Origin of the sequence: Methylobacterium sp. Leaf104 (assembly GCF_001422885.1) — a bacterium.
Lineage (GTDB): Bacteria > Pseudomonadota > Alphaproteobacteria > Rhizobiales > Beijerinckiaceae > Methylobacterium.
In genome coordinates this window covers 277,440-333,408 of sequence record NZ_LMMZ01000034.1, presented here as the reverse complement: position 1 = coordinate 333,408, position 55,969 = coordinate 277,440, and the positions used below count along the sequence as shown (strand labels likewise).

The 55,969-nt window shown below is 68.1% G+C and carries 54 protein-coding genes (2 of these 54 only partly in view); 27 read left to right on the top strand and 27 right to left on the bottom strand.

The window, feature by feature from the left end:
• Positions 1–410, top strand: partial view of an NAD-dependent epimerase/dehydratase family protein gene (locus ASF49_RS16825; RefSeq protein WP_056475358.1) — the final stretch only. It extends 514 nt beyond the left edge of the window; the window shows 410 of its 924 coding nt (coding positions 515–924); its start codon lies off the left edge, out of view; it ends in the stop codon at positions 408–410.
• Positions 411–472: 62 nt separating this feature from the next.
• On the opposite strand, the gene ASF49_RS16820 is transcribed toward ASF49_RS16825, so the two are convergent.
• The 3 genes from ASF49_RS16820 to ASF49_RS16810 form a co-directional block, all read right to left on the bottom strand.
• The gene (locus tag ASF49_RS16820; protein ID WP_243214586.1) at positions 473–820 is read right to left on the bottom strand and encodes a PepSY domain-containing protein; all 348 of its coding nucleotides are present in this window, start codon (positions 818–820) and stop codon (positions 473–475) included.
• Positions 821–931: 111 nt separating this feature from the next.
• Complete coding sequence (locus ASF49_RS16815; protein ID WP_056475352.1) at positions 932–1,774, bottom strand: DUF1206 domain-containing protein; 843 nt, start codon at positions 1,772–1,774, stop codon at positions 932–934.
• A 24-nt stretch (positions 1,775–1,798) separates the two neighbouring features.
• Complete coding sequence (locus tag ASF49_RS16810) at positions 1,799–2,143, bottom strand: hypothetical protein (protein WP_056475350.1); 345 nt, start codon at positions 2,141–2,143, stop codon at positions 1,799–1,801.
• A 657-nt stretch (positions 2,144–2,800) separates the two neighbouring features.
• Here ASF49_RS16810 and ASF49_RS16805 point away from each other — a divergent pair.
• Positions 2,801–3,853: a glycosyltransferase family 2 protein gene (locus ASF49_RS16805; protein ID WP_335338470.1), complete on the top strand. Its 1,053-nt coding sequence runs from the start codon at positions 2,801–2,803 to the stop codon at positions 3,851–3,853.
• A 97-nt stretch (positions 3,854–3,950) separates the two neighbouring features.
• Here ASF49_RS16805 and ASF49_RS16800 read toward each other — a convergent pair whose 3' ends face one another.
• Positions 3,951–5,396 carry a homospermidine synthase gene (locus ASF49_RS16800; RefSeq protein WP_056475342.1) on the bottom strand — a complete coding sequence of 482 codons (1,446 nt, stop codon included), beginning with the start codon at positions 5,394–5,396 and terminating at the stop codon, positions 3,951–3,953.
• A 332-nt stretch (positions 5,397–5,728) separates the two neighbouring features.
• Here ASF49_RS16800 and ASF49_RS24265 point away from each other — a divergent pair, with 332 nt between their 5' ends.
• Positions 5,729–5,905 carry a hypothetical protein gene (locus ASF49_RS24265; RefSeq protein WP_200930074.1) on the top strand — a complete coding sequence of 59 codons (177 nt, stop codon included), beginning with the start codon at positions 5,729–5,731 and terminating at the stop codon, positions 5,903–5,905.
• Positions 5,906–5,929: 24 nt separating this feature from the next.
• On the opposite strand, the gene ASF49_RS16795 is transcribed toward ASF49_RS24265, so the two are convergent.
• The gene (locus tag ASF49_RS16795) at positions 5,930–6,502 is read right to left on the bottom strand and encodes a GNAT family N-acetyltransferase (RefSeq protein ID WP_056475340.1); all 573 of its coding nucleotides are present in this window, start codon (positions 6,500–6,502) and stop codon (positions 5,930–5,932) included.
• A 148-nt stretch (positions 6,503–6,650) separates the two neighbouring features.
• Positions 6,651–7,817 carry a type III PLP-dependent enzyme gene (locus ASF49_RS16790; RefSeq protein ID WP_056475337.1) on the bottom strand — a complete coding sequence of 389 codons (1,167 nt, stop codon included), beginning with the start codon at positions 7,815–7,817 and terminating at the stop codon, positions 6,651–6,653.
• 674 nt (positions 7,818–8,491) lie between these two features.
• On the opposite strand from ASF49_RS16790, the gene ASF49_RS16785 reads away from it, so the two are divergent.
• Entirely contained in the window at positions 8,492–10,066 is a 1,575-nt protein-coding gene (locus ASF49_RS16785; protein ID WP_056475334.1) for a glucan biosynthesis protein G, read from the top strand.
• Entirely contained in the window at positions 10,063–10,557 is a 495-nt protein-coding gene (locus ASF49_RS16780) for a GNAT family N-acetyltransferase (protein WP_056475331.1), read from the top strand. Before ASF49_RS16785 ends, ASF49_RS16780 begins: the two co-directional genes overlap by 4 nt.
• A 67-nt stretch (positions 10,558–10,624) precedes the next feature.
• Here ASF49_RS16780 and ASF49_RS16775 read toward each other — a convergent pair whose 3' ends face one another.
• Positions 10,625–10,864 carry a hypothetical protein gene (locus ASF49_RS16775; protein ID WP_056475593.1) on the bottom strand — a complete coding sequence of 80 codons (240 nt, stop codon included), beginning with the start codon at positions 10,862–10,864 and terminating at the stop codon, positions 10,625–10,627.
• A 141-nt stretch (positions 10,865–11,005) separates the two neighbouring features.
• On the bottom strand, positions 11,006–11,884 hold the full coding sequence (locus ASF49_RS16770) for an SDR family oxidoreductase (protein WP_056475328.1): 879 nt from the start codon (positions 11,882–11,884) through the stop codon (positions 11,006–11,008).
• 107 nt (positions 11,885–11,991) lie between these two features.
• Here ASF49_RS16770 and ASF49_RS16765 point away from each other — a divergent pair, with 107 nt between their 5' ends.
• Positions 11,992–12,423: a winged helix-turn-helix transcriptional regulator gene (locus ASF49_RS16765; protein ID WP_056475326.1), complete on the top strand. Its 432-nt coding sequence runs from the start codon at positions 11,992–11,994 to the stop codon at positions 12,421–12,423.
• A gap of 19 nt (positions 12,424–12,442) precedes the next feature.
• On the opposite strand, the gene glyS is transcribed toward ASF49_RS16765, so the two are convergent.
• Both glyS and ASF49_RS16755 read right to left on the bottom strand, forming a co-directional pair.
• Positions 12,443–14,575, bottom strand: a complete 2,133-nt coding sequence (glyS, locus tag ASF49_RS16760; RefSeq protein ID WP_056475324.1) for a glycine--tRNA ligase subunit beta — start codon at positions 14,573–14,575, stop codon at positions 12,443–12,445.
• 61 nt (positions 14,576–14,636) lie between these two features.
• A complete protein-coding gene (locus ASF49_RS16755; RefSeq protein WP_056475321.1) occupies positions 14,637–15,566 on the bottom strand; it encodes a glycine--tRNA ligase subunit alpha in 930 nt (309 codons plus the stop codon).
• 212 nt (positions 15,567–15,778) lie between these two features.
• On the opposite strand from ASF49_RS16755, the gene ASF49_RS16750 reads away from it, so the two are divergent.
• A complete protein-coding gene (locus tag ASF49_RS16750; RefSeq protein ID WP_056475316.1) occupies positions 15,779–16,018 on the top strand; it encodes a hypothetical protein in 240 nt (79 codons plus the stop codon).
• A 4-nt stretch (positions 16,019–16,022) separates the two neighbouring features.
• On the opposite strand, the gene ASF49_RS16745 is transcribed toward ASF49_RS16750, so the two are convergent.
• Positions 16,023–16,877, bottom strand: coding sequence for a S49 family peptidase (locus ASF49_RS16745; protein ID WP_056475313.1), 855 nt, complete (start codon positions 16,875–16,877; stop codon positions 16,023–16,025).
• Between the two features lie 192 nt (positions 16,878–17,069).
• Here ASF49_RS16745 and ASF49_RS23260 point away from each other — a divergent pair, with 192 nt between their 5' ends.
• Positions 17,070–17,384 (top strand): hypothetical protein, encoded by a 315-nt coding sequence (locus ASF49_RS23260; protein WP_200930073.1) that lies wholly within the window; start codon positions 17,070–17,072, stop codon positions 17,382–17,384.
• Between the two features lie 10 nt (positions 17,385–17,394).
• On the opposite strand, the gene ASF49_RS16740 is transcribed toward ASF49_RS23260, so the two are convergent.
• Positions 17,395–18,165, bottom strand: coding sequence for a tRNA1(Val) (adenine(37)-N6)-methyltransferase (locus ASF49_RS16740; RefSeq protein ID WP_056475310.1), 771 nt, complete (start codon positions 18,163–18,165; stop codon positions 17,395–17,397).
• Positions 18,158–18,382 (bottom strand): putative signal transducing protein, encoded by a 225-nt coding sequence (locus ASF49_RS16735; protein WP_056475306.1) that lies wholly within the window; start codon positions 18,380–18,382, stop codon positions 18,158–18,160. The genes ASF49_RS16740 and ASF49_RS16735 overlap by 8 nt, the downstream gene beginning before the upstream one ends.
• Positions 18,383–18,538: 156 nt before the next feature.
• On the opposite strand from ASF49_RS16735, the gene ASF49_RS16730 reads away from it, so the two are divergent.
• The gene (locus ASF49_RS16730) at positions 18,539–19,558 is read left to right on the top strand and encodes a polyprenyl synthetase family protein (RefSeq protein WP_056475305.1); all 1,020 of its coding nucleotides are present in this window, start codon (positions 18,539–18,541) and stop codon (positions 19,556–19,558) included.
• 24 nt (positions 19,559–19,582) lie between these two features.
• Here the strand turns inward: ASF49_RS16730 and ASF49_RS16725 are convergent, their stop codons facing one another.
• The 4 genes from ASF49_RS16725 to ASF49_RS16710 form a co-directional block, all read right to left on the bottom strand.
• On the bottom strand, positions 19,583–21,235 hold the full coding sequence (locus tag ASF49_RS16725) for a putative bifunctional diguanylate cyclase/phosphodiesterase (protein WP_056475301.1): 1,653 nt from the start codon (positions 21,233–21,235) through the stop codon (positions 19,583–19,585).
• 117 nt (positions 21,236–21,352) lie between these two features.
• On the bottom strand, positions 21,353–22,228 hold the full coding sequence (locus ASF49_RS16720; protein ID WP_056475590.1) for a 4-(cytidine 5'-diphospho)-2-C-methyl-D-erythritol kinase: 876 nt from the start codon (positions 22,226–22,228) through the stop codon (positions 21,353–21,355).
• 81 nt (positions 22,229–22,309) lie between these two features.
• The gene (locus tag ASF49_RS16715; RefSeq protein WP_056475297.1) at positions 22,310–24,163 is read right to left on the bottom strand and encodes a tetratricopeptide repeat protein; all 1,854 of its coding nucleotides are present in this window, start codon (positions 24,161–24,163) and stop codon (positions 22,310–22,312) included.
• 166 nt (positions 24,164–24,329) lie between these two features.
• Entirely contained in the window at positions 24,330–25,991 is a 1,662-nt protein-coding gene (locus ASF49_RS16710) for an electron transfer flavoprotein-ubiquinone oxidoreductase (protein ID WP_056475294.1), read from the bottom strand.
• Positions 25,992–26,205: 214 nt separating this feature from the next.
• Between ASF49_RS16710 and ASF49_RS16705 the strand changes: the two genes are divergently transcribed.
• The 4 genes from ASF49_RS16705 (at position 26,206) to ASF49_RS16690 (ending at position 29,641) form a co-directional block, all read left to right on the top strand.
• Positions 26,206–27,102 (top strand): uracil-DNA glycosylase, encoded by an 897-nt coding sequence (locus ASF49_RS16705; RefSeq protein WP_056475290.1) that lies wholly within the window; start codon positions 26,206–26,208, stop codon positions 27,100–27,102.
• A gap of 94 nt (positions 27,103–27,196) precedes the next feature.
• Positions 27,197–28,105: a KPN_02809 family neutral zinc metallopeptidase gene (gene ypfJ, locus ASF49_RS16700; protein ID WP_056475288.1), complete on the top strand. Its 909-nt coding sequence runs from the start codon at positions 27,197–27,199 to the stop codon at positions 28,103–28,105.
• 86 nt (positions 28,106–28,191) lie between these two features.
• Positions 28,192–28,749, top strand: a complete 558-nt coding sequence (moaB, locus tag ASF49_RS16695; protein ID WP_056475587.1) for a molybdenum cofactor biosynthesis protein B — start codon at positions 28,192–28,194, stop codon at positions 28,747–28,749.
• A 367-nt stretch (positions 28,750–29,116) separates the two neighbouring features.
• Positions 29,117–29,641 carry a phosphatase PAP2 family protein gene (locus ASF49_RS16690; RefSeq protein WP_082511361.1) on the top strand — a complete coding sequence of 175 codons (525 nt, stop codon included), beginning with the start codon at positions 29,117–29,119 and terminating at the stop codon, positions 29,639–29,641.
• 57 nt (positions 29,642–29,698) lie between these two features.
• Here the strand turns inward: ASF49_RS16690 and ASF49_RS16685 are convergent, their stop codons facing one another.
• A complete protein-coding gene (locus ASF49_RS16685) occupies positions 29,699–30,220 on the bottom strand; it encodes a hypothetical protein (protein WP_056475283.1) in 522 nt (173 codons plus the stop codon).
• 168 nt (positions 30,221–30,388) lie between these two features.
• On the opposite strand from ASF49_RS16685, the gene ASF49_RS16680 reads away from it, so the two are divergent.
• Positions 30,389–31,513: a PA0069 family radical SAM protein gene (locus ASF49_RS16680; RefSeq protein WP_056475282.1), complete on the top strand. Its 1,125-nt coding sequence runs from the start codon at positions 30,389–30,391 to the stop codon at positions 31,511–31,513.
• Here ASF49_RS16680 and ASF49_RS16675 read toward each other — a convergent pair.
• The 3 genes from ASF49_RS16675 to ASF49_RS16665 form a co-directional block, all read right to left on the bottom strand.
• Positions 31,479–32,108 carry a ribonuclease HII gene (locus ASF49_RS16675; RefSeq protein ID WP_200930072.1) on the bottom strand — a complete coding sequence of 210 codons (630 nt, stop codon included), beginning with the start codon at positions 32,106–32,108 and terminating at the stop codon, positions 31,479–31,481. The two genes, ASF49_RS16680 and ASF49_RS16675, sit on opposite strands and share 35 nt — an antisense overlap.
• A gap of 65 nt (positions 32,109–32,173) precedes the next feature.
• Complete coding sequence (locus tag ASF49_RS16670) at positions 32,174–33,253, bottom strand: glycosyltransferase family 4 protein (RefSeq protein ID WP_056475275.1); 1,080 nt, start codon at positions 33,251–33,253, stop codon at positions 32,174–32,176.
• Positions 33,250–34,071 (bottom strand): UDP-2,3-diacylglucosamine diphosphatase, encoded by an 822-nt coding sequence (locus ASF49_RS16665; protein WP_056475272.1) that lies wholly within the window; start codon positions 34,069–34,071, stop codon positions 33,250–33,252. Before ASF49_RS16665 ends, ASF49_RS16670 begins: the two co-directional genes overlap by 4 nt.
• A gap of 587 nt (positions 34,072–34,658) precedes the next feature.
• On the opposite strand from ASF49_RS16665, the gene ASF49_RS16660 reads away from it, so the two are divergent.
• From ASF49_RS16660 to ASF49_RS16620, 9 genes are all read left to right on the top strand, one after another.
• On the top strand, positions 34,659–35,867 hold the full coding sequence (locus tag ASF49_RS16660; RefSeq protein ID WP_056475270.1) for an aminotransferase class V-fold PLP-dependent enzyme: 1,209 nt from the start codon (positions 34,659–34,661) through the stop codon (positions 35,865–35,867).
• Positions 35,868–35,966: 99 nt separating this feature from the next.
• The gene (locus tag ASF49_RS16655) at positions 35,967–36,905 is read left to right on the top strand and encodes a D-2-hydroxyacid dehydrogenase (RefSeq protein ID WP_056475267.1); all 939 of its coding nucleotides are present in this window, start codon (positions 35,967–35,969) and stop codon (positions 36,903–36,905) included.
• A gap of 115 nt (positions 36,906–37,020) precedes the next feature.
• Complete coding sequence (locus ASF49_RS16650) at positions 37,021–37,881, top strand: NADP-dependent methylenetetrahydromethanopterin/methylenetetrahydrofolate dehydrogenase (RefSeq protein WP_056475264.1); 861 nt, start codon at positions 37,021–37,023, stop codon at positions 37,879–37,881.
• 5 nt (positions 37,882–37,886) lie between these two features.
• Positions 37,887–38,528 carry a methenyltetrahydrofolate cyclohydrolase gene (fchA, locus tag ASF49_RS16645; RefSeq protein ID WP_056475261.1) on the top strand — a complete coding sequence of 214 codons (642 nt, stop codon included), beginning with the start codon at positions 37,887–37,889 and terminating at the stop codon, positions 38,526–38,528.
• 230 nt (positions 38,529–38,758) lie between these two features.
• Positions 38,759–39,937 (top strand): malate--CoA ligase subunit beta, encoded by a 1,179-nt coding sequence (locus ASF49_RS16640; protein WP_056475259.1) that lies wholly within the window; start codon positions 38,759–38,761, stop codon positions 39,935–39,937.
• Positions 39,938–39,957: 20 nt separating this feature from the next.
• The gene (gene sucD, locus ASF49_RS16635) at positions 39,958–40,851 is read left to right on the top strand and encodes a succinate--CoA ligase subunit alpha (protein ID WP_056475256.1); all 894 of its coding nucleotides are present in this window, start codon (positions 39,958–39,960) and stop codon (positions 40,849–40,851) included.
• 235 nt (positions 40,852–41,086) lie between these two features.
• Positions 41,087–43,846: a phosphoenolpyruvate carboxylase gene (locus tag ASF49_RS16630; RefSeq protein ID WP_056475252.1), complete on the top strand. Its 2,760-nt coding sequence runs from the start codon at positions 41,087–41,089 to the stop codon at positions 43,844–43,846.
• A gap of 130 nt (positions 43,847–43,976) precedes the next feature.
• On the top strand, positions 43,977–44,951 hold the full coding sequence (locus tag ASF49_RS16625; protein ID WP_056475251.1) for an HpcH/HpaI aldolase/citrate lyase family protein: 975 nt from the start codon (positions 43,977–43,979) through the stop codon (positions 44,949–44,951).
• A 213-nt stretch (positions 44,952–45,164) separates the two neighbouring features.
• Positions 45,165–45,599, top strand: coding sequence for a GlcG/HbpS family heme-binding protein (locus ASF49_RS16620; protein ID WP_056475247.1), 435 nt, complete (start codon positions 45,165–45,167; stop codon positions 45,597–45,599).
• A 105-nt stretch (positions 45,600–45,704) separates the two neighbouring features.
• On the opposite strand, the gene ASF49_RS16615 is transcribed toward ASF49_RS16620, so the two are convergent.
• On the bottom strand, positions 45,705–46,574 hold the full coding sequence (locus ASF49_RS16615) for an outer membrane protein (RefSeq protein ID WP_056475244.1): 870 nt from the start codon (positions 46,572–46,574) through the stop codon (positions 45,705–45,707).
• Between the two features lie 231 nt (positions 46,575–46,805).
• On the opposite strand from ASF49_RS16615, the gene ASF49_RS16610 reads away from it, so the two are divergent.
• Positions 46,806–46,985: a hypothetical protein gene (locus ASF49_RS16610; protein ID WP_056475241.1), complete on the top strand. Its 180-nt coding sequence runs from the start codon at positions 46,806–46,808 to the stop codon at positions 46,983–46,985.
• A gap of 131 nt (positions 46,986–47,116) precedes the next feature.
• Entirely contained in the window at positions 47,117–47,335 is a 219-nt protein-coding gene (locus tag ASF49_RS16605) for a hypothetical protein (RefSeq protein ID WP_056475238.1), read from the top strand.
• 7 nt (positions 47,336–47,342) lie between these two features.
• On the opposite strand, the gene ASF49_RS16600 is transcribed toward ASF49_RS16605, so the two are convergent.
• The 3 genes from ASF49_RS16600 to ASF49_RS16590 form a co-directional block, all read right to left on the bottom strand.
• Positions 47,343–48,188 carry a formate/nitrite transporter family protein gene (locus ASF49_RS16600; protein WP_056475234.1) on the bottom strand — a complete coding sequence of 282 codons (846 nt, stop codon included), beginning with the start codon at positions 48,186–48,188 and terminating at the stop codon, positions 47,343–47,345.
• Positions 48,189–48,258: 70 nt separating this feature from the next.
• The gene (locus ASF49_RS16595; protein ID WP_056475231.1) at positions 48,259–49,017 is read right to left on the bottom strand and encodes a competence/damage-inducible protein A; all 759 of its coding nucleotides are present in this window, start codon (positions 49,015–49,017) and stop codon (positions 48,259–48,261) included.
• A 69-nt stretch (positions 49,018–49,086) separates the two neighbouring features.
• Positions 49,087–51,357: a lytic transglycosylase domain-containing protein gene (locus tag ASF49_RS16590; protein ID WP_056475228.1), complete on the bottom strand. Its 2,271-nt coding sequence runs from the start codon at positions 51,355–51,357 to the stop codon at positions 49,087–49,089.
• A gap of 187 nt (positions 51,358–51,544) precedes the next feature.
• Between ASF49_RS16590 and dapA the strand changes: the two genes are divergently transcribed.
• Complete coding sequence (gene dapA / locus ASF49_RS16585; protein ID WP_056475224.1) at positions 51,545–52,444, top strand: 4-hydroxy-tetrahydrodipicolinate synthase; 900 nt, start codon at positions 51,545–51,547, stop codon at positions 52,442–52,444.
• An 82-nt stretch (positions 52,445–52,526) separates the two neighbouring features.
• Positions 52,527–53,000: an SsrA-binding protein SmpB gene (gene smpB / locus ASF49_RS16580; protein ID WP_055957959.1), complete on the top strand. Its 474-nt coding sequence runs from the start codon at positions 52,527–52,529 to the stop codon at positions 52,998–53,000.
• 18 nt (positions 53,001–53,018) lie between these two features.
• Here the strand turns inward: smpB and ASF49_RS16575 are convergent, their stop codons facing one another.
• Positions 53,019–53,693 (bottom strand): LabA-like NYN domain-containing protein, encoded by a 675-nt coding sequence (locus ASF49_RS16575; RefSeq protein WP_056475221.1) that lies wholly within the window; start codon positions 53,691–53,693, stop codon positions 53,019–53,021.
• A 406-nt stretch (positions 53,694–54,099) separates the two neighbouring features.
• A protein-coding gene (locus ASF49_RS16570) for a RelA/SpoT family protein (RefSeq protein WP_056475218.1) crosses the window boundary here: on the bottom strand, positions 54,100–55,969 show its 3' portion. It continues 374 nt past the right edge of the window; 1,870 of the gene's 2,244 nt are visible here — the last part of the coding sequence; the start codon falls outside the window, past its right edge; the stop codon is at positions 54,100–54,102.

Below are 55,969 nucleotides of genomic sequence, written 5' to 3'. Positions count from 1 at the left end.
GCAACGTCGCGACGCTCCTGCAACTCGCCCGATCGGCCGCCCCGCTGCCCTTCGCGAGTCTCGACGCCCGACGCTCCCTCGTCTCGGTGGAGTCGCTGGCGGAGGCGGTCGCCGTGGCGCTGGAGGCGCCCGGGCCGCTTCGTCGCCCGATGATCGTGGCCGAACCCGATGCGCTGACTTTGGGTGAGATGGTCGCCGCGCTGCGGTCCGGCCTCGGGCGCAGGGCCGGCCTGCTGCCCGCACCCGTCGCCCTCCTCGGCCTCGCCTGCCGGCTCGCGGGGCAGGAGGCGGCCTATGCCCGTCTCTCCACGAGCCTCGTCGCCCGTGCCGACGCGCTGCCGGCCCTCGGATGGGTGCCGGGCGGCACGGCCCGGGACGGGCTGGAACGCTTCGCCCGGGCCCAGGCATGACGAAGGCCCGGCGCTGAACGCCGGGCCTCGGTCACCTCGGAGCCCTGACGGGCACCCGGATGTCAGCGCCGCACGTCGATCACGTCGCCGGAGCGGCTGTCGAGGACGACCGTGATGTCGTCGCCGCGCCGGTCCGAGCCGCGAACGATCATGCGCGGACCACGCCGATCGACACCGTCGACATCGACGAGACCTTCGCGGCGGGCGATGCGGGTTGCCTCGCCCCGGCTCAACTCGCTGCGCGGCGGGCCGCGGTCGTCGTAGCCGCGCCGGTAGCCGGGATCGACCTGGACGCCGCCGGGTCCGATCGAGATCCCCTGCGCGAAGGCCGGCGCAGTGGCGAGGCCGAGGGCTATGATGCCGCCGGCCAGGATTTTCGTGTGCATGATGGCGCGGGTACGAATTGGCATGGTGTCTTCCCCCCTCCTGTCGGGTTCGCAGTCGGCGGCCGACCACCGCCGCTTCGAATCCCTGGATTCGGGCCTCAATCGACAGGGGTCCGCTTTTGTTCCTCTACGGCGTCAATGCACCGCGCGGATCGCTGCCGCGACCGCGTCGTCGGTCTGGTCGATGTCGGGCGCGTCGATGTGGCGGAAGCGCGCCTGGATCAGGCCGAAGGCGCCGAAGGCGAAGTGGCCCGCCGCCACGATGGCGAGAAGTACCCAGCCATAGGGCTGCGTGCGCAGGGCCGCGAAGGCACCGGCGAGGCCCTTCACCTCGGACGAGGCCTGATACCAAGCCGCGGCGATGAAGAAGCCGCCGATGATGAGGAAGGCGATGCCTCGGGCGGCGTAGCCGAACTGGCCGACGGGCTTGGCCCAGCGGCAATGCGCGGCATCGAGTTTCAGGCGGTCGGTGACGTCACCCTTGAACGCCTTGACCAGGAAAGCGACGCCGCCGCCCATCACACCGAGGCCGATCAGGCCGACCAGCCAAAGGCCGAAGGGTTTGCCCAGGAGCCAGGCCGTCCAATCCTGGGCCGCATCGCCGCCCTTGCGCCCGAGCCCGAGCGCGAGGCTGGCGGCGGTGATGGCGAGGCCGGTATAGATCACGGCGCTGAGAAGATGGGCGAGACGGACGACCGTGCCCTTCAGCGACGTGCCGCGCCGGTCGGCGTCCGTGACGCTCTCAATGAAGCGCCAGACGGCGAATCCCAGGAGGCCGAGCGCGATCAGGCCGACGAGGACAACGCCGAACGGCCCGTTCAGGACCCAGCGGAGCGCGCTCTCGCTGTCGCCGGCACGACCACCTCGCCCGATGGCCGCCAGCACCGCGAGTCCGCCGACGATGCAGTAGACGATTCCGCGGGCGCCGTAGCCGAAGCGGGCCACGCGCTCGATCGTGTTGTGTCCGAGGTTGAGCAAGGCGTTTCCCGAGGTCCGGCGTCGTTATCCGTCGGTGGAACGCGCAGCCTTGCCGGATAGTGCCACGTAGAATCCGAGACCATCGCCGGCCGGCAATGTCTGGAGACGGTCGACCAGGCCCTTCCGCTTGGCATCGAGGAGCAGGCGCCCGATCGGCTGGAACAGCGTCTCGCCGCCGCCCTCCGGCGGTGGGGCCAGGCGGATCGCCACCGTCTTGCCCTTCCCGAAGCGGCTGCGTTCCAGCATGTCCGCCAGGGACGCTTCCGCCGTCGGGCGATTGGTCTCGCGCAGGTCGAGGACCGATTCCGCATCGGTGACCCCGAGCGAACCGCGCAGCTTGTTGGCGTAGAAGTCTTCGAAGTGAGGCACCGGGCGGCTCAGTCCTGGCTGGAGACGAAGGTGGGAACGCGAGGCGACAGCACGACGCCATCGTAGACGCCAGCGATCCTCGCAGACAACGCCGGTTCCGCGTGATCGCGTGGATCTCACCCTTTTGCGGCCGGACACCTCGCTTCGTCCGCGTCGCGCGGTCGGATCGCAATGCGCGCCGCATCCTGGCAGATCAGCATGATCGTCCGCGGGCGGCAATGCCCATGGGGTACCTTCGCTCGGGTGGCGCCGCGCGGACGGCCGATCGCGCGCCCCGACTCGGGACGGTTTCCCACCGGAAGCGATGCGCATCGGCTCACCGGCACCAGCCGGCTGCCCGTCGGCGAGACGAGGGGGGGGCGAGCCGGCCCGGTCTCGCTGAGCGAACGACTCCGCCGCAGACGCCGCCTGCAGGGGGCCAGCTTCGCGTCCGAACCGATCGGTGCTCGCTGATGCGGTCGGCGGCGAAGGCAAGTCCGGCGCGCCATCGGAACCGCATCGTACACCGCAAAAACCGACCGGATCGCCTCCTTTGGTCCCTGTGCGATCCGCCGCACCACCATTCGATACCTATCCTTTGGCCATCTCGACTCTGCGTTGCAGGACGCCAGATGATTGTTTTCCTGGATCGACCACGGAGTGGATCGCGATGAGTGGATGCCGCTTCGGTGCCATGCCGCATGGAAGCCAACAGACATGCCAGTGATTTCAATCTGCATCCCCACCTACAATCGGGCGGGCATGCTGGCAGAACTTCTCGACAGCATCATCGCGCAGGGGATGGAGGATCAGATCGAAGTCGTCGTGAGCGACGACGCCTCACCTGACGACACCGTCGCGATGGCCGAACGTTATCGCGGCCGGATCAAGAATTTTGTCCTGATCGCTCAGCCGACCAATCTGGGCCTGGACGCCAACTTCCTGGCCGTCGTCGCGGCCGCGACGGGCGACTACGTCTGGCTGATGGGCGACGACGACAGGCTCGAACCGGGCGGCCTTGCGCGTGTGGTCGGCGCGATCCGGCGCTGGCCCGGCGTATCGGGCCTGACCTTGGGGGTGATCGATTACGACGTGACACTGCGGCACCCGACCGGCGTCCGCCATACACCGCCCACCCAGTTGATCTCGGATGCTGCGACGTTGTTCGCGACGATCGGCGATCTGCTCGGATTCATGTCCGCGCTCGTGATCGATCGCGCGAAATGGAACGCGGTCGCTTCCGATCCCCGTATCGCGGATTTCAAGAACTACTACGTTCAGGTCTACATCATCGGCCGCGTCTTCGAACGCTTCGGGCGATGGGGGGTGGTGCAGGAACCCTGTGTCGGCTTCCGTTCGGACAACGATCAGTTCAAGACCAAGTTCGGCTGGCTGGATCGGCTGAAGATCGATGTCGCGGGCTACGACCAGATCGCCTTCGCGCTGTTCGCCCACGAGCCCGAGGCACGCACGGCCTTCCGCCGTCGGATCTTCGACTCGCACGTGATGGCACGGTTGAACAACGCCAAGATGAGTTCCGTCCGGGCAGCGGCGTCGATCAGCGCGATCCGGTACCTGTACCGGCCTTATCGCACCATGCCGCGCTACTGGACTCGCGCCGTGCCGACGCTCCTGGCACCGCGATGGTCGATCCGCATCGCGCGGGTTGCCTACCAGCGCCTGTCACGAAATTCGGGGGCCGCGCGCGCCCGAAGACTCGCGAAGGCGTAGCCGTGGCGCGTACGGGACCCGCCGTGAAGGACCACCGGCGCCCGCCCCGGGGCGCCGATGATTTCCCGCGCGCTGGACCTGACCGGGCCGGCCGGGCTCAGCCGTGCACGAGCACGTTGCGGAACTGCCAGGGATCGCTGGTGTCGATGTCCTCGGGGAACAGGCCCGGGCGGCCGGACAGCGGCGTCCAGTCGGTGTAGACGCCGATGACGGGGCCGAGATACGGGGTCTGCACCTCGAGACAGCGGCGGAAATCCATCTCGTCGGCCTCGACGATGCCGGCTTCCGGGTTCTCCAGCGCCCAGACCATGCCGGCGAGCACGGCCGAGGTCACCTGCAGGCCGGTGGCGTTCTGGTAGGGGGCGATGCGGCGGGTCTCCTCGATGGAGAGCTGCGAGCCGTACCAGTAGGCGTTCTTGGCGTGGCCGTAGAGGAGGACGCCGAGCTCGTCGATGCCGTCCACGATCTCGGTCTCGTCGAGGATGTGGATCGTCTCCTGGACCTTGCCGCCATTGCCGAACATCTCGTGCAGCGAGAGCACCGCGTCGTTGGCGGGGTGGTAGGCGTAGTGGCAGGTCGGCCGATAGGCGGCGCGCTCGCCCTCCAGCACCGTGTAGTAGTCGGAGATCGAGACGGCCTCGTTGTGGGTGACGAGGAACGCGTATTGCGACTGGGCCGTGGGGGTCCAGGAGCGCACGCGGGTGTCGGCGCCGGGCTGGAGCAGGTAGATCGCGCAGCGCGAGCCCTTCTCCTGCTCGCGGCCGTTCTCCGGCATCCAGGTCTCGTGGGTGCCCCAGCCGAGCTCGGCCGGCTGATTGCCCTCGGAGACGAAGCCTTCCACCGACCAGGTGTTGACGAACACGCCCATCGGCTTGGCCGACTTGGCGCGCTGTGTGTCGCGCTCGGCGATGTGCACGCCCTTGACGCCGACCTCGCGCATGAGCGCGGCCCAGCCGGCACGATCCTTCGGCTCGGGGGTCTTCAGGCCGAGATCACCGGCAACGTTCAGGAGCGCCTGCTTCACGAACCACGAGACCATGCCGGGATTGGCGCCGCAGCACGACACGGCGGTGGTGCCGCCGGGGCTGGCGGTGCGGGCGTCCAGGATGTCCTGGCGCAGGGCGTAGTTGGTGCGGTCGCCCTGGCTCTTGTTCTTGTCGAAGTAGAAGCCCGGCCACGGCTCCGCGACGGTGTCGATGTAGAAGGCGCCGAGCTCCCGGCAGAGCTCCATGATCGCCCGCGATGAGGTGTCGACCGAGAGGTTGACGCAGAAGCCCTGGCCGCCGCCTTCCGTGAGCAGTGGCGTCAGCACGTCGCGATAGTTCTCCTTGGTCAGCGCCACCTGCTCGAAGCGCAGGCCATGCTTGTCGGCCAGGGACTTGTGCGCGTCGGAGGGCTCGACGACCGTGAAGCGGGCCTTGTCATACTCGAAGTGCCGCTCGATCAGCGGGAGCGTGCCGCGCCCGATGGAGCCGAAGCCGATCATCACGATGGGGCCGGTGATGCGGCCGTGGACGGGCCAGGAGGGAGCGGCTTCGGTCATGGGCGTAACATCCTTCTCAAACGCGTATCGTGGTCATCGCACGGCGACCGCATGCCTTAGGCGCCGGAAATGACGAACAAGCGACGGGGTCAGTGACCTTTGCGGCCCCGTCGGTCAACCGCAGCTTCGCCTGCCGGGCATGCGCCAGGCGTTCTGCGCGTGGAACGAAGGTTTACGGAAGATTGAAGCTTTGCATGCCCTGCACGCAGGGCAACGTCCCGCTCCAGAGCGTTGCGAGGTGGACTCGCGATGGCGATATTGCGCTGCAACAGAACACGACAAGAGCGACCCCGAGAGGAAGCGTCCGTCACCTCACGCCACGGACTTCTGCCATGCTCGCATTCATCACCTCACGCATCGCCGCCCCGGTCGACGAGCCGATCGACCGCGATCCCGGCATCATCACCCTGGCCGCCTCGCTGTTCCGCGCCGTCAGCCGCCGCCACGATGCCGCCTTCCAGCGCCGCTGCGATCTCGCCGCCAAGGCGGACCATCACACCAACGTCTGAGCGGCGGCCGCGCCAGGCCGCCCGTCAGGCGACCCGTCGTCGGGACGCCGCGCCGGCCTCGCACAGCGCGTCCGAAACCATCGGAACGGGTGTCGGCTGATCCCAGGCACCGGCGGCCCGCAGGATACCGCGCGCTCCGGCGAGAGCACCCCGCCGCAGTTCCAGGCCGAGGAAGCGCTCGCGCTCGAACGGGCCGGGCATGAACAGCCCCTCGGTGAGCCCGGCCGAGAAGCCGAAGCGCGCATAATAGGGCGCGTCCCCCATCAGCAGCACCGCGCCGTGCCCGAGGTTCTCCGCCCGGCGCAGGGCCGCCCGCATCAGGATCGAGCCGAGGCCGAGGCCCTGGATCGACGGATCGACGGCCAGCGGCCCGAGCAGGAGGGCCGGGCGGCGCGGACCCGCCTCCACGTGCCAGAGACGGCAGGTGCCGACCACCTGGCCGTCCTGCTCGGCGGTGAGCGCCAGCCCCTCGGCCGGGAGCCGGCCCTCGCGCAGGCGCTCAGACGTCTTCAGGCGACGCGCCTCGCCGAGGCACGCGTCGAGGAGATGCTCGCGGGCGACGACGTCGCCGGTGACTTCATCACGAATCTGGACCAAGGCCGCACCCTTCCCGAACGTTGGGCAGGCGACGAGACGATCCGGCGGCCGGCATGAGCCGGACCGCACGGGGCGGGCATGTGGAGCATTCAGCGCTGGGCGCCCTCCTCGAGAGCGCCAGGCCTCCGTGTCATGACCTCGAAGAGGTTTAGATGACGTATTGCTGAAGGGGCGGGAAGCCGTTGAACGCCACCGCTGCATAGGTGGTGGTGTAGGCGCCGGCGCCCTCGATCAGCACCTTGTCGCCGATCGAAAGCGACACGGGCAGCGGGTATGGCACCCGCTCGTAGAGCACGTCGGCCGAATCGCAGGTCGGGCCGGCGAGCACGCAGGGGGCCATCCGGTCCTCGTCGCGCTCGGTGCGGATCGCGTAGCGGATCGACTCGTCCATGGTCTCGGCCAGACCACCGAACTTGCCGATGTCGAGGTAGACCCAGCGCACCTCGTCCTCGGCGTCGGACTTCCGCGACACCAGCACCACCTCGGCCTCGATCATGCCGGCATTGCCGACCATGCCGCGACCCGGCTCGATGATGGTTTCCGGCATGCGATTGCCGAAATGCTTGGTGAGCGCGCGGAAGATCGCGTCGCCGTAGGATTCCACGCCCGGCACCGCCTTGAGGTACCGGGTGGGGAATCCACCGCCGAGATTGACCATCTGAAGGCTGATGCCGCGCTGGGCGCACTCCTCGAAGATCATGGCGGCGGAGGCGAGGGCGCCGTCCCAGGCGTCGGTGTTGCCCTGCTGCGAGCCGACGTGGAACGAGACGCCGTAGGCGGTCAGGCCCTGGCGATAGGCATGCTCCAGCACGTCGACGGCCATTTCCGGCACGCAGCCGAACTTCCGCGAGAGCGGCCACTCGGCGCCGGCCCCGTCGCAGAGGATGCGGCAGAACACCTGGACGTCGGTCGCCTCGACCCCGGCCGCCTCGGCGGCGCGGGCGATCTTCTCGACCTCGGCCTCGCAGTCGACGGCGAACAGGCGCACGCCGAGCTTGAGCGCCCGGATGATGCAGCGCTCCTTCTTGATGGTGTTGCCGAAGGAGACGCGGTCGGCGGTGGCGCCGGCGGCGAGCGCCATCTCGACCTCGACCACGGAGGCCGTGTCGAAGCAGGAGCCCATCTCGGCGAGCAGGCGCAGCACTTCCGGCGCCGGGTTCGCCTTCACGGCGTAGAACACGCGGGTGTCGGGGAGCGCGCGCGCGAAGGCCGTATAGTTGTCGCGCACGACTTCGAGGTCGAGCACCATCACCGGGCCCTCGTCCTGGCCCATGTCGCGGCGTGCGCGCAGGAAATCGCGGATACGATCGGTCATGGTCGTTCCAACCCACAGGTTCGCGAGCGCCCTCGCGGGACGCGCTGTCGAATGTCAGGACGACAGGATGCCGTCCGGCGTCTGGGGACGCTGCGACGCGTCGCGCGGCGTGCTTTGGAGACACGACGTCGAACGCGGGCGCAGAGCACCCGGAAGCTGCCTTGGATTGGAAGGGAGACCCCACCGCACGCCGGGCAAAGAGAAACAAGCCTCTTCGGTGCCGGCCTTTGGAGGGCCGACGAGACCAAAAAAGCCCGTTCGTCGTTGCTTTAAGCTGCGTCCCCCGTGGAGAGCGGGGTTCGCCGGTTTCGCCTCCGGCTGCCGGTTGTTGTCGGGGTCCGGTGTCGCCACCTGGATGCCGGCCGGAGGGAATCCACCCTGTCGACCATCGATCCTTTAAGACCCCTGGCGGCTGTCCGGCAGTTGGCCGGATGCCCACCAACCGACACGCGGCCACAGGCACGTGCGAAATTGGGCAAGGCGCATATACGGTCAGGCTGTTCCAACGACAAGGGAAAACAGCGATTTTCCGTTCGATTTCCAGCGTGCTGCGCGGCCTGTTGCAGAAAGGCCGCGGACTCGGCGGCCGCGCCCGCGATGGGGCCTTCCCAAGCCGGTTCGGACGGGTCATCAAGCGCACGGTTTTCTCCGCAGACGCACCGGAACGCAGGACGATGTCAGAACCCAACCGGCGCCGTATCGTCCAGGGACTCGCCGCCACGACGCTGCTGGCGGCCACGGTCGACGCCCGCGCCCAGCGCCGCGACGGCCGGCCGGACACGCCCTTCGGCTTCGCGGACGTGGAGCGCCGGGCACAGGATCTCGCGAAGGTCGCCTACGACCCGCGCGTTCCGGCACTGCCGGCCCCGATCGCCAAGCTCGATTACGACGCCTGGCGCGACATCCGCTTCAAGCCGGACAAGGCCTTCCTCGGGGAGGGGAGCCTGTTCCGGCTCCAGCTCTTCCATCTCGGCTTCCTCTATACGCGCCCGGTGACGGTGAACCTCGTGCGCGGCGGGGTGGCGACGCCGATCGCTTACCAGTCGAGCCTCTACGACATGGGGCGGACGAAGCTCGACAAGGCCCTGCCGGTCGATCTCGGCTTCGCCGGCCTGCGCATTCACGCGCCGCTGAACAAGCCGAACCTGCTCGATGAACTGATCGTGTTCCTGGGGGCCAGCTACTACCGCTTCCTCGGGCGCGATCAGCTCTACGGACTCTCGGCCCGCGGCATCGCCGTCAACGTCGAGGGCCAGGGCGGACCGGAAGAGTTTCCGGTCTTCCGCGAGTTCTGGGTCGGCGTTCCGGAGAAGGCCGACGGCGCCCTGGTGATCCACGCGCTCCTCGACGGCCCCTCGCTCACCGGCGCCTATCAGTTCACGGTGACGCCGGGGGAGGAGACCAGCGTGGCGGTGCGGGCGACCCTGATCCCGCGGGTCGACCTCGCGACGGTAGGCCTTGCACCCCTGACCTCGATGTTCTTCATCGGCGAGAACGACCGCCGGCACGCCGACGACTACAGGCCGGAGCTGCACGATTCCGACGGGCTCCAGATGGCCGCGGGCAGCGGCGAGTGGCTGTGGCGGCCCCTGCACAACCCGCGCGACCGCCGCATCTCGTCCTTCGCCGACCACGACCCGAAGGGCTTCGGCCTGATGCAACGCGACCGGCATTTCGAGACCTACCAGGATCTCGAGGCGTCCTACGACCGCCGCCCGGGCTACTTCGTCGAGCCGGACGGCGCCTGGGGCGAGGGTGCCGTGATGCTGATGGAGCTGCCCACCGACACGGAGACCAACGACAACATCGTCGCCTGCTGGCGGCCGGCGAGCGCCTATCCGGCCGGTAGCCCCGTGACTCTGTCCTATCGGGTCCGCGCCGTGGGCGGCTCTGCGCTTCATCCCGGCGGACGGGTGGTCAATACCTTCAGCGTCGCCCCGGTGGCGAGCGGCACCGCCAAGTCCGAGGAGGCCAAGGGCGGCCTGACCCGGCGCTTTCTCGTGGATTTCGCCGGCGGCGACCTCGACTACTACCTCGTAGACCCGGGCCGTGTGGAGGTCGTGGCCAGCAGCTCGGCCGGCCACATCACCGCGACGTCGGTGGCGCCGAACCCGCACATCAAGGGCATCCGCGCCGCCCTCGACGTGACGCTGGAGGCACCGGGCCAGGCGACCGACCTGCGGCTCTTCCTGCGTGCGTCCGGGCGCGCACTTTCGGAGACCTGGATCTATCCCTGGACCGCACGGTGAGTGCGCCCTCGGTCAAGCCGGCCTCGGCGCCGCCGGTGGAGATCCGGCCCGCGACGCCGGCCGATCTCGATGCGCTGGTGGCGCTCGAACACGCCGCCTTCGTGGGCGACCGGGCCGAGCGGCGGGCGATCCGCCACGCGATCCGCTCTCCGAGCATGTCGCTCCTCGTGGCGATCACCCCCGATGAGGTGGGGCAGGCGACCCTCGTCGGCTCGGCGACCCTGGAGCGCCGGCGGGGCAGCCGCAACGCGCGCCTATCCTCCATCGCCGTCTCGCCGGCCCGGTCCGGGCTCGGCCTCGGCAGCCTCGTCCTCGATGCGGCCGAAGCGGATGCGCGGGCCCATGGCTGCATCCGCCTGCGTCTCGAGGTCCGCGCCGATAACGGCGCCGGCATCCGCCTCTACGAACGGCGGGGCTACACGCGCTTCGCCGTCATCCCCGACTACTATGAGGACGGGATGGAAGCCTGGCGCTACGTGAAGACGCTCTGACCAACGAAAAGCCCGCCCCGGCAGGACCGGAGCGGGCGTCGCAGGCATCCGAAAGCGGATGGCTGGTTCAGTCGCAGCTCTCCTTGGTGACCGTCTTGCGGTCGCCGAGCTCGTTCTCCTTGGTCACCGTCTTCGAGGAGCAACCGTCGCTGGATTCGCGGCGCTCGACCGTGCGGCTCTCGGTGGAGGGGCGATCGACGACGACGGTGTCCGGCGCATCGCGGCGGATCACCGTGGTCTCGGCCTGTACGGCCGAAGCGCCGAACAGCGTTGCCAGGGTTAAGGCGGCGATGATGGGGTTGCGCATGAACATCTCCCTTCAGGAAAATCTGCTGCCCCAACGGCGACCCGAGCGAAACCGTTCCGCTTCATCCTGTTCGAAACTTCCGAATCCTCCCGCACCCCAGGTTTCCGCGACTGGAAATGCTGCACCGGCTCCGCGAAGACCTCACTTGAGGACTCCGGCGATGACGGTCGCCAGGGGAGTCGTCGGCCGGCCGATCAGAATGCGCAGGTCGTGGCCGTCATCGAACAGGGCGCCGTCGGCGGCGCCCCTATCGGAATCCGCCAGGAGGCTCGCGACTCCGGCCGGGAGTCCCGTGCCGACGAGCGCCGCCCGGTATTCCGCGGGTGGCAGATCCTGGTAGCGGACGGGGCGGCCGGAGACGCGGGCGGCTTCGCTCGCGACGTCGGCGAGGGTGTAGGCCTCGTCCCCCGCCAGTTCGTAGATGCGCCCGACCGGCATGTCGGCGGTCAGCACGGCCGCCGCAGCCTCCGCGTAATCGGCGCGCGCCGCACCGGCGATCCGACCCGCGCCGGCGCTGCCGAGCATGATTCCGTGGGCGAGGGCCTGCGGCAGGGAGGCCGTGTGGTTCTCGGTGTACCAGCCGTTGCGCAGGATCACGGTCGGCATGCCGGATTGCGCCAGGATCGCCTCCGTGGCGCGATGCTCCTCGGCGAGGCCGAGGGGCGAGGTGTCCGCATGCAACAGGCTCGTATAGGCGATGAGCTCGACGCCGGCTTGGCCAGCGGCCTCGATGACGTTGCGATGCTGGGACACGCGCTGGCCGACCTCGCTGGAGGAAATCAGCAGCAGTCGGTCGATGCCGGCGAAGGCCTCCGCCAGGATTTCGGGGCGTGCGTAGTCGGCGGAGCGCACCTCGACACCCTGGGCGCGCAGATCCTGCGCCGCCGGTGCCTCGGTGTCGCGAACCCCGGCAACGATCCGCGCCGCCGGCATACGGCGAAGGAGCGCCGCGACGACGAGCCGCCCGAGTTGCCCGCTCGCGCCGGTGACGAAGAGTTTCGGGAACGTGGTCTCGGACATGTCTCGACCTCTCGTGGTTCTGAATCGACACAAGGTCTGTAAAAGAGACCGGATGGCCCCGTAAGGCGGCAGTTTTTCGATCCCAGGTTACCCGGAGGGAACCCACCATGGCCGAATCCATCGTGTCCGCCCCTGCGTCCCTGCCGGCCGAAACAAGCCTCGCCGAGCGGTTCGCGGTTTGGCAGGACCTCGGACTCGATCCGCATCATTGCCCGGTCCGGGACGTGCTGGATCACCTCGGGGACAAGTGGACCACGCTGATCATCGCCGTTCTGGCTGGCGGCACCCGCCGGTTCGGGGCGATCCAGCGGGCGATTCCCGACATCTCGAAGCGGATGCTGACGCAATCCCTGCGAGACCTGGAGCGCGATGGGCTGGTGGCGCGCCGCGTCTACCCGACGAGCCCACCCAGCGTGGAATACAGCCTCACGCCGCTGGGCGAGACCTTGCTCGCTCCCTTGGCGGCGCTGGTCGCCTGGGCCGAACGCAACCATCCCGCGATCCGCGCCGCTCGGACGCGGTTCCTCGCAGAGGCATGAGCCCCGCCGCGGCGGGCGCTCAGCCCTCGATCCGCGAGAAGTCGGCGACCTCCCGGGTCGCTGCCCGAAGGGCGTTGAGCAGGGCGAGGCGGTTCTGGCGCAGGGCAGGGTCCTCGGCATTCACCGTGACCCGCTCGAAAAATGCGTCCACCGGCGCGCGCAGCGTCGAGAGCGCCTGCATGGCACCGGCGAAATCCTCCGCCGCCACCGCCGCCGATGCGGTCTGGCGCGCCGCCGCCAGGGCCTCGGCGAGGGCGCGCTCCTCGGGTTCGCCGCGGGCGGCCAGGGCCGCGTCCGGCGCCGCATCGTAGGCGCGGTCGTCCTTCTTCTCCTCGATGCGCAGGATGTTGGCGGCACGCTTGTAGCCGGCCAGCAGATTCTTGCCGTCGTCCGTCTCGAGGAAGGTGCCCAGGGCCTCCACGCGCCGGACCACCATCAGCAGATCGTCCTGACCGGGGAGGGCGAAGACGGCGTCGATGAGGTCGTGGCGGGCGCCCTTGTCGCGCAGGTAGACCTTCAAGCGGTCGGCGAAGAACGCGAGGAGGCTCGCAGCGTCCGCGTCCCCGGCGCTCCCCTCGGCGTTTGCCGTGCCGCCGTAGTTCGCATGGCCGTCGGCGGCGGCCTGATACCCGTCGCGAAGCAGCGACAGCTTGACGGTGTTCTCGATCAGCAGCCGGATCACCCCGAGGGCCGCCCGCCGGAGGGCGTAGGGGTCCTTGCTGCCCGTCGGCTTCTCGTCGATGGACCAGAACCCCACGAGGGTGTCGAACTTGTCGGCGAGCGCCACGGCCACCGCGACGGGATCGGTGGGCACTCGGTCGGAGGGGCCGACCGGCTTGTAATGGTCCTCGACCGCCGCGGCGACGCTCTGCGGCTCGCCCTGCAGCGCCGCGTATTTGCGCCCCATCAGGCCTTGGAGTTCGGGAAACTCCCCGACCATCTCGGTCACGAGGTCGGCCTTGGCGAGCGTCGCCGCACGTTCGGCCTGATCCGGGTCGGCGCCGACCAGGGGCGCGAGCTCACGGGCCAGGGCCGCGATGCGCTGCACCCGCGCGCCCTGCGTGCCGAGCTTCTCGTGAAACACGATGGTGTCGAGCTTCGGCAGACGGTCCTCCAGGCGGATCGCCTTGTCGGTCTCCCAGAAGAACTTGGCGTCCGACAGGCGTGCCCGCACCACGCGCTCGTTGCCGGCGGTGATGGCGAGGCCGCCGTCGCTGGCGATGAGGTTCGAGGTCAGGACGAAGGCCGGCGCCAGGGTGTCGGTCCCCGCCTGGCGCAGGACGAAGCACTTCTGGTTGGCCCGGATGGTGGCGCGGATCGCCTCGGCCGGGATGTCGAGGAAGGCTTCGTCGAAGGAGCCCAGCAGCACCACGGGCCATTCGACGAGGCCGGCGACCTCCTCCAGCAGGCCCTCGTCCTCCACGAGTTCGAGGCCGCGCGCGAAGGCGAGGTCTCGGGCGTCGTGCAGGATGATGTCCTTTCGCCGCTCCACGTCGAGCACGACCTTCGCCCGCTCCAGGGCCTGGACGTAATCGTCGAAGCGGCGGACCTCGATGGCCTCCGGCGCCAGGAAGCGGTGGCCGTAGGTGGTCGTGCCGGCCGCGATGCCGTCGACCGCGAACGGCACCACGTCGGGCGTCTCGGTCTCGGGGCCGAAGGTGGCGACGATGGATTGCAGCGGGCGCACCCAGCGCAAGGCGCCCGGCTGCGCCGAGGCCTTGCCCCAGCGCATCGATTTCGGCCACGGGAAGCTGCGGATGATCTGCGGCAGGATCTCGGCGAGCACGTCGAGGGTGTCGCGGCCGGGGCGCTCGATCACCGCCACGTAGAACTCGCCCTTCTTGGGGTCCGTCACGATGGTCGCCTCGTCGAGGCTCGCGAGCCCCGCACTCTTCAGGAAGCCCTGGACCGCACCCTCCGGCGCCCCCACGCGGGGACCTTTGCGCTCCTCGCGCACATCCTGCCCGCGCGGCGGAAGACCGGCCACGTGCAGGGCCAGGCGGCGCGGCGTCGCGAAGGCCTTGGCGCCCTCGTAGAGGAACCCACGCTCCACCAGCGCGTCGGTGACGAGCTTCTTCAGGTCGTCGGCCGCGCGCCGCTGCATGCGGGCGGGAATCTCTTCGGAGCGAAGTTCGAGGAGGAGGTCGGGCATGGGATCAGGCGGCGTCCAGAAAAGGGTGTTCGGGGTGGCGAGGCGCAGTCGGCGATGCGGATCAGGCCGCGCCGCCCCCCGCCGTCCGCAGGTACGCCGCCCCGCAGGCCTTCGCGAGTTCGCGCACCCGCAGGATGTAGCTCTGGCGCTCGGTCACCGAGATGACGCCGCGGGCATCGAGCAGGTTGAAGACGTGGCTCGCCTTGATGCACTGGTCGTAGGCCGGCTGGGCCATCCGGTGCCGGCCGGTCTCGTCCTCCGGCGTGCCGGCGTCGAGGTAGGTCCGGCAGGCCTTTTCCGCGTCGGTGAACTGGCGGAACAGCATCGCGGTGTCGGCAGCTTCGAAGTTGTGGCGGGAGTATTCCTGCTCGGACTGCAGGAAGACGTCGCCGTAGGAGACGCGCTCCTCGCCGGTGCCGCCGTTGAAGTTCAGGTCGTAGACGTTCTCGACACCCTGCACGTACATGGCCAGCCGCTCCAGGCCATAGGTGAGCTCGCCCGCGACGGGGGCGCATTCGAAGCCGGCGACCTGCTGGAAGTAGGTGAACTGGCTCACCTCCATGCCGTCGCACCAGCATTCCCAGCCGAGGCCCCAGGCGCCCAGGGTCGGGCTCTCCCAATCGTCCTCGACGAAGCGGATGTCGTGCAGCTTGAGATCGACACCGATGGCGTCGAGAGAAGCGAGATAGAGTTCCTGCAGGTTGGGCGGGTTCGGCTTCAGGATGACCTGGAACTGGTAATAGTGCTGGAGCCGGTTCGGATTCTCGCCGTAGCGTCCGTCCTTCGGGCGTCTGGAGGGCTGGACATAGGCGGCCTTCCAGGGCTTCGGGCCGAGCGCCCGCAGGGTGGTGGCCGGATGAAAGGTGCCGGCACCGACCTCCATGTCGTAGGGCTGCAGGATCACGCAGCCCTGCGCCGCCCAGAAGCGCTGCAGGGTCAGGATCAGGCCCTGGAACGAGGTTTTGGACGCGAGATCGACGGCGCTCGACATGGAAAATCCGGTCCGTGGGTGGGCGGCCAGCGTTTAAGAGGCGGCTCCCGCGTGTCAAGCGACGGCGTGGCCCGGCGGGCGTGCGCTGGGACACACAATTCCGCCACGATTCGCCATAGCGGTGGAACGGTCTCGCTTGCTGCCAAGTTTATCAGCCAATCAAGGGGTTCTCGTCGCCCTCAGGGGCGGTCGACAATTTGGATCGTCGCGTCATGCGCTCGTCTTTCACAGTCTTCGCCGCCCTCGTCGCCGCATCCCTGGTCGCCACGCCGATGGTGATCTCGGCGTCGAACGCTCTCGCCACGGCCGAATATTCGGACGCCGTGACGATGCCGGCCGCCGTGACGCCGATCGAGGTCGCGGCCGTGCCGGCGCCCCCCGCGGCCGAGACCTGCACGCGCAAGGTCCGCGTGGTCTATGCCGGCTACGGCACCGAGGCCTGCAAGCGCTGAAGCCCTACAAGCCGTAGCGGGCGAAGGCGGCGCGATCCTCGATCGCCGCCATGACTTCGCCCGCGACGCTGCTGCCCGGCGCCGAGCGCCGCAGCAGGCGCGCGACGAGCGAGCCCTTCTTCTCCGCGATGAAGACGAGGTCGACCTTCTCGCCATAGCGTGCGCGCAGGGTCGAGCGCGCGTCGCCCAGACCGTCGACGAGGCCGAGCGGCAGCGCCTGCTGGCCGGTCCAGACCGCCCCGGTGAAGAGATCCTCGCCGTTCGGCGCGAGCTTCGGACGACGCGAGCGGACGAGGGCCGTGAACAGGGCCTGCACGTCGGCCTGGATCGCCTTGAGGCGGGCCACGTCGGCGGGGTCTTCCGGCCGGAACGGGTCGAGCATCCCCTTCGCCTCGCCCTGGGTATGGACACGGCGGTCGATTCCGATCCGCTCGATCAGCCGATCGAAGCCGAATCCCGCCGAGACGACGCCGATCGATCCGACCAGGGACATCGGGTCGGCGATGATCTCGTCGGCCGCACAGGCGATCATGTATCCGCCCGAGGCCGCCACATCCTCCACGAAGGCGAGGACGGGGAGTTTCTTCTCGGCCGCCAGGGCGCGGATGCGCCGGTGGATCAGGTGCGACTGCGCCGGCGCGCCGCCGGGCGAGTTGATGACCAGCGCCACCGCGACGATACCGGGCGTCGAGAAGGCCCGCTCCAGGCTGCTCGCCAGACCGCCGATGGAGAGTCCGGCGCGGAACGGCGACACCGCACCGATCGCCCCGCTGAGGCGCAGGACGGCGACGCGCGGCACCTCCCGGCGCCAGCGTCTTGGCAGCAGCGCGCGCAGGGGAGCCGGCAGGGAAAGTGGCATGCTGTCGTGACTCGGGCTGGAGGGGAGCGGCGTCACGCGCCGACCGGAGGCGACCGGGCCGGCCGTTCCGAGCGCTGAGGTGGGGCGGGACGAACCATTTTGCCAGCGTCGTCGTTGTCGCCTCACGCCGCCGAACCTTGGCGGCGGATGGGCGTCGCGGACGGCCCATGCAGCAGCAAGGGAGACACGACCATGCGCGTGATGCGTTGGATGGTCCTCGCATTGGGGATGCTGGCCGGAGCGATGGGCTTCGGAGCGATTGCGAACGCGGCGCCGCTGCCGGTGGCCGGGATCGAGGCCGGAGCACAGGCGCCGCTGGTGGCGCAGGCGCGCTGGCACGGACACCGGCGCCACTGGCATCACCGCCGCCATTGGCACCATCGCCACCATTGGCATCACCGTCGCCACTGGCATCGCCACCATCGTCACCACTGGCGCCACCACCATGGCTGGGGTCATCGCCATCATGGCTGGCATCGTCCCTATCGGGTGCGGACCTTCTACTGAAGACTGCCCTTCAGGCCGGATCGACCGCCGCGCCGATCCAGCCGCGGCCCTCGTTGAGGGCCGCGACCTCGGGCGTGAATTGGCCGGTCTCGTCGTGCAGGATCACGGGCGGCAGGAGCCGGAACGGTGCGCGGCTTCCCTTCACCGCGCTGACGAGGATGCGGATCGCCGGCTGATCGCGCCGCGCATGGACGGGCCGGACCGCCACCGCGCCGAACCGCCCGGTGAGGGCGTCGAGGCAGGCAGGCAGGTGATCGGCCCGGTGGATCAAGCCCAGGCGCCCCTGCGGACGCAACAGGTCGACGCAGGCCCGCAGCCAGGCATCGAGCCCGCCTTCCGCCAGGTCATGGGCGCTCGCCTTGGCCGCGAAGGGGGAGGTCCTGTGCCGACCCGGCTCGAAGAACGGCGGATTGGTGAGGAGCAGGTCGGCGAGGCCGGGGAGCAGGCCGGCGGCATGCCGTCGCGTCCCGGGCGCCAGCACATCCGCCGCGATGATCGTCGCGCGCGTGGCGAGACCGTTCTCCTCCGCGTTTCGGCGGGCGAGGTCGGCGAGCTCCGGTTCGCGCTCGACCAGCACCGCGCGGCAGCCGGGACTGCGGAGCGCGACGGCGAGGCCGACCGCCCCGCTCGCCGCGCCGACGTCGCAGACGACCTCGCCGGGACCGGGCGCGATGAGGCCGGCCAGCAGCACAGCGTCGGTTCCGGCCCGGTGTGCGCCGCGCGGGGGCTGATGGAGGCGGAGCCGTCCGCCGAGCCAGAGGTCCGGGAGACCTTCAGGCATCGCGCAGCTCATGGGCGAGGCCCGCATCCGTGAGGAGGCGGTGGGCCTGCATCGCCTGGTCGTGGGGCACCAGAAGTCGTCGCGCAAAGGCGCCGATGGAGCCTTCGAGCAGGCTCATATGCTGGTCGGCGACCAGAGCCGGGATGGCGGCGGCCTCGAGGATCGACTGGGCGAAGCCGATCAGGACGACATCGTTGCTACGTATCAGTTCGGTCATACACCTCTCCCCGACATCATTCTGGGCGCCACCGCGCGGTATACCTTGCGGCATGGTGCGTGTTGCAGCGCCACCGGGCGCATGCGATGGGGTGTCACGGACGCGGCCGATCAGGCTGCGCCGGGTTCGCGTAGGGAAGCGGGAGGCCTCAAGGTCTTGGGCGTCGTAGTTCCGATCGATGAGAGCAGCCCCGATCCGGAGGCGAGCCTGGCCGACCTCGTTGCCTTGGTGTCCGGCGGGATGGAGCGCGTCAACGCGACGATCCTGTCCCGCACCGGATCAGACGTCCAGATGATTCCGGAGGTGGCCAACCATCTCATCTCCTCGGGCGGGAAGCGCCTCCGGCCGATCCTGACCCTGGCGACCGCGGACCTGTGCCACTACGCCGGCGACGGCGCTGTGAAGCTCGCGGCCAGCGTCGAGTTCATGCACACCGCGACGCTCCTGCACGACGACGTGGTCGATGGCAGCGACATGCGCCGCGGCAAGGTCGCGGCCCGCATCAAGTGGGGCAACGAGGCGAGCGTCCTCGTCGGCGACTTCCTCCTCGGCCAGGCCTTCCGGATGATGGTCGAGGTCGGGTCCCTGAAGGCCCTCGACATCCTGTCCGCGGCCGCCACCATCATCGCCGAGGGCGAGGTGATGCAGCTCACCGCGGCCAAGAACACCGAGACGAGCGAGGACGAGTACCTCGCGGTGATCAGTGCCAAGACCGCCGAGCTGTTCGCCGCCGCCTGCGAGGTCGGTCCCGTCCTCGCCGAGCGCGGCGAGGCCGAGCAGGCCGCCTGCCGGGCCTACGGCATGAACCTCGGCATCGCCTTCCAGCTCATCGACGATGTGCTCGACTACGGCGGCACCAGCGACACGCTGGGGAAGAACGTCGGCGACGATTTCCGGGAGGGCAAGATCACGCTCCCCATCGTCCTGGCGGTACGGCGCGCCACGGGCAGCGAACGTGGCTTCTGGAAGCGCACCCTCGAGCGCGGCGAGGTCACCGAGCCAGATCTCGATACCGCGCGCGCCATCCTGCGGCGGCACGGTGCCCTCGAAGAGACGATGGCCCGCGCCCGACTCTACGGCGATCGGGCCCGGGACGCCCTGAAGGCGTTTCCGGCCGGCCCGATGAAGAATGCGCTACTCCAGGTCGTCGATTTCTGCATCGCCCGGGCTCACTGAAACCCCGTGCCAACCTGGCCCCCGTCAGGCGGCCGCCCGGCGACCGACAGTCGGGCGTGCGAGGCCCGGAAGGTCACACGTGGCCAGTTCGGACGCCTCTGCCTGGGACGGGGCGATCACGATCCGGCCGCTGTCGTCGGACCAGAGCCTGAGCAGCCCGTCGGTGGTCGCCTTGTCCATGGGCTTTCCGAACAGGTAGCCCTGCCCATAGGTGCAGCCCTGCCCGGCCAGCCAGTCGACGCTGGTCCCGCTCTCGATGCCCTCGGCGGTGGTCAGGAGCCCGAGGCTCGAACCGAGAGCGATGATGGCGTCGACGAGCTTGGCGCGCTCGCTGCTCAGCCGCATCGATTCGACGTAGCTGCGATCGATCTTCAGCTTGTCGAACTGCAACTCACGCAGATGGTAGAGGCTGGAGTACCCGGTCCCGAAATCGTCCAGTGCGATGCGGACCCCGAACGTCTGCAGCGCCTGCAACGCGGTACGGGCCGCTTCGAGGTCGTTCACCAGGGCCGTTTCGGTGATCTCGATCTCCAGGCGGCCGGGCGCGAAGCCGGCCTCGTTCAGAATGCCGAGGATCTGCTTCGGCAAATGCGGATCGCGCAGCTGGAGCGGCGAGATGTTGATCGCCAACTGGAGATGCGACGGCCAGGCACGGGCATCGCGACACGCCTGGCGCATCAACGACCAGGTCAGGTCGCCGATCAGGCCGGTCTCCTCCGCCAGCGTGATGAACTCCGCCGGGCTGAGCATTCCGAGGCGTGGATGGTTCCAGCGGGCCAGAACCTCGAAGCCGATGAGCTCGCGTCCCGGCAAGGCGACCACGGGCTGGTAGAACGGTTCGATCTCGCCGCGATCGATGCCCACCCGCAATTCGCCTTCCAGCGTGGCCCGCGCTTTGAGGGCGTGCCCCATGTCGAGATGGAAGAAGCGGAACGTGCCGCGGCCGTCGCGCTTGCCCTGGTACATGGCGACATCGGCGGCGTGCAGCAGGGCTTCGGCGGTGCGGCTCTCCTCGGACGCCGTGGCGATGCCGATCGTGGCGCCGATCTTCAGGCGGCTCTGGGTCCAGGCGATCGGCTGCGAGACCGAAGCGATGGTCGCCTGGGCGAGCCGCGCGAGGTTTTCCGGATCGCCGCCATGATCGAGGAGGACGGCGAATTCATCGCCGCCGAGGCGGGCGACGAGGCTGCCGGTCGGTGCCAGGGCGCGCAGGCGGTCGGCGATCACGCACAGGACGGCATCGCCCGCCGCATGCCCATGCACGTCGTTCACCGGCTTGAAGCGGTCGAGATCGATCAGCATGACGGCAACGAGCGGAACGCCGGTCGTCGTCCGGATCCGGGCCGCGAGGGATTCGCGAAACAGCCGCCTGTTGGCGAGACCCGTCATGGCATCGTGACGCGCCACCGATTCGGCCTGGGCCTCGGCGCCGTCCCGGTCCTGCATCGCCCGGCGCAGCTTGAACGATTTGCGTATGGCGGCGGCGACGAGGCCCAGGCTCATGCAGAGGGTCAGCATCAGGAGGTCCTGAAGCTCATGGGTCCGCGTCGCATCGATCAGCAGAGTGAAGAGGCCGAGGTGCGTACCGACGATCCAGACGCAGCATCCGATCATCATCAGGCAGAGGAGCTCGCGAAGCTCGCCCTCTCCCCATGAATTGTTCTTCTTATCAGGCATGCATCGCTCCGCGCATCGGGCGACCCTGCCGACTCGAATCTTGAGCGAGCGTAAAACTGACGCGTTGACTCGGCGGGGATGCACGGAAAGTTACTGCCCGACCGTTCGGGCGAAAGCTCAGCGCAAAATGGCTGCGCTGACCCACCAGGCTGGATGATCTCGCGCGAGACGGTGCGCCGCCAACGCCGCTTCCGAGCGATGCCCGAACAGACCGAACACGGTGGCGCCCGAGCCCGACATCCGTGCGAGGCGGCATCCGGCGGCGGCGCGCAGAGCGTCGAGGGCGACGTCGATCACGGGGGCGATGCTGCGAGCCGGCGCTTCGAGGTCGTTCCGGGCAGGGGTGATCGCCTCCAACAGCCGATCCGCCGAGAGGCCGCGGGCGATGATGGGGTGCGTGTCCGTGCCATGGCGCTCTCCGACCGTGAGGCCGAGGGCTCGGAAGACCGGTGCCGTCTCGACGGGGACGCCCGGATTGACGAGGACGGCCGGGATCGGCGTCATGTCCAGGGCCGGGCCGACAGCCTCGCCGGCACCGCTCATCATCCGCGCACGCGGTACGAGGCAGACCGGAACGTCGGCGCCGGTGGCGCGGGCGGCCGCCACGAGGTCGGGATGGTCGGGAGGGAGATCGTTCAGGCGGCCGAGCAGCCGAAGGGCCGCGGCGGCATCCGATGAGCCGCCCCCGACGCCCGCGGCCACCGGGAGTCGCTTCACCAGATGGAAGGCGCCGTGCCGCAGGCCGGGCTGCAGGCGCGCGAGGTGGCGTGCGGCGCGAATGACGAGGTTGTCATCGAGGGGGCCGGCCGGACCGGCCGTTGGGCCGGACACGGTGAGCGCCAGATCCGGCCCCGGCTCCAGCGTGAGCGTGTCGCCGGACCCGGTAAACACCACGAGGCTCTCGAGCTCATGGTAGCCGTCGCCGGGCCGGCGGCCCAGGACGTGGAGGGTGAGGTTGATCTTCGCCGGAGCGCGGGTGACGAGGAGGGACACGGACACTCGGTGCTGAGGGGTCGGGCAATCGCGGAGCCGGTCTGACCCCGCGATGCGCGTCCCGTCAAGCCTCCGGCGCGGTCACCCGCCGCTCTTCTTGTCGGCGGCGCCCGGAGGCTCGTTCGGGGCCGGTGCCCCCTTCGGCAGTTCCGGGTTTCCCTTGTTCTCGGGGGGATTCTCGGCGGTGGCCGCGGGCTTTTCGAGCTCGGGCAGGCCGTCCTTGAGCTTGACGTTGATCTTCTCGAGATCGTCCGGCTCGGGGTTCAGATCCTTGGCGTGCTGCCACTGGAACTTGCCCTCCAGGCGGCGCCCGGCGCGCCAGTAGGCGTCGCCGAGGTGGTCGTTGATCGTCGGGTCGCCGGGCTTCAGCTCGATCGCCTTCTCGAGCTCGCGCACGGCATCGTCCCAGCGGCCGAGGCGGAAATAGGCCCAGCCCAGGCTGTCGATGATCATGCCGTCGCGCGGCGCGGCATCGACGGCCTGCTTCAGCATCGTGAAGGCCTCGTCGATGTTCATGTTCTGGTCGACCCAGGAATAGGCCAGGTAGTTCAGCACTTGGGCCCGGGCGCCGGGCTGGCTCGCGGGCACCAGCTCCAGGGCCTTCTTCAGGTCGGCCTCGGCCTTGGGCCACTGCTTGGCGCGCTCGTAGGCGGTGCCGCGGAAGTAGAACGTCGTCCAGTAGTTCGACGCGGGCTTGTCGCCGATCAGCGCGATGGCGCGGCTGTAGGTCTCGGCCGCTTCCTCGTACTTCTTGCGCGAGCGCTGGACGTTGCCGAGGGCCGTGATGATGTCGATGTCGTCCGGATGTGCCTTCATGGCGGCATCGAGATGGGCGATCGCCTCGTCACCCTTGCCCATCTGCTCCAGGTTGAGCCCGACCTGGACGTCGGCGTTGAGGCGCAGGGGCGACGTGGTGGGGATCTGGGAATAAGCCTCGTTGGCCCGCTCGGTCTGCTTCATCCGGTCGAGGATGTCGGCCAGGGTCAGCCGGGCGAGGGCGTGCTCGGGCGCGAGGTAGAGGGCGAGGCGCAGGTAGACCACCGCCGGCAGCTCGTCGCCCTGGGTGGAGCCCGCCGAGCCGAGCCCGTACAGGACCTCGCCGGCTCCCTCCTGGGCCGAGTTCACGAGCCGGCTGAGGGGCTTGCCTTCCTTCAGCTTCGTCAGGGCATCGCGCACGATGGGATGGCGCGGCAGCAGCTTGTCGAATTCGGTATAGGCCTGGATCGCCAGGTCGGTGCGCCCGGCCTGGGCCTCGAAGCGCGCATAGGCGTCGACGATGCGCAGGGTGTTGCGGTCGGCGTCGTAGGCGGCCTTGAGGCGACGCTCGGCTTCCGCCTGATCGCCCACGAGGCTGGCGATCAACCCGGCATGGAAGTCGCGGAAGGTGTTGTAGTAGCGCTCGCCCTTGAGCTTGTTGATGGTCTCCAGGGCGCGCTTGCCGTCATTGGCCCCGGCGAAGGCCCAGGCGGTGAGCAGGGTGCCGGTCAGGTCGGCGGCCGCGCCGCGACCGCTGCGGGCGAAGTTCTGGCGCGCCTGGGCGAACTGCCCGGCCTTGATCTGGCGCACGCCGAGGGCGAGCTGCGCGAGCCCGTTCGAGCCGTCGCGGGAGGTCAGGCGCTCGGCGGCCCGGAAGGCATCCGGGAGCGAGCCGTCGGCGAGCAGCGACACGAAGGCGCGCTCCAGGAGTTCGGCATTGCGTGGGTCGGCCTTCACGGCTTCGCGGTAGTAGCTCGCGGCGGCGGCCGTGTCCTTGGAGGCACCGGCGATGTAGGCGGAGAGGAAGTTGCCCTCCAGCGATTCCGCCGGCTCGTATTCGGAGATCGGGGCGGATTCCCGTGGCTGGGCCGCGTAGGCTGCCGGCGAACCCGCGAGGCAGACGGCGAGGGCCGAGAGGACCCGGCGGCCGGTCCGGCTGGTTTTGGCGTTTCCGTTCATGGGCACCGATCGCGGCTCCTGCGCACCGGCCGTCTCGGCGGCCGGGCTCGATTGGGGCGGGACACTGGACTCTAACCGCCATCCTCGCAAGGCATAAGGATGGCGGCGTCTCGCGCCCGCCATCCCGTCTTATCCATCCGTGAACGGGACGGTCCCCGGCACCGCTTCACATGTTCGGATAGTTCGGTCCGCCCGGGCCCTCCGGCGTCTCCCAGTTGATGTTCTGGTTCGGATCCTTGATGTCGCAGGTCTTGCAGTGGACGCAGTTCTGCGCGTTGATCTGGTAGCGGACGCCGTCGCTGGCGCCGGCATCCTCGACCCACTCGTAGACACCCGCCGGACAGTAGCGCGCCGACGGTCCGCCATAGACGTCGTGCTCGGACGCTTTCTGCAGCTCCAGGTTCCGGACCTTGAGGTGGGCCGGCTGGTCCTCCTCGTGGTTGGTGTTCGACAGGTAGACGGAGGAGAGCCGGTCGAAGGTCAGCTTGCCGTCCGGCTTCGGATAGACGATCGGCTTGACGTCCTTGAGCGGCTTCAGCGTGGCGTGGTCCGGCTTGCCGTGCTTGAGGGTGCCGAAGGGCGAGGCCTCCAGGATCGTGTTCGACCACATGTCGAGGCCGCCGAGGCCGACACCGATCAGGGTGCCGTATCTCGACCAGAGCGGCTTGACGTTGCGGACACGCTTCAGGTCCTGACCGATGGCGCTGTCGCGCCAACCGTTCTCGTAGGTGACGAGCTCGTCTCCCTGGCGACCGGATTCGAGCGCCTGGGCCAGGGCTTCGGCCGCCTGCATGCCGGAGAGCACCGCGTTGTGCGAGCCCTTGATCCGCGGCACGTTCACGAAGCCGGCGGAATCGCCGACGAGGCAGCCGCCGGGGAAGACGAGCTTCGGGACGGACTGCCAGCCGCCCTCCATGATGGCGCGGGCGCCGTAGCCGATGCGCTTGGCTCCCTCGAAGGTCTCGCGGATCATCGGGTGGGTCTTGAAGCGCTGGAACTCCTCGAACGGCGACAGGGTCGGGTTCTCGTAGTTCAGGTGCGTGACGAAGCCGACCGAGAGCAGGCCATCGTCGAAGTGATAGAGCCAGGAGCCGCCGCCGGCCTTGTTCGGCAGCGGCCAGCCCATGGTGTGCTGCACCAGGCCGGCCTGAAACCTGTCGGGAGCGAGTTGCCAGAGTTCCTTGACGCCGAGGCCGTACTTCTGGTGGTCGCTGTGGGCGTTCAGCTTGAAACGGTCGATCAGCGTCTTCGTCAGCGATCCCCGCGCGCCCTCGCCGAAGACCGTGTACTTCGCGCGAAGCTCCATCCCGCGGGTGTAGTCGTCGCGCGGCTCGCCGGACTTGCCGATGCCGAGATCACCTGTAGCGACTCCGACCACGGCGCCAGCCTGGTCATAGAGCACCTCGGAGGCCGGGAAGCCGGGATAGATTTCCACGCCGAGCTCCTCGGCCTTGGCGCCGAGATACTTGGTGACGTTGGAGAGCGAACCGACGAAGTTGCCGTGGTTCGACATCAGCTTGGGGAAGAACAGGTTCGGCATGGTCACGCCGCTGTTCTTGGTGAGGAACATGAACTCGTCGCGCTCGACCGCCGTCTTCAGCGGGCGCGCCTCGTCCTGTCGCCAGCCGGGGAGCAGGCCGTCGAGGCCGGACGGGTCGATCACCGCGCCGGACAGGATGTGGGCGCCGACCTCGGAGCCCTTCTCCACCACCACGATGCTGACGTCGGGCGCCAATTGCTTGAGGCGGATGGCGGTCCCGAGCCCGGCCGGGCCGGCGCCCACGATCACCACATCGAATTCCATCGCCTCGCGTTCGGGCAGCGCCATCCGTCATCCTCCTGTCGTGCATCCGCTTTCCGCGGGCGCCTCGGTCGTGCGATCCCATGTTCGAGGATCACTCTCAACCCATTCCAACCTGCGAACGCAAGCGGCGCACTGCTCCTGGACCACGGGTGGTGACGATGTCGCGCGGGGCAAAAGGTGGTGCGTGACGTCGCACGCCCGGTTGTCCACAGCTCGCTGAGGCGCCACATCACAAAGCATGAGCCAGGGTGACGACCGACAGCCGGACCTGATCGCGAACCTCGACTTCCACGTCGAGGCTGGGCTCGACCTGTTTCTCGACGAGGCGCCCCATGACCGCTTCGCCGAGATCGACGCGCCGGAGCCGGCGCGTGCCGCTTCGAGCCGTCCGGTCCTTGAGAGGCAAGCTCCGGAGGGGGTCCGTCCTCCTGCCGACGAAACCTTCCGCACCGAACTTCCCCCGCGTGGACCAGCGCCGCCGCCCGCCCGGACCTACGGACAATCGGCCTCGGCCAGGCCCGGCGAGGCGGCGGGCGACGCCCGGGCGCGGGCCAAGGACGTTCAGACCCTGGAGGAACTGGAGGCGCTGCTCGCCGGCTTCGACGGCTGCCCCCTCAAGTTCACCGCCAAGAACCTCGTCTTCGCCGATGGCAATCCGGCCGCGAAGCTGATGTTCATCGGCGAGGCGCCGGGTGCCGACGAGGACCGCGTCGGCAAGCCCTTCATGGGCCGCTCGGGCAAGCTCCTCGACCGAATGATGGCGGCGATCGGACTGGACCGCAGCAACGCCTACGTCACCAACATCGTGCCGTGGCGACCGCCGGGCAACCGCAATCCGACCCCCCAGGAGGTCTCGATCTGCAAGCCGTTCATCGAGCGGCAGATCGAACTCGCCGACCCCGATCTCATCGTCTGCCTCGGCAGCCCGGCGACCCAGGCGATCACCGGCACCAAGGACGGTATCCTGAAGGCGCGCGGCCGTTTCTATCCCTATCGGGTAGGAAATCGCGAGATCCGTGCCCTGGCGACCCTCCATCCGGCCTACCTGCTGCGCCAGCCCCTGCAGAAGCGCCTCGCCTGGCGCGACTTCCGAACCTTGCGCGCGGCTCTCGACGGGAAGGCCGGAGCCGTCTAGGGCCTCCGCCCAAGCGGAACCGTAGCCCGCGCCTGCGACTTACTTCACGCGGCCGTGTATGGGCCCGCGTGTCCGGACAGGGTGTAACGAGATCATGCGCTGGGAAGATTTCCGCTCTTCGGACAATGTCGAGGATCGGCGCGGCGAGGGCGGCGGCGGCGGTTTCGGCTTCCCCGGCGGCGGTGCCGGCGGACTCGGCATCGGCACCATCGTCATCCTCTGCATCATCGGCTGGGTCACCGGCATCAATCCCGCCATCCTGATCGGCGGTGCCGAGCAGATGTCTGGGGGCGGGCGCTCGCGCCAGGAACAGGTCGATCCGCAGACGCAGGCCCAGCGCAAGACCAAGCCCACCGACGAGAGCGGTCGCTTCGCCGCCGCGATCCTCGGCAACACCGAGGACGTCTGGAAGGAGGTCCTGCCGAACCAGACCGGGCGCCAGTACCGCCCGACCGCGATGGTGCTCTACACGGGCGGCACCCGCAGCGGCTGCGGTTCGGCCCAGGCCGCCATGGGTCCGTTCTACTGCCCGATCGACAAGAAGGTCTATCTCGACACATCCTTCTTCAAGGAGATGGAACAGAAGTTCGGCGTGAAGGGCGATTTCGCCTACGCCTACGTCATTGCGCACGAGGTCGGCCACCACGTTCAGGACGAGCTCGGCATCCTCGGCAAGGTCCAGGGTCGCCAGCAGGCCGCTGGGAGCAAGACGGAGGCGAATCAGCTCTCCGTTCGCATCGAGTTGATGGCGGACTGCCTCGCGGGCGTCTGGGCCAAGAACTCCAACGACAAGTACAATTCGCTGGAACAGGGTGACATCGAAGAGGCGATGCAGGCCGCCAGCGCCATCGGCGACGACAAGCTCCAGAAGCAGTCGCAGGGCTATGCCGTACCGGATTCCTTCACGCACGGTTCTTCCGAACAGCGGATGCGCTGGTTCATGACCGGCTACCGCAGCGGCCAGACCAAATCCTGCGACACGTTCCGGGCCGCGCGTAACTGAGGCGTGGCCGCTGCGCTGTCGGGTGGTGGGAGTTTGGGATACCGTCGCCCCGTTTCCGCCGGCGCTCAGGATGAAGGGAAGTGATGATGGTCGCATCGGACAAGACCCGCAGCTTCATCCCGCTGGCCATCGCAATCCTTACCGTGTCGGACACCCGCAGCGCGGAGGACGATCGCTCGGGCGACACCCTCGTGGAGCGCCTCGCGGCGGCGGGTCACACCCTGGCGGCGCGCACGATCGTGCCGGACGAGGTCGCCGCGATCCGTGAGCAGGTGGAGGCCTGGAGCCGGGACCCAACCGTCGACGTGATCGTTACCACCGGCGGCACTGGCTTCACGGGGCGCGACGTCACCCCGGAGGCGATCGAGCCACTGTTCGAGAAGCGGATGGACGGCTTCTCTGCGGTCTTCCACCGAATCTCCTACGACAAGATCGGAACCTCGACGCTGCAGTCGCGCGCCACGGCGGGTGTCGCCAATGCGACCTACATCTTCGTGCTGCCCGGCTCGCCCGGCGCCTGCCGCGATGCCTGGGACGGCATCCTCTCGGCTCAGCTCGACTACCGCCACCGTCCCTGTAACTTCGTCGAGATCATGCCCCGCCTCGACGAGCACCTGCGGCGTGGCGCTTCGCTCACGGTCTAGAACGAACAGACCGCTCGATCGGGCGGTCATGCGGTGATGGAACTGCTCAGGTTTGAATGCGACACGCGGGCCGGCAGGCGGATCGGCGTCGGCCTTTTTCAAACACGCGCCCGAAACACCCGGCACCAGACTTCCGTGGTCCCATCAGGCTCGATGTCGGGCGCGGGATCAAGCCCCTTCCCGTGCTCGATCGCCCTTGCCCTGAGCGGTTCACAGGTGCGAGGCGGCGCTCCGAGTGCACAACGCTGAAGTCGGCCAACTTGGAACTAAACTCCTCATAGCTTTTGGGGCCGACAATTCGACATGTTGGTCTCCCTGGTATTCTTGACGAACCAAGGCGATGTAATCGGTTCTGTACTAACTAGACGTGTTTAACGCTCCCGACATCTCCGGATGCTTCGGACGACGTCATGGCCGTGCGAGGCACGGATCTCAGCACCGGTGGATCTGGACCCCCGTCTGGCCGCCGGCCCTTGGTGCCGATCACCTCGACGACGGGACGCCCGACCAGCACGCGGATGCATCCCTCGACTTCACGGATGGGATGACGCAGCCGTTGCTGTGGCTTCGACAGGCCGAGCTGCCATCCGTCCTGCCGGATTTCCCCGATCTACGGCTGGTGACGTTTCCCTCGTGGCATGCCGCGGCCGCCGCGATCTTCGTGATGTCCGCCTGGTCGCTTCCGATCATTCGCTGGTTCGGCGCCGTCCTCAACGGCCTGATGCTGGCGGCGACACCGGTGCAGGGAAGCCACGACCTGACGGACCTCATCGTCGGTGCAGGGCTGGGCGCGGTCGCATTCCTCGTCGCGGCCCGGGTCCTGGTACCCGGCCTCGTCCCATGGCGAAGCCGGATGGACCCCGCGACCGCGCTCAGGGGCATCACGCCCTGACGGATTCCTGGACGCCTTCGGCGACTCGCGGGCCAGCCGCGGTCCGCATCCGCGCGATCACGCCCGGTCGAGGCGCGCCGAGAGTGCGCGGGCCTTCAGGCGGCGGCTGAACTTCGGCCCGGCCAGCAGACGCTCACGACGCACGAGGTCGCCGGCGCGCGGTGCGTGCGCGCCGATCACGCTCTCGCCCCGGGCAGCCAGGCGCGCCGGGAGGCCGGTATGGGGACGGCGCAGGCGGGCCAGTGAAACCTCCGGCCGGGCCGTGCCGATGAAGCGGTCGAGCAGACGGATCCAGCCTTCGGCCGGGACGTCGCCGGCCTCCAGACAGAGGACCCAGTCCCGCCGCGCGGCCTTCGCGCCCGCCGACCAGGGCGACGAACCACGCCCGCGCAATACGACCTTGGCGCCGGTCGCCTCGGCGACGGTCTCGATGGCCGAGTTCGCCGCGGGCACGACGATCACCGCGTCGCCGACGAGCCCTGCCGCGACGCCCGCCACCAGAGCGCCGAGGGTATCGGCGAGCTGATCGACGGCATCGGGGTCGGCGGGCCGGGTCACTGAGATGAGAGCCGAGAGCATGCGCGCGCATACCGCATTTTTGCGTCGCGCAAAGCCGTCTTACGGCAAAGCGCCGTGGGCAGGCGGGTAGAAATGCTGAGGGACGAGCGGTCTGCCTGAAATATTCGCACTCCGTGTCTCTGCGTTCGTGATATGTTCTTTCCCTATCGCTTCTGCTGAATTTGGTTCATGCTCGCAGATTCCTCCCGTACGATACCGTCCAGCCTGGAACCGCCGCGACGCCTGGGCGAGACGACGCCGCAACCGGCCGAGCGGCGCGGTCGGGGGGCCACGGCGAATCCGGGCGGGCGATACGAAGCGGCGCGGCGGGAAACCTTCGACGACGGGTGGTTCGGGCTCGAGGCTCCAACTCCTCTGCGGACCGAGGTGAGGCCGGAGCACGCCCGCAGGCTCATCACCCGCAACACCTCGCCCGACATCTCGTTCGATCGGTCGATCAACCCCTATCGGGGCTGTGAGCATGGCTGCGTCTACTGCTTCGCGCGGCCGAACCATGCCTATGTGGGCCTTTCGCCGGGTCTCGATTTCGAGACCAAGCTGTTTCGGAAGGTGAATGCCGGCGCCCTGCTCGAACGAGAGCTGTCTGCGCCGGGCTACAGCCCGGCGACCATCGCCCTCGGCACTGCCACCGACCCCTATCAGCCGATCGAGCGAGAGCATCGCGTGACGCGCGCGGTGCTTGAGGTCCTGGCGCGCTTCCGCCACCCGGTCGGGATCGTTACGAAGTCGAACCTCGTCGTTCGCGACCTCGACATGCTGACCGACCTGGCACGGGACGGATTGGTGAAGGTGGCCGTATCCGTAACAACCCTCGACCCGGCGCTGTCGCGGCGGCTCGAACCGCGGGCGCCGCACCCGGAAAAACGCCTGGAGGCGATCGCACGCCTGAGCGCGGCGGGCATTCCCGTGATGGTCATCGCCGCGCCGATCATCCCCTCGCTGAACGATCACGAGGTCGAGGCGATCCTCACCAGGGCCCGTGACCTCGGGGCCGTGGAGGCGAGCCACGTGCTCCTGCGTCTGCCCCTCGAACTCGATGCCCTGGTGAACGATTGGTTCGCCGAGCACTACCCCGGCCGCCAACGGCACGTCATGTCATTGGTCCGCGCGGCCAGGGGCGGGCGCGCCTACGATGCTGCCTACGGTACGCGGATGACCGGCACCGGGGCCTATGCCGACCTGATCCGTCAGCGCATGCGCCTGGCCCGGCAGCGCCTCGGGTATCCTGAGGTGCGGCGCCGTCTGCGCACCGACCTGTTCAGGGTTCCGTCGGACCAGCTGAGCTTGTTCTGATGTCATAGGCGCGGGTGAAGCTCAGACGGTGATGCGGCGACCGGCCCCGGCTCGCGAGGCCGGCGAGGTGGGTGCGCGTGCCGTAGCCGACATTGCTGGCCCAACCATAATCCGGATAGCGACCGGCGAGCCGCCGCATCAGTGTGTCGCGCAGGGTCTTGGCGACGATGGAGGCGGCCGCGATCTGCGGCACCAGCCGGTCGCCGCCAATCACCGCCCGGCCCGGGAGGGCGAGGCCCGGGACGGGGTCGCGGCCGTCGACCCAGACGGGAGCGTCGAGGCCGAGCGCGAGGACCGCCCGCCGCATCGCGTCGAGGGTGGCGGCGCGCACGTTGATCCGATCCACCAGGGCGCGCGAGCCCGCCGCCACGGCGACGCGGGCCTGGGCCCGGATCAGCGGCGTCAGCGCCTCGCGCTCGGCCGCCTTCAGGCGCTTGCTGTCGTCGAGGCGGCCGAGCAGTCCGGGTTGAATCGCTGCGGGCTCGAACCACACCGCCGCGACCATCACCGGGCCGCAGAGCGCGCCGCGCCCGACCTCGTCGCAGCCGATGACCGCCGGGTAGGTCTCGGCCAGGCGCGGGTCGAACGGCGGCATCGGGCGGGTTCCGGGGGAGGGGGCAATCCGGTCCCCTAGCGCGCGAGGCGCGTCCGGTCCACGTTTCAGCCGAGCTCGGCGACGCCTCGCGGGGCCTTGCCGGTCGTCCGGAACCGCACCGGCGCTGTGCCGTGCGCGCGGGCGATGTTGTCGTAGAATTGGCGCGCGCTCTCGGCCCAGGTGTAACGCAGGGCCTCGCTGCGGCAGCGCGCCCGTGGAATCTCCAGGGCGGCGAGGGCCGCGCTTCTCAGGTCGTAATCGAGGACACCGGCACCGGTCCGCCCGATGACGTCGAGGGGGCCGGTCACCGGATAGGCGGCCACGGGGACGCCGCAGGCCAGGGCTTCGAGGAGCACGATGCCGAAGGTGTCGGTCAGGCTCGGGAACACGAAGGCATCGGCACCGGCATAGAGCGCCGCGAGATCGGTGCCGGTCCGGGTGCCGAGGAAGCGCGCATCGGGCGCGAGCGCCGCCAGGCGCGCCCGGTCCGGACCGTCGCCGACGACGACCTTGGTACCGGGCAGGTCGAGGCGCAGGAACGCCTCGAGGTTCTTCTCGACCGCAAGCCTGCCGACCGACAGGAAGATCGGGCGAGGCAGGCCGGCGAGATCGGCCGGCTCCGGCGTTCCCTCCGCCCGGGGCCGGAACAGGTCGGTGTCGACGCCGCGCGTCCAGCGCATCAGGTTGGTGAAGCCACGCGCGGCGAGGTCGCGCTCCAGGGACGCGGTCGAGACCATCGTGCCGTTCGCCGCGCCGTGGAAGCGCCGCAGCCAGGCGTAGCTCCAGGCCTCCGGCACGGGCGCGCGGGCGGAGAGGTATTCCGGGAAGCGAGTGTGGTAGCTCGTCGTGAAGGGCCTGCGATGGGCGAGGCAGTAGCGCCGGGTGGCGTAGCCGACCGTCCCCTCCGTGGAGATGTGGACATGGGTCGGCTGCAGGTCGTCCCAGAGGCGAGCCACGTGGCGCTTGGTGGCGTAGGCAAGCCGGATCTCGGGATAGCCCGGCAGCGGCAGGGAGGCGAAGTCCTGGTGGGTGAGGAACACGGGGTCGAAGCCGTAGGCCGACCCGGCCGCCGCCATGTTCTCCAGCGAGCGGACGACGCCGTTGACCTGCGGGTGCCAGGCATCCGTGGCGATGAGGAGCCTCACGCGACGGCCCGAGCTCCGTCGGGCCGCGGGCGTCCGACGAGGTCGGACCGGGCGCTGCGCGCCCGCAGCAGGCTCGGATAGTGGAGGACCTCCATGGTGCCGTCGTAGTGCTCGACGATGGCGGTGCAGGATTCCACCCAGTCTCCGGTATTGAGGTAGGTCAGTCCGTTGATCTGCCGGTTGGCCGCGTGGTGGATGTGACCGCAGATCACGCCATCGGCGCCGACGCGCTTGGCTTCGGCGCTGAGGAGTTCCTCGAACTTGCCGATGAAATTGACGGCGTTCTTCACCTTCAGCTTGGCCCAGGCCGAGAGGGACCAGTAGGCGAGGCCGAGGCGGCGGCGCGCGGTGTTGACGTAGGTGTTGATGAACAGCGCGAAGGTGTAGGCGCCGTCGCCGAGGAAGGCGAGCCACTTTGCGTGGCGCACCACCATGTCGAACTGGTCGCCATGGATGACGAGGTAGCGCTTGCCGTCGGCGGCCTCGTGCAGGCGCTGGTCGGCGATCTCGATGCCGCCGAATGTCATGCCGATGTAGTCGCGCAGGAACTCGTCGTGATTGCCCGGGACGTAGACCAGCGTCGAACCCTTGCGCACCTTGCGCATGAGCTTCTGCACGACGTCATTGTGGCTCTGCGGCCAGTACCAGCCCGACTTTAGCTGCCATCCATCGATGATGTCGCCGACGAGGTAGATCTCGTCCGCATCGTAATCGCGCAGAAATTCCAGCAACAGGTCGGCCTGACAGCCCTTGGTCCCAAGATGCATGTCTGACAGGAACAGCGTCCGGACGCGGGTCGCCTCGGTCTCTTCGCCCACGATTGCCTCCGGGACATCCTCCGATGCCACGAGCCAAACCGGATTCCCGTATCAGTTTGATGACGTCGGCCCCCGGACACCGCGCTCGTCCCGCGCCGCGACGTAAGCTCTTCTTCCACAAAAAAAATTTTGACTTGAGACCAAGTATTTCGGGTTTTCCTTTCAGGCTGAAGCCGGGCATAGTCCCGCTCAAGGTGCCCCACCGGGCCGCGTCGGTGGACGCATGACCGGAGCCCATCGAGGCGAACCAAGGGTGCCGTCCCCGGGGACGACGACGCTGAAAACGGCTCAGCGGTCAGCGCGGTTCGAGCGCGACCCGGCCCATGGAGAAGAGGCTTGAAGTATTCGGTGGCGCGTGCGGCGACGGGCGTCGAAGGTCAGCCTTCGGCGCGGACCGACATCGGTCCGGCATCCGTCCGGGCGTCGCGCGCGTCCGAGTTCGTCCTGCGATTCATCTGACCAGCGGCCGCCAGGACCATCCGGGATCGATCCGGAATGGTCCGCGCGGTCCGCTCCATCCCTCGGCGCATCTGTGTCGCCGCACGCGGAGCGCGTGCGGGCGCAACGTGAGAAACGGAGAAAACATCATGGCGGCAACGCGACGTCCCGGCCGGAACCACCTGTTCGTCCCGGGCCCGACGAACATCCCGGATCGCGTGATGCGCGCGATGATGGTCCAGTCCGAGGATCACCGCTCGGTGGACTTCCCGGCGCTGACCAAGCCCCTCTTCGAGGACACCAAGGCGGTCTACGGCTCGAAGGACGGCACCATCTTCCTGTTCCCGGCCTCCGGCACCGGCATCTGGGAATCCGCTCTGTCGAATACGCTGTCGCGCGGCGACAAGGTACTGGCCTCCCGCTTCGGCCAGTTCAGCCATCTCTGGATCGACATGGCCGAGCGCCTCGGCCTCGAAGTCATCGTGCAGGACGAAGAGTGGGGTACGGGCGCGAATCCGGAGCGGATCGGCGAGGCCCTGCGCGCCGACAAGAACCACGAGATCAAGGCCGTGATGGTGGTCCATAACGAGACCGCGACCGGCGTCACCAGCGATGTCGGCGCGGTGCGCCAGGCCATCGACGCGGCCGGCCACCCGACCCTGCTGTTCGCGGACGGCGTCTCCTCGATCGGCTCGCTGCCGTTCAAGATGGACGAGTGGAAGGTCGATTGCGCGATCGCCGGCTCGCAGAAGGGCCTGATGCTCCCCGCCGGCCTCGGCGTGATCTGCGTGAGCCAGAAGGCGCTCAAGGCCGCCGAGACCTCGTCGGGTCAGAACGATCGCCTGGCGCATGTCTACTTCGACTGGGCCGACCACCAGAAGCAGAACCCGGCCGGCTACTTCCCCTACACCCCGTCGCTGCCGCTGCTCTACGGTCTGCGCGAGGCGCTCGCCTGCCTCAACGAGGAAGGCCTCGAAAACGTCTATCACCGCCATCACGTGCTGGGCGAGGCGACCCGCCAGGCCGTGGCCGCATGGGGCTTGAAGACCTGCGCCAAGGAGCCCAAGTGGAACTCCGACACCGTCACGGCGATCCTCGTGCCGGAGGGCGTCGACGCCGCCGCGATCATCAAGCACGCCTACGTGCGCTACAACCTCGCGCTCGGCGCCGGCCTGAGCAAGGTCGCCGGCAAGGTCTTCCGCATCGGCCACGTCGGTGACATGAACGAGCTGTCGCTGCTGGGCGCCATCGCGGGTGCCGAGATGGCGATGCTCGACCACGGCGTGAAGGTTCAGCCCGGCTCCGGCGTCGCTGCCGCGTCGAGCTACCTGCGTGAGAACCCGCTGTCGAAGTCCTGATTTCGAGGTGCCGGGGCGGGTCCGCCCGCTCCGGCATGCCCGACGACCCATCCGCGACCTGCTCTATCCGTGACGTGGCCGGATCGGCCAGAGGATTCCATGACGAAGAAGATCGTGTTCCTCGACCGCGAGTCCCTGGACGCCAAGGTGCGCGCGTTCAACTTCCCGCACGAGTACGTCGAGTACGACTCGACCTGGACGCCGGAGGAGATCGTCGAGCGCCTGACGGGCGCCGAGATCGCGCTGATCAACAAGGTCCCGATGCGGGCCGACACCCTCAAGCAGCTGCCCGCCCTCAAGCTGATCGCAGTGGCCGCCACCGGAACCGACGTGGTCGACAAGGAGGCCGCCAAGGCCCAGGGTATCACGGTCGTCAACATCCGAAACTACGCCTTCAACACCGTGCCCGAGCACGTGATCGGCCTGATGTTCGCCCTGCGCCGGGCCATCGTGCCCTATGCCAATTCGGTCCGCCGAGGCGATTGGGCGAAGTCGACCCAGTTCTGCTACTTCGACTACCCAATCCACGACATCGCCGGCTCGACCCTCGGCATCGTCGGCTACGGTGCGCTGGGCAAGTCGATCGCCAAGCGCGCGGAAGCCCTCGGCATGAAGGTCATCGCCTACGACGTGTTCCCCCAGGAGGGCCTCGTCGACTTCGAGACGATCCTCACGGAATCCGACGTCATCACGCTGCACGCGCCGCTGACGCCCGAGACCCGCAACATGATCGGCCGCGAGCAACTCGCCAAAATGAAGAGGCACGCGCTTCTCATCAACACAGCCCGCGGCGGCCTCGTGGACGAGGAGGCCCTGGCCGAAGCGCTGAAGGCCGGAACCATCGGCGGCGCCGGCTTCGACGTGGTGATGACCGAGCCTCCGAAGAACGGCAACATCCTCTGCGAGCTCGATTTGCCGAACCTCATCGTCACCCCGCACGTGGCCTGGGCGAGCAAGGAGGCGATGCAGATCCTCGCAGACCAACTCGTCGACAACGTCGAGGCCTACGTCGCCGGCAAGCCGCAGAACGTGGTGTGAAGGCGGTTTGCGCTCCGACCCGCCGGGGGAGCGCCGCGCGATCGCCGAAGCGGTCGATCAATCGAGACCATACGCCAGCCGCGCCGAGCGCGGCACCGACAGGGATCCTAAGACAATGAAGAAGCTGCTGTTCCAATTCGATACCGACGCCGTCCCGAGCGTGTTCGACGTGGTCGTCGGTTACGATGGCGGCGCGGACCACATCACCGGCTACGGCAACGTGACCCCTGACAATGTCGGCGCCCTGGTCGACGGGACGATCTACACCCGCGGCGGCTCCGAGAAGAAGTCGACGGCGATCTTCGTCGGCGGCGGCAGCATGGCGGCCGGCGAGGCGGTCTTCGAGGCGGTGAAAAAGCGCTTCTTTGGTCCGTTCCGCGTCTCGATCATGCTGGATTCCAACGGCTCGAACACCACCGCCGCCGCTGGCGTCGCCCTGGTCCAGAAAGCCGCCGGGTCGCTGGAGGGCAAGAAGGCCGTCGTCCTCGCCGGCACCGGCCCGGTCGGCATGCGCTCGGCCGCCCTGCTCGCCCAGGAGGGCGCCGAAGTGACGCTCTGCGGGCGCTCGCTGGACAAGGCGCAGGCCGCCGCCGACCAGATCAACAAGCGGTTCAAGGTCAGCATCAAGGCCGCCGAGACCTCCGACGCAGCCTCGCGCGCGCAGATCGTCAAGGGCCAGAACATCGTGTTCTCGGCCGGCGCGATCGGTCTCGAGCTCCTGCCCGAAGAGGCCTGGAAGGACGAGGCCAGCATCGAGTTCGTGGCCGACTACAATGCACAGCCGCCGCTCGGCTTCGGCGGAATCGAGGCCATGGACAAGGGCAAGGACCGCCACGGCAAGAAGGTCTTCGGCGCGCTCGGCATCGGCGGTCTGAAGCTCAAGCTGCACCGCGCCTGCGTGGGCCAGCTCTTCGACAACACCGAGCAGGTGCTGGACGCCGAGGCGATCTACGCCCTCGCGAAGAAGATGGCCTGACCGCCATGGCCGCGAAAGAGAACGCCGCGAACGAGTCCATCCAGACCTTCCTCGACGGTCTGGCGAGCTCGGCGCCCACCCCCGGCGGGGGTGGTGCTGCCGCCATCTCCGGCGCCATGGGCGCCGCACTCCTCAGCATGGTGTGCAACCTCACCATCGGGAAGAAGAAGTACGTCGAGGTCGAAGAGGAGCTGAAGCAGATCCTCGCCCAGTCCGAGGCGCTGCGCACCGAACTCACCGGCATGATCGCCGACGACGTCGAGGCCTTCGACGCGGTGATGGGGGCCTACGGACTCCCCAAGGTCACGGACGAGGAGAAGGCGGCACGTCAGGAGAAGATCCAGGCCGCCCTCAAGGTCGCCACCGACGTGCCGCTCGCCTGCTGCCGCGCCTGCCGCAAGGTCATCGACCTCGCCCAGATCGTGGCCGACAAGGGCAACCTCAACGTCATCTCGGATGCCGGCGTCGCGGTGCTCTCGGCCCATGCCGGCCTGCGCAGTGCTGCCCTCAACGTCTACGTGAATGCCAAGGGCCTCGACGACCGCGCCTTCGCGGACGAGCGCCTGCGTGAGCTCGAAACCCTCCTGGCTTCGGCGGGTCCCCTCAACGAGTCGATCTACGAAATCGTGAAGGCGAAGGTGAACTGAGCGTCGGTCACGAACGCCGAGACGTCATGTGAAGTCAAACCGCGTGATCTGATATACCAAGAGCTGCTCCCGACGCCATCGGGGCAGCTCTTGTGCAAACTGAATACAGTCGAGCTGCCTTCAAGGCAGAGTGAACGAGGCTGTAAAAAAATATAAGTCGCCAAGGACTTTCCGTGAAGTGAAATTTACGAGACAGTCGCGGCAAGGAAGAAACGCCGAGGAGAACGCTCATGGACGTGCACGAGTACCAGGCCAAGGAACTGCTTGCCGGTTTCGGCGTCGCCGTTCCGAAGGGAGCTGTCGCCTTCAGCGCCGACCAGGCGGTCTATGCGGCCACCGAGCTCGGTGGCTCGTTCTGGGCGGTCAAGGCCCAGATCCACGCGGGCGCCCGCGGCAAGGCCGGCGGCATCAAGCTGTGCCGCACCTACAACGAGGTTCGCGACGCCGCCAAGGACCTTCTCGGCAAGCGCCTCGTGACCCTGCAGACCGGACCCGAGGGTAAGCCCGTCCAGCGCGTCTATGTCGAGACCGCCGATCCCTTCGAGCGGGAACTCTACCTCGGCTACGTGCTCGATCGGAAGGCCGAACGCGTCCGTGTCATCGCCTCCCAGCGCGGCGGCATGGACATCGAGGAAATCGCCGCCAACGAGCCCGAGGCCCTGATCCAGGTGGTCGTCGAGCCGGCGGTCGGCCTGCAGCAATTCCAGGCCCGCGAGATCGCGTTTCAGCTCGGCCTGAACATCAAGCAGGTCTCGGCCGCCGTGAAGACGATCATGAACGCCTACCGGGCGTTCCGCGACTGCGATGGCACCATGCTGGAGATCAACCCCCTCGTCGTCACCAAGGACGACCGGGTGCTGGCCCTCGATGCCAAGATGTCCTTCGACGACAACGCCATGTTCCGCAGGCGCAACATCGCCGACATGCATGATCCCTCGCAGGGCGACCCGCGCGAAGCCCAGGCCGCCGAGCACAACCTCTCCTATATCGGCCTCGAGGGTGAGATCGGCTGCATCGTCAACGGCGCAGGCCTCGCCATGGCCACCATGGACATGATCAAGCACGCCGGCGGAGAGCCCGCCAACTTCCTCGACGTCGGCGGCGGCGCCTCGCCGGACCGGGTCGCCACGGCCTTCCGCCTCGTCCTCTCCGACCGCAACGTCAAGGCGATCCTCGTCAACATCTTCGCCGGCATCAACCGCTGCGACTGGGTCGCCCAGGGCGTCATCCAGGCGGCGCGCGAGGTGAAGATCGACGTGCCCCTGGTGGTCCGTCTGGCCGGCACCAATGTCGAGGCGGGCCAGAAGATCCTGGCCGAGAGCGGCCTCGATCTCATCACCGCCGACAGCCTGTCGGACGCCGCGGCGAAGGCCGTCCAGGCCTGCGAAGCCGCCAAGAAAAGCCACTGAGACGCAGGGGAGGATACGTCATGAGCATTCTGATCGACGAGAAGACCCCGATTCTGATCCAGGGCATCACGGGCGATAAGGGCACCTTCCATGCCAAGGAGATGATGGAGTACGGCTCCAACGTCGTCGGTGGGGTCACCCCCGGCAAGGGCGGCAAGACCCATCTCGGCGTGCCGGTGTTCAACACCGTCAAGGAGGCCGTCGAGGCCACCGGCGCCACCACCTCGATCACCTTCGTGGCACCGCCTTTCGCGGCCGACGCCATCATGGAAGGCGCCGATGCCGGCCTCGCGCTGATCTGCTCGATCACCGACGGCATCCCGGCGCAGGACATGATGCGGGTGAAGCGCTACCTGCGCCGCTATCCCAAGGAGCGCCGGACCATGGTGGTCGGCCCCAACTGCGCCGGCATCATCTCCCCCGGCAAGTCCATGCTCGGCATCATGCCCGGTCACATCTACCTGAAGGGCAATGTCGGCGTGATCTCGCGCTCCGGCACCCTCGGCTACGAGGCCGCCGCCCAGATGAAGGCCGAGGGCATCGGCATCTCGACCTCGGTCGGCATCGGTGGGGACCCGATCAACGGTTCGTCCTTCCTCGACCACCTCGCCCTTTTCGAGCAGGACCCCGATACCCGGGCCGTGCTGATGATCGGTGAGATCGGCGGTCCGCAGGAGGCCGAGGCCTCGGCTTGGATCAAGGAGAACATGTCCAAGCCGGTGGTCGGCTTCGTCGCCGGCCTCACGGCTCCGAAGGGGCGCCGCATGGGCCATGCCGGCGCCATCATCTCCGCAACCGGCGATTCCGCCGCCGAGAAGGCTGAGATCATGCGCTCCTACGGCCTGACCGTGGCGCCGAGCCCAGGCGAGTTCGGCGCCACGGTGGCGCAGGTGATGCGCAAGCTCGCCGCCTGAGGCGAGACACTCCTCCCCCTCGATAGGGGGAGGGGCCTGCAGAGCAGGCGGGAGAGGGGCGCCACGTCCGGAGAGGGCGCTCCTCTACCCGACCCGCCTCGAGAGCGGTCCTCTCCCGCAGTGGGGGGGAGGGCAGGCGCAGTCCGTAGACTCTGATCGCTCAACGTCACCGCCTTCCCATCGCCCGCTTCCATCGCGGTCAGTCGGCGAAGAATTTTCCTCAAGGTGGCCTTCGATGACGGATACCCTTCACGCTCCCGTCGGAGCCGTCGACCACACCTTCGCGCCGCCCGTGATCACGGGCACCTCGTCGAAGGAAGCCCTCGACATCCTGTTCCATGCCCTTCTCGCCGTGGCGCGCCGGCACGAGCCCGAACTCGAGGACGTGCTGCATGGGCGCGCCAACATCTCGGACTTCTCGCCCGAACTTCTCGCCCGCGCCCTCCAGGTGCAGGGCATCTGGTTCCAGCTGCTCTCCATCGCCGAGCAGAACGCCGCCATGCGCCGGCGCCGGCAGGTGGAGCGGACCAAGGGCCGCGAGGCCCTGGGCGGAAGCTTCAGCGCCGTCCTGGCCGATGCGGCGGCCAGCGGCATCAAGGCGCCCGAGATCCACGCCCTGCTGAAGGACCTGCGGATCCGGCCGACGATCACGGCGCATCCCACCGAGGGCAAGCGGGTCACCGTGCTGGAGAAGTTCCGCCGGATCTACCTCGTGCTGCGTGAGTTGGAGCTGCCGCGCTGGACCGAGCGCGAGCGCAATGGCCTCATGAACGAGCTGCGCGACCAGATCGAGCTCGTCTGGATGACGGGTGAGTTGCACCTGGAGAAGGCGACCGTGGAGCGCGAGGTCGCCTGGGGTCTGCACTTCTTCGACGAGACGCTGTTCGAGATGCTGCCCGAGGTGCTCTACTCCCTGGAGGAGAGCCTGGCGCAGTATTATCCCGACGAGAAGTTCGAGGTGCCGCCTTTCTTCCAGTTCGGCTCCTGGATCGGCGGCGACCGCGACGGCAACCCCTACGTCACCTCCTCCGTCACCCGCGCCACCCTGCAGCGCAACGCACTCGCCTCCCTGCGGCGTTACCGCGACGGCGTCACCGCGCTCGGCCGCACGCTCTCCCTGACCGAGCGCTCGCTGCCGGTGCCGGAGACGTTCAAGGCGGCCCTGGCGCAGATGTTGACCGAGAGCGGAGACGGTCGCGCCATCGCCAGCCGCAACCCGGGCGAGGCCTATCGCCAGTTCCTCACCTGCGTCCTGCGCAAGCTCGAGGCGACCATCCTGCGCAACAAGGGCCAGCGCTCGACCGGGCCGGACTATCCGAGCGCGGACGGCCTGATCAACGACCTGCGCACCCTGGAGCAGGGGCTCGCCGACGCGAAGTGCCCGTCTCTGGCCGTCGATCTCGTGCGGCCGGTTCGGCGCATGGTCGAGATCTTTCGCTTCTCCACCGTCCGCCTGGATCTGCGCGAGAACACCACCCGCACGACGAAGACGCTGCAGGCTCTCTGGACACAGGCCAACGGGCAGAACCGAACGCCGCCGGACGTCGACTCGGCCGAGTGGAAGAAGTGGATCATCGACGAGCTGGCCCGGCCGCGCAGCGGCGAGCGGAGCTTCGAGAATCTGCCCGACGACGCCCGGGAGACCCTGGAAACCTTCGCGCTGGTCGGCGAGATGCGCGAGCAGCTCGACCGCGAAGCCTTCGGTTCGTTCATCCTGTCGATGACCCGCTCGGTGCAGGACATCCTCGGCGCCTACCTGCTCGCCAAGGAAGCCGGCAACTTCCTCGACGCCGCCGGCACCGAGATCTGCTGCCTGCCGATCGTGCCGCTGTTCGAGACCATCGACGATCTTCGCGCTGCGCCGGCGATCATGAAGGAGCTGTTCTCGATCCCCGTCGTGCGCCGGTCCACCCGCTGGCAGGGCGGCGTGCAGGAAGTCATGATCGGCTACTCGGATTCGAACAAGGACGGCGGCTTCGTCGCTTCGAACTGGGAACTCTACAAGGCGCAGGACAAGTTGACCCAGCTCGGTAAGGCCTCGGGCGTGCCGATCGCGTTCTTCCACGGCCGCGGCGGCTCGGTGAGCCGCGGCGGCGCCCCGACCGCGCGGGCCATCGCCGCCCAGCCGCCGGGCTCGATCAACGGCCGCTTCCGCACGACGGAGCAGGGCGAGGTCGTGTCGTTCAAATACGCCAACCGGGGCACCGCCGCCTACCAGATGGAGCTTCTTGCCTCCTCGGTCTTTCGGCACGCCCTGAAATCGGAGCGCGAGGCGGCCCGGACGCCGCGCAGCGAGTTCGACGACTGCCTCGAAGCCCTGTCGGGTGCCTCGCGCGCGGCCTACGTCAACCTGATCCAGCACCCCGACCTCGTGACCTATTTCGGGTCGGCGAGTCCGCTTGACGAGATCGCGCTCCTGAACATCGGGTCGCGGCCCGCACGCCGCTTCGGCGCGCGCTCGCTCTCCGACCTGCGCGCCATTCCCTGGGTGTTCGCTTGGTCGCAGAACCGCCACGTCATTACCGGCTGGTACGGCGTCGGCTCCGGGTTGAAGAGCTTCCTCGACGTACGCGGCCAGCAGGGCGAGGCACAGCTGCAGCGGCTCTTCGCCGAATCGAAGCCGTTCCGCCTCATCCTCGACGAGGTCGAGAAGACGCTGCTGATGGTCGATCTCGAGATCGCCCGCGACTACGCGAGCCTCGTCCCCGACGAGGGCGCGCGCAACAGCATCTTTCCGTTGATCGAGGCCGAGTACGCCCTGACTCGCGAGATGGCTCTGCGGGTCAGCGGCGGCAGCGAGCTCGCCGAGCGCTTCCCCTTGTTCCGCGACCGCCTCAATGGCCGTTTGCCGACCATCAACCAGGTCAGCCGGGAGCAGGTCGAACTGCTGCGCCGCTTCCGCTCGGAGGAGGACGAAGACCAGCGCGAGGCGGTGAAATCTGCCCTGTTGCTATCGATCAACTGTATCGCCGTCGGCTTCGGCGCGACGGGCTGACGAAATTGTAAGGGTACGGGCGGGGCTCCGCGGCCTTCGGGCTAGCGCGCGGGCCGGCCTCCATCGGTATGGTGGCCCGACTTTCGGGTCTCATGAACGTCCAGAACACGTCGAACAGGAAGGATACCCAATGAGCTTCACCCTGATCCAACAGGCGACCCCGCGTCTCCAGCGCTCGGAACTCGCCGTCCCCGGCTCCAACCCGACCTTCATGGAGAAGTCCGCGAGCTCGAAGGCCGACGTCATCTTCCTCGACCTCGAGGATGCGGTGGCTCCGGACGACAAGGAGCAGGCCCGCAAGAACATCATTCAGGCGCTCAACGACCTGGATTGGGGCAGCAAGACCATGATGATCCGCATCAATGGTCTCGACACCCACTACATGTACCGCGACGTCGTCGACATCGTCGAAGCCTGTCCGCGCCTCGACATGATCCTCATCCCTAAGGTCGGCGTGCCGGCCGACGTCTACGCCATCGACGTGCTGACGACTCAGATCGAGCAGGCCAAGAAGCGCGAGAAGAAGATCGGCTTCGAGGTGCTGATCGAGACGGCGCTGGGCATGGCCAATGTCGAGGCCATCGCCACCTCCTCCAAGCGCCTGGAGGCTATGTCGTTCGGCGTCGCCGATTACGCCGCCTCGACCCGCGCGCGCTCCACCGTCATCGGCGGCGTGAACAAGGACTTCTCGGTGCTCACCGACAAGGACGAGGCCGGCAACCGCGAGACCCATTGGCAGGACCCCTGGCTGTTCGCGCAGAACCGTATGCTGATCGCCTGCCGGGCCTACGGCCTGCGCCCCATCGACGGTCCGTTCGGCGATTTCTCCGATCCGGACGGCTACACCTCGGCAGCCCGCCGCTGCGCCGCTCTCGGCTTCGAGGGCAAGTGGGCGATCCACCCCTCGCAGATCGATCTCGCCAACGAGGTCTTCACCCCCTCCGAGGCCGAGGTCACCAAGGCCCGTCGCATCCTCGAGGCCATGGAAGAGGCCGCCAAGGCCGGCCGTGGTGCCGTCTCCCTCGACGGCCGCCTCATCGACATCGCCTCCATCCGCATGGCCGAGGCGCTGATCGAGAAGGCCAACGCGATGTCCGCCAGCTGAAGGCTCGGCGCGACGCACGAAGAGACCCATGACTCGGCCGCCCCTTCGAGGGCGGCCCTTTTGTTTCGGAAGCCGGATTTCGGCACCAGTCTGGACCGGCATTCGTTAGCCCGTGCCCGTCTGTGGCAAGATTTGTCGGACCCAACGCCGAGCCGGGCTCTCCGGCGGCCGCATGGCACGAGACCCTCACCAGGCATCCAGGGAGATTACAGCATGCACGTGACCATCGAAGACGCGCACAAGGCCATTGAAGCCGCCCGCGCAAAGGCCGTGGAACTCGGCACGCAGATGTGCATCGCCGTCGTGGATTCCGGAGGAAACCTCAAGGCCTTCTACCGGATGGATGGCGCCTGGGTCGGCTCCATCGACATCTCGCAGAAGAAGGCCAAGACCTCGGTGTTCTTCGGCATGATGACCGGCCAGATCGGCCAGCTCTCGCAGCCGGGCGGTCCGCTCTACGGCATCGAGCACTCGAACGACGGCCTCATCACCTTCCCGGGTGGTATCCCGATCGTGGACAAGGACGGTGAGATGTCTGGCGCGATCGGCGTCAGCGGCTCGACGGTGGAGAACGACCACGCGGTGGCGCTGGCCGGGGCCAGTTCCCTCGGCTCGACCGAACTGCCCGAGCATCCCTGGCGCACCTGATCCGCCTCCGACATCCCCGAACGGCAAAAAGCCCCACTCTCGCGAGCGGGGCTTCTCCTTGTGATCGCGGAAAGCGGCGTCCCCTGAGGGCCGCCGATCCAGACATTACATCGAGCCGAACTTGTAGTTGAAGCCAGCCTTGATGAGGTTGCCCTCGGTGTTGAAGCGCGAGGTGTACGAGCCGGTGGCCGGAGCGCCGAGACCAGTGTTGTTCACCAGAACGTTGCGGCTGCCGAGGTCGTAGCGAAGGTACTCGGCCTTCAGCGTGATCGCGCTGGCGCCGAGGAGGCCGCCGATGAAGTTGAAGCGGTTCAGGAAGCTGTCTGTGGGGATCGCATACTCGATGCCGCCGCCGTAGACGTAGCCCGTCTCCATGCCCTTGTAACGGCCGAAATAGGCGAGCTGATTGGCGGTGTTGAAGAAGTCGGCCTGATACTTGACGTCGCCGTAGGCGAAACCGCCGGTCCCGTAGACCAGGAACCGGTCGAAGGCGTAGCCGAGGCGGCCCTGCACGGTGCCGAGGTAGTTCAGACGGTTCCGGTAGCTGCTTGGATCCGGGATGAAGCCGTTCTGGGCGATGGCCGGACCGAAGTAATCGCGACGCTTACCGATGTCGGTCCAGGTCACATTAGCCTCGGCGCCGACGACGAAGCCGGAGCCCGGGGTCAACTGATAGTTATAGCCGATGCCGCCGCCGACATTGCCGATGCCGTCCTGCTCAGCCTTGAAGCTGGGAGCGCGCCGGCCGAGGGCGACGTTCGTGGAGGTGTTCAGGTTGTTGCCGACCGTACGAATGGTCTGGTTGTCGCTGAACGCATACGAGCTGTGGGTGCCGATGTAGAAACCGGTCCAGGTGAAGACCGGCACCGGCACGAAGACCGGCGGCGGCGCCTGACGGCGCGGAAGGTCGGCGGCATGGGCCGCGCCGAGGGCAACGAGCGAAGCAGCGCCGGCCAGAAGGAATTTTGCGATCATCGGGGTGTCTGTCCCAGGGTCGGAGGATTGCCGTCAAGCTACCCGGGGTTGTCACGACGCACTATGCCCCACAGGACACACCCCCTTCGGAAGCGTCAGGTAGCGGACCGATTTTCGCCGCATCGCGGATTCTGCCGCGATCGGATGGTGCGGTGCGGAGGCCGACAACGGCTGGTTAAGTACGTTGCGCTATCCCGGATCGGCAACCCTCCAGCCGTGACAGGAGCGACGATGACACGGGACCAGCTCGCCGCCGAACTGAAGCGCATCGCGACCGACCAGGTCAGCGACATCGAGCGTGCGGTCAAGGACGGCCACAAGACGATCGCCCTCAACGAGATCGCAGACCTCAACCGCAACTTGAAAGCTCTGGCGGCCGCCGTGAAGGGCAGGGGACTGGTTCGCGCGTGACGGCGGTGCCGGCACATCTTCGTGCGCCGGCCCCCTCGACGGATCGTTCCTTCGGAAAAGCTCCGCGACCCAGTTGACCATTCGGAGCCATCCGCCGCATGTTCCTGATGTGTTCTCATTCAGGATCGTCGATGCAGTCCCGCCCCACCCCCGCGCCCACCTGGATCGCGCCGGCGGAGGCGATCGTCGCCGCCTACTTGGAGGAGGCGGCGGGCGACGCGATCCTGGCCCTGCACCGCGCCGTTGCCGATGCCCTGACCGATCTGTGCGAGGCTGAGCGGCGAACGCTTCGGCGAGATCGGCTGATCTCCCACGGCTACGCCCGGGGGCAGCCCGACCGGGTCGATTGATGGCGGGTCACGCCTCGCCGTCGGAGGCCTTCTGCTCCTCGACCTCCGGGGCGACCTGTCCGAAGTTCAGCACCGCCACCAGGGCGGTCCCACCGAAGACGTTGCCGATGAGCGTCGGCAGGAAGAATCGCCAGGCATAGTCGACCATCGTCGCCTGGCCGGCGAAGACGAGGTAGAATGCGTCGACCGAGCCGGCGACGATGTGGCTGAGTCCGCACATCGAGACCAGCCAGGTGATGAGGATGATGACGAACGGCGCGGCCGAGCCCGTCGCCGGCAGCATCCACACCATCAGGGCGATGAGCCAGCCGGCGAAGACGGCTTTGATCACCGTGGTGCCGAAGGCAGATCCGATGGCGTGCTGGCTGAGCGCCGAGAACGCGGCGTGGACGCGCGGCTCGAAGGCATCCGAATAGGCGAGCACTGCCGCGATCGCCGCTGTCGCCACGATGTTGCCCGTCAGCACGATTCCCCAGAGCCGGAGGACCCGTCTCAGAGTGGTCCGGCTCCGGTCGTGCAGCAGCGGCAGGATCGGCGTCAGCGTGTTCTCGGTGAACAGCTGCTGGCGACCCAGGACGACGATGAGGAAGCCGGTGGCGTAGCCGAGGCTCGTGATCAGGACGGCCCAGGGCGCCTCGGGCAGGTGCGCCTTCAGCACGCCGGGCACGATGAGGGAGAATCCCATCGTCAGACCGGCGGCGACGGCCGACAGCAATAGGGCACTACCCCGGCGGCGGAGTTCCTCGTCGCCCTCGAGACGGATGACCTCGTGCAGCACGAAGGCATCGGGCCGACCGATCTCCGCGACGGTCTCGGCCATCGTGTCGACCCCGTCCTCGCGCTCATCGACCATCACATCTGCTCCCGGTGTCCCTCGATCGGTGAGGGCCGCTCGGATGGAAGCGCGTCGGGAGCGCGGAAGTTCAGGCGGGTGAGCCGCCGCGCAATTCGCCAAGGAGCGCATCCACCTCGGCCCGGGCGGCTGCCAAAGCCGCGGCGTCCCGGCCGCGCACGACGATCCGGTTGGCAAATCCATTCGGCGTCATCGACGGATAGGAGCCGATCGAGACCGTCGCGTGGGCCTTGGCGATGGCCGCGAGGCCTCCCGCATAGGTGCCTTCGGGCAGGTTGCCGGCCTCGATGGTCTCCGACAGCACCTTGGCACCGGTCGCCAGGGTCGGTCCGACATTGTCGAGCATGGCCTGCATGATACCCGGCACGCCGGCCATGACGATGACGTTGCCTAGGCGGAAGCCCGGCGCCTTGGAGACCGGATTGGCGATGAGGTCGGCCCCGGCCGGAATGCGGGCCATGCGCAGGCGCGCCTCGTTCAGGTCCTCGGGCCGGTGGCGCTCCAGCAGCATCGCCTTCGCGCGCGGGTCGACGTCGATCGACACGCCGAAGGCGGCGGCGACGCAGTCGGCCGTGATGTCGTCGTGGGTCGGGCCGATGCCGCCAGTGGTGAACAGATAGGTGTAGGAGCCTCGCAGGGCATTGATGGCGGCAATGATGCAGTCGGCCTCGTCGGGCACGATACGCACTTCCTTCAGATCGACGCCGATGGCGGTGCAGTAATCCGCGATGGTGCCGATGTTCTTGTCCTTGGTGCGCCCGGACAGGATCTCGTCACCGATGACCAGGACGGCGGCGGTGATGGCGGCGGATTCGATGGGTTCGGGCACGGCGGATCCAGGGTAGGCGGGGGAGACCCTACCAAGTAGCGCGGCCGTGCCCGCCTGACCACGCGACCTTCAGCGCGCTCCGCGCTGAAGGTCGCCATCGATGAGGAGGGCGCTCTTGCCGTCGAGGCGATTGCGGTAGACTTGCAGGTTCTCCATCACCCGCTGAACGTAGTTGCGCGTCTCGGTGAAGGGGATGCGCTCGACCCAGTCGATTGGATCGACTCCGCCCTTGCGCGGGTCGCCGTAGGCGTCGATCCACTTCTTCACGTTGCCGCCGCCGGCATTGTATGAAGCGAAGGCGAGGATGTACGAGCCGCGCCAATCTTCCATCAACTCGCCGAGATGGGCCTGCCCAAGACGGGCATTGTAGGCGGGGTCGCTTGTCAGACGGTCGGTGTCGAAGCTCGCGCTGACCCGGCGCGCGGTGCGCTGGGCGGTGGCCGGCATCATCTGCATCAAGCCGCGTGCGCCGACGCTGGACTGGGCCTGCGGGTCGAACTGGCTTTCCTGCCGAGCGATGGCGAAGACCATCGCCTTCTCCACGAGGGGCACGGCGGAGGAGGCCTCGTAGTTCGGGATGCCGATGGTCGGGTAGGCATGCGCGTCGAGGGGCAGACCGCGCTGGACAGCGATCTTGCCGATGGCCACCAGGGCGCGGGAGTTGCGCTGCTCGGCGGCGACGTTTCCGAGCGCTTCCAGCTCGGCCGCATCGGTGAGGCGGTTGGCGGTGTCGATGTAGAGGGGCAGGGCCAGGTCGCGGATCGCAGCCGCCTCGAGCATCTTCAGGGCCCGGACATAGAGGCGCTGATCGAAAGCGGCCTGTTGGGCGGTATCGAGCGCAGGGATGCTGCGCAGCGACAGGCTGGAGCGTCCGAGCTTCGTCCGCGCCAGCTGTCCGTAATACGCGATCGGCTGGAGGGCGGCGCGCTCGTAGAAGGCCTTGGCGGCCTCGGCCTGGCCGAGGGCCTCGGCGGCGCGGCCCTGCCAGTAGGCGGTGCGGGCCAGGGAGATCGGTGTTTCGGCGATCCGGGCCGCTTCGGCGAAGTGCAGCGCCGCCTTGGCGGCGTCGTCCTGGAACCGCAGCGCGATCCAGCCGGCGTGGAATTCGGCCTCGATCCGCTTCTCGACGGTGCGGGCGCAGGGCGCGCGGGCCACCGCGTAGGCGGCGCCCGGGTCGTTGCTGTCGATGAGCTTGCGCGCGACGATTCGGCGCTCGACCCACCACTCGTCGCCGTCGACCAGGACGTCAGGATTCGAGGGTGCCGTGGCGAGCATCGCGGCCGCTTCAGCGAACTTGTCGTGCCGGCGCAGGTACTGCGCCCGCGACAGGATGTAGGACGAATCGCTCCGCAGGGACGGGGGGACCGCGTTGAGGGCGGAGGGGGCCGCCGAACTCTTGTCCTCGACGGCCCGGCGGGCGCGAACCAGGGTCGCGTAGCTGCCGCCGGCCAAGGTCGCGGCCCGACCGGCGGTGTCGTAATCCTCCTTCAGCAGCGCGCGCTCCATCCGGTAGCGGTGGTCGATCCGCGTCAGGGTCGTCGGAAAGGCGTCGAGGACCTTCGCCTCGAGATTTCGGCCGAAAGTCTCGGAACGCCACAGGTCGCGGACCAGGGCCGCGGCGTCCTCGTCGAGGCCGTCCGCCTTGGAGGCCAGCGCCAGGGCGAACTTGCCCGGCGCACTCGCGGGCCGCGAGGCGGCGAAGAAGGCTCTCACGGTTGCAGGATTGCGACGCTCGGTGAGCAGGGCCTCCTCGGCTCGGCGCCGAAGGAGGGGGCCGGCCGGCCAGTCCGGATTGCTGCGGGTGAACGCGACCGTGCGCTCGAAGCCGATGCCGGCCCCAGCCCGGATCGCCACCCATTCGAGGAGGGCGCGCGCCGCCGGATCCTTGAAGCCGTCCCGCAGCCGGTCGCCCTCGGAGACACGCCCCTTGCGATAGGCGTCGATCGCCTGGCGCAGAGCCGGCAAGTCGATCTCGGGCGCCACCTGCGCCGCCCGGCTCAAGTCGGGCACTTCCGGGACGGGCGCCGCCGGGGAGACGGTGGCGTCCGGCATCGGAAAGGCAATTCCGGCCTCGGGATCGGCCGAGGCGTAGGCCTTCGCGGCAGCGGGGAGGCCCTGGCTCGGCGCGGCCTCGGGCGACTTCGCCTCGATCTTCAGGGCATCTGCCGCCGTCGGGTCTGCGACCTTGGCCTCCGGGAGGGCGGAGGAGGGGGCCACCGCGTCGCTGGCCGGGCGTAGGCTCGGGGCATCCGCCTCCGGGCCGGAGGAGGCCGCGATGGCTCCGGCCGAAACCAGGCTGAAGGCCAGCATCAGGGCTGCGCGCTGCGTCGAGAACACCATGGTTCTTCCAGTCCCATCACCGTGGACAGGCCTTCAAGCTCACCCAGAGGGCATTAAGAAGGCATTAACCCCGTAAAAGCAGCGTTTGCGCCGGTGGGGGCGAGGGCCTATGTCTGCCCGTCCGCGCGAAGCGGTGCCGCTGCCGGAACACCGGCCCATGACGAGACCGACGGCTGGGAACGCCAGGATGACCGAGACCTCCACACGACGCCTCAGGGGCGCGATGACCGCCCTCGTGACTCCGTTCAAGGACGGAGCCTTCGACGAGGCGGCCTTCCGCAAATTCGTGAACTGGCAGATCGCTGAAGGCATCCACGGGCTCGTTCCCACTGGCACCACCGGCGAGAGTCCGACCCTGAGCCATGCCGAACACGACCGCGTGGTCGAGATCTGCATTGAGGAGGCCGCCGGCCGCGTGCCCGTGATTGCCGGCGCCGGCTCGAACTCCACCGCCGAGGCCGTGGAGCGCGCGCGCCACGCCGAGAGGGCCGGAGCCGATGCCGTGCTCGTGGTCACGCCGTACTACAACAAACCGACCCAGGCCGGCCTCTACGCGCACTTCAAGGCCGTGAACGACGCCATCGGCATTCCGATCATCCTGTACAACATTCCTGGGCGTTCCATCGTCGACATGAGCGTCGAAACGATGGCGCGCCTTTACGAGCTCAAGAACATCGCCGGCGTGAAGGATGCGACGGCCAAGCTCGACCGCGTCAGCCTGCAGCGTCAGGCCATGGGTGAAGACTTCATCCAGCTTTCCGGTGAAGATGCGACCGCTCTGGGCTTCAACGCCCATGGCGGCTGCGGCTGCATCTCGGTCGTGTCGAACGTGGCGCCCCGGCTTTGCGCCGACCTGCAGGACGCGACACTCGGCGGCAATTACGCCAAGGCGCTGCAGATCCAGGATCGGCTGATGCCGCTGCATGCCAGCATGTTCGTGGAGCCGAATCCGTCACCGGCGAAGTATGCCCTCGCACGCCTCGGCCTGATGACCGACGAGGTGCGGCTGCCGCTCCTCACGGTCAGCGCGGAGACGAAGGCGCTCGTCGATGCCGCCCTGCGTCACGCGGGCCTTCTCGACGCCTGAGCCCGTCTGGCAAAGCGGTCCGCGCAGAACCATATCCCTCGGCCCGGTCGCGATGGCGCGACCGGCCTGACCCGACGTTGTGATGGCTCCCAAACCCGAATCGAACCGCCGCGTCGTCGCCGACAACCGCGCCGCCCGCTACCACTACGAGATCACCGATACGCTGGAGGCCGGGCTCGCCCTGACGGGGACCGAGGTCAAATCCCTGCGCAAGGGCAAGGCGACCATCGGGGAGGCCTATGCCGGTCCGTCCGGCACCGACCTGATGCTGTTCAACGCCTACATCCCGGAATACGTCGAGGCGAACCGCTTCAACCACGAGACCAAGCGACCGCGCCGACTGCTGCTCCACCGCAAGCAGATCAACAAGCTGATCGGCGCCACTCAGCGCGAGGGCTTCACCGTCGTGCCGCTGAAGATCTATTTCAACGAGCGCGGCCGGGCCAAGATCGAGCTCGGCCTCGGCCGCGGCAAGAAGCTCCACGACAAGCGCGAGGCTTCGAAGGAGCGCGACTGGCAGCGCGACCGCGCCCGGATCATGCGCGACAAGGGCTGACCCCGGAGGACGGGAGTCTCACGAGCCCACCGGCTCGTCGTCCTGGCGGATGCCGTAGCGGCTTTCCAGTGCCGGGCTCGGGCGCGCCGAACGTTCCGGCGTCTCGCCGCGGGAACGGGTCCCGGTATCGCCGTTGTTCCGGTTGTCCGGGCCGCGCGACGCCCGCTCGCCGGGATCGCGGCCGATCCGCGAGATCAAATGCGCCAGGTCGACGAACTCGTCCGCCTGCCGCCGAAGGTCGTCCGCAATCATCGCGGGCTGCGTTTGGATCGTGCTGACGACGGTGACCCGGACGCCGCGGCGCTGCATCGCCTCCACTAGGGAGCGGAAGTCTCCGTCACCGGAGAACAGCACCATGTGGTCGATGTGAGGAGCGAGTTCCAGCGCATCGATCGCCAACTCGATGTCCATGTTGCCCTTCACCTTCCGCCGACCCATCGAGTCGACGAATTCCTTGGCAGGCTTGGTGACGACCCGAAAGCCGTTGTAGTCGAGCCAGTCGATCAACGGACGGATCGAGGAATATTCCTGATCTTCGACGATTGCGGTGTAGTAGAAGGCCCTGAGCAGCGAATCTCGTGATTGGAATTCCCTCAGGAGTCTTCTGTAGTCTATATCGAAGCCGAGTGCTTTCGTTGCCGCATAGAGATTGGCGCCATCGATAAACAGGGCGCTGCGCTGTTGTGCGCTCATCGAAAAATCCACTTAACAGGAGGAAAAAGAATGAATATTTGAAATGATTATGGCGGCGTGATCAGTTTTTGCCTGTTTCGCTCGGACTCGCTGCAGAAATTATGGAAAATCGAGCGTCGCAAAAGTCTGCGGTCTGATCGTTCAGCCCTGATATGTCGACTGCAATACCTTCTGATTGATTAAGGCTCGGCGTCGCGAAAAGTCAAATTTTGCTGACTTGAGAATAATATTTCGCGTCGTTCTTACTGGCGCGACTCCGATCTGCAACCAAGGAATTCCTGTATCCCGGGTTTGCGCGCAATAGATGTAAACCTGGTCATGCGACGGAAGTGAAGCAGCCGGCGGGTCGCGCGGGGCCTGGGCAGCGCCGGGCCGAGGCTGGGTCCTTCCGCAACGACGGCCGGCCCTACCCGTTCACCCGCTCGACCTTGTTGACAGTCCGCTTGCCACGAAGCTCGAACACGATCGCGTTCAGGTGCTTCAAGTCCCAGACCGAGAGGTCGATGACGATCTGGGTAAAGTCTTGCGTCTTTCGCTTCATCGAGACGTTGTCGATGTTGCCGTCATGGTCGGCGATGACCTGAGCGATCTGCGCGAGAACGCCGGGTTCATTGATCGACTGCAGGGCGAGGCGCGCCGGGAAGCGCTCGCTGGTCCCGGCCTCGACGTCCCAGCGCACGTCGAGCCAGCGGTCGGGCTCGTTGTCGAAGGCGGCCAGGGCCGCCGACTGGATCGGGTAGATCGTGACGCCGACCCCGGGGGTGAGGATGCCGACGATGCGGTCGCCAGGCACGGCACCACCGTTGGGTGCGAAGCTGACCGGTAGGTCGCTGTCGAGCCCGCGGATCGGGATGCCGTCCGATCGGCCGTGGTCCGTACCCGCCCCTTCCGGGAAGGTCAGGCGCATGGTCTGATCCTTCGCGAGGCTGAGGCGCCCGGCGCCGTCCGTGGAGGCCGGCTGCGGCAGGGGCGCCGGAGCACTGCGGCGCTCGTCCTTATGGTCCGGATAGACTGCCCGCACGACATCGCCGGAGAACATCTCGCCGCGCCCGACCGCGGCGAACACGTCCTCGGTGCTCTGGCGGGCGAGGCGCGGAAGCGCACCGCGCAGCTTGTCCTCGGAAAAGCTCTTGGCCGCCCGCTCAAAGGCACGGTCGAGAATCTGGCGGCCGAGGCCGGCATATTGGCGCCGCACCGCGGAGCGGGTCGCCCGCCGGATCGCAGCGCGCGCCTTGCCGGTGACCACCAGAGATTCCCATGCCGCGGGTGGTGAGGCACCGTCCGAGCGGGCGATCTCGACTTCGTCGCCGTTGACCAGTTCGTGCAGCAGCGGCGCCATGCGGCCGTTGATCTTGGCACCCACTGCCGTGTTTCCGACGTCGGTATGGACGGCGTAGGCGAAATCGATCGGGGTCGCGCCGCGGGGCAGAGCGATCAGGCGCCCCTTCGGGGTGAAGCAGAACACCTGGTCCTGAAAGAGTTCGAGCTTCGTGTGCTCCAGGAACTCCTCCGGGCTATCGCCCTCGGCCAGAAGTTCGATCGTTCGGCGCAGCCACTGATAGGCGCCGCTCTCGGTCGCGAGGCGGGGATGTCCGCCGCCGATCTCGTCCTTGCCGCCGCTCTCCTTGTAGTGGGCGTGGGCCGCGATGCCGTACTCGGCGATCTCGTCCATGGCGGCGGTGCGGATCTGCAGCTCGACGCGCTGGCTCTTCGGGCCGATCACCGTGGTGTGGATCGAGCGGTAGTCGTTCTGCTTCGGCGTCGAGATGTAGTCCTTGTACCGGCCCGGAACCATCGGCCAGCTCGTATGGACGACGCCGAGCGCGCCGTAGCAATCGGCCAGCGTCTCGACCACGACCCGGAAGCCGAAGATGTCCGACAGCTGCTCGAAGGCGACGGACTTGCGCTCCATCTTGGCCGAGATCGAGTAGGGCCGCTTCTGGCGTCCCCTGACGACGGCCTTGATGCCTTGCGCCGAGAGCTTCGCGGTCAGATCGTGCTCGATGCTCTCCACGAGGCGCTCGGACTTCGCCGAGAGGTCGGCAAGGCGCTGTTCGATGGTGGCGTAGATCTCCGGTTTGAGGTTCCGGAGCGCGAGGTCTTCCAATTCCTCGCGCAGTTCCTGCATGCCCATGCGGCCGGCGAGCGGCGCGTAGATGTCGAGGGTCTCCTCCGCGATGCGCTCGCGCTTGTCCGCTCTCATGTGATGGAGCGTGCGCATGTTGTGCAGTCGGTCGGCGAGCTTGACGAGGAGCACGCGGACATCGGCGGCCACC

Coding starts and splice junctions, on each gene's coding strand:
- ASF49_RS16820 (WP_243214586.1), bottom strand. CDS start 820: ATGCCAATTCGTACCCGCGCCATCATGCACACGAAAATCCTGGCCGGC.
- ASF49_RS16805 (WP_335338470.1), top strand. CDS start 2,801: ATGCCGCTTCGGTGCCATGCCGCATGGAAGCCAACAGACATGCCAGTG.
- ASF49_RS16800 (WP_056475342.1), bottom strand. CDS start 5,396: ATGACCGAAGCCGCTCCCTCCTGGCCCGTCCACGGCCGCATCACCGGC.
- ASF49_RS24265 (WP_200930074.1), top strand. CDS start 5,729: ATGCTCGCATTCATCACCTCACGCATCGCCGCCCCGGTCGACGAGCCG.
- ASF49_RS16790 (WP_056475337.1), bottom strand. CDS start 7,817: ATGACCGATCGTATCCGCGATTTCCTGCGCGCACGCCGCGACATGGGC.
- ASF49_RS16785 (WP_056475334.1), top strand. CDS start 8,492: ATGTCAGAACCCAACCGGCGCCGTATCGTCCAGGGACTCGCCGCCACG.
- ASF49_RS16775 (WP_056475593.1), bottom strand. CDS start 10,864: ATGCGCAACCCCATCATCGCCGCCTTAACCCTGGCAACGCTGTTCGGC.
- ASF49_RS16770 (WP_056475328.1), bottom strand. CDS start 11,884: ATGTCCGAGACCACGTTCCCGAAACTCTTCGTCACCGGCGCGAGCGGG.
- ASF49_RS16765 (WP_056475326.1), top strand. CDS start 11,992: ATGGCCGAATCCATCGTGTCCGCCCCTGCGTCCCTGCCGGCCGAAACA.
- glyS (WP_056475324.1), bottom strand. CDS start 14,575: ATGCCCGACCTCCTCCTCGAACTTCGCTCCGAAGAGATTCCCGCCCGC.
- ASF49_RS16755 (WP_056475321.1), bottom strand. CDS start 15,566: ATGTCGAGCGCCGTCGATCTCGCGTCCAAAACCTCGTTCCAGGGCCTG.
- ASF49_RS16750 (WP_056475316.1), top strand. CDS start 15,779: ATGCGCTCGTCTTTCACAGTCTTCGCCGCCCTCGTCGCCGCATCCCTG.
- ASF49_RS16745 (WP_056475313.1), bottom strand. CDS start 16,877: ATGCCACTTTCCCTGCCGGCTCCCCTGCGCGCGCTGCTGCCAAGACGC.
- ASF49_RS23260 (WP_200930073.1), top strand. CDS start 17,070: ATGCGCGTGATGCGTTGGATGGTCCTCGCATTGGGGATGCTGGCCGGA.
- ASF49_RS16740 (WP_056475310.1), bottom strand. CDS start 18,165: ATGCCTGAAGGTCTCCCGGACCTCTGGCTCGGCGGACGGCTCCGCCTC.
- ASF49_RS16735 (WP_056475306.1), bottom strand. CDS start 18,382: ATGACCGAACTGATACGTAGCAACGATGTCGTCCTGATCGGCTTCGCC.
- ASF49_RS16725 (WP_056475301.1), bottom strand. CDS start 21,235: ATGCCTGATAAGAAGAACAATTCATGGGGAGAGGGCGAGCTTCGCGAG.
- ASF49_RS16715 (WP_056475297.1), bottom strand. CDS start 24,163: ATGAACGGAAACGCCAAAACCAGCCGGACCGGCCGCCGGGTCCTCTCG.
- ASF49_RS16710 (WP_056475294.1), bottom strand. CDS start 25,991: ATGGCGCTGCCCGAACGCGAGGCGATGGAATTCGATGTGGTGATCGTG.
- ASF49_RS16705 (WP_056475290.1), top strand. CDS start 26,206: ATGAGCCAGGGTGACGACCGACAGCCGGACCTGATCGCGAACCTCGAC.
- ypfJ (WP_056475288.1), top strand. CDS start 27,197: ATGCGCTGGGAAGATTTCCGCTCTTCGGACAATGTCGAGGATCGGCGC.
- moaB (WP_056475587.1), top strand. CDS start 28,192: ATGGTCGCATCGGACAAGACCCGCAGCTTCATCCCGCTGGCCATCGCA.
- ASF49_RS16685 (WP_056475283.1), bottom strand. CDS start 30,220: ATGCTCTCGGCTCTCATCTCAGTGACCCGGCCCGCCGACCCCGATGCC.
- ASF49_RS16680 (WP_056475282.1), top strand. CDS start 30,389: ATGCTCGCAGATTCCTCCCGTACGATACCGTCCAGCCTGGAACCGCCG.
- ASF49_RS16675 (WP_200930072.1), bottom strand. CDS start 32,108: ATGCCGCCGTTCGACCCGCGCCTGGCCGAGACCTACCCGGCGGTCATC.
- ASF49_RS16660 (WP_056475270.1), top strand. CDS start 34,659: ATGGCGGCAACGCGACGTCCCGGCCGGAACCACCTGTTCGTCCCGGGC.
- ASF49_RS16655 (WP_056475267.1), top strand. CDS start 35,967: ATGACGAAGAAGATCGTGTTCCTCGACCGCGAGTCCCTGGACGCCAAG.
- ASF49_RS16650 (WP_056475264.1), top strand. CDS start 37,021: ATGAAGAAGCTGCTGTTCCAATTCGATACCGACGCCGTCCCGAGCGTG.
- fchA (WP_056475261.1), top strand. CDS start 37,887: ATGGCCGCGAAAGAGAACGCCGCGAACGAGTCCATCCAGACCTTCCTC.
- ASF49_RS16640 (WP_056475259.1), top strand. CDS start 38,759: ATGGACGTGCACGAGTACCAGGCCAAGGAACTGCTTGCCGGTTTCGGC.
- sucD (WP_056475256.1), top strand. CDS start 39,958: ATGAGCATTCTGATCGACGAGAAGACCCCGATTCTGATCCAGGGCATC.
- ASF49_RS16630 (WP_056475252.1), top strand. CDS start 41,087: ATGACGGATACCCTTCACGCTCCCGTCGGAGCCGTCGACCACACCTTC.
- ASF49_RS16625 (WP_056475251.1), top strand. CDS start 43,977: ATGAGCTTCACCCTGATCCAACAGGCGACCCCGCGTCTCCAGCGCTCG.
- ASF49_RS16620 (WP_056475247.1), top strand. CDS start 45,165: ATGCACGTGACCATCGAAGACGCGCACAAGGCCATTGAAGCCGCCCGC.
- ASF49_RS16615 (WP_056475244.1), bottom strand. CDS start 46,574: ATGATCGCAAAATTCCTTCTGGCCGGCGCTGCTTCGCTCGTTGCCCTC.
- ASF49_RS16610 (WP_056475241.1), top strand. CDS start 46,806: ATGACACGGGACCAGCTCGCCGCCGAACTGAAGCGCATCGCGACCGAC.
- ASF49_RS16605 (WP_056475238.1), top strand. CDS start 47,117: ATGCAGTCCCGCCCCACCCCCGCGCCCACCTGGATCGCGCCGGCGGAG.
- ASF49_RS16600 (WP_056475234.1), bottom strand. CDS start 48,188: ATGGTCGATGAGCGCGAGGACGGGGTCGACACGATGGCCGAGACCGTC.
- ASF49_RS16590 (WP_056475228.1), bottom strand. CDS start 51,357: ATGGTGTTCTCGACGCAGCGCGCAGCCCTGATGCTGGCCTTCAGCCTG.
- dapA (WP_056475224.1), top strand. CDS start 51,545: ATGACCGAGACCTCCACACGACGCCTCAGGGGCGCGATGACCGCCCTC.
- smpB (WP_055957959.1), top strand. CDS start 52,527: ATGGCTCCCAAACCCGAATCGAACCGCCGCGTCGTCGCCGACAACCGC.
- ASF49_RS16575 (WP_056475221.1), bottom strand. CDS start 53,693: ATGAGCGCACAACAGCGCAGCGCCCTGTTTATCGATGGCGCCAATCTC.